This is a genomic window from Streptomyces sp. NPDC055815, from assembly GCF_053616475.1.
In genome coordinates this window covers 1-56,412 of record NZ_JBSHDU010000025.1, presented here as the reverse complement: position 1 = coordinate 56,412, position 56,412 = coordinate 1, and the positions used below count along the sequence as shown (strand labels likewise).

48 protein-coding genes and 1 pseudogene (1 of these 49 only partly in view) are annotated in these 56,412 nt (G+C 73.5%); 25 read left to right on the top strand and 24 right to left on the bottom strand.

All coding sequences use genetic code 11. The features are described from left to right. The 5 genes from ACWGN5_RS17985 to ACWGN5_RS17965 form a co-directional block, all read right to left on the bottom strand. Positions 1-1,810, bottom strand: partial view of a hypothetical protein gene (locus tag ACWGN5_RS17985; RefSeq protein ID WP_453516087.1) — the 5' portion only. The gene continues 242 nt to the left of window position 1, outside the view; 1,810 of the gene's 2,052 nt are visible here — the first part of the coding sequence; its start codon is at positions 1,808-1,810; the stop codon falls past the left edge of the window. Between the two features lie 122 nt (positions 1,811-1,932). Beyond that, positions 1,933-2,346, bottom strand: a complete 414-nt coding sequence (locus tag ACWGN5_RS17980) for a cytidine deaminase (protein ID WP_453516086.1) — start codon at positions 2,344-2,346, stop codon at positions 1,933-1,935. A 116-nt stretch (positions 2,347-2,462) separates the two neighbouring features. Then, the gene (locus tag ACWGN5_RS17975) at positions 2,463-3,455 is read right to left on the bottom strand and encodes a serine/threonine-protein kinase (protein ID WP_453516083.1); all 993 of its coding nucleotides are present in this window, start codon (positions 3,453-3,455) and stop codon (positions 2,463-2,465) included. Then, entirely contained in the window at positions 3,452-4,111 is a 660-nt protein-coding gene (locus ACWGN5_RS17970; protein ID WP_453516080.1) for a hypothetical protein, read from the bottom strand. Before ACWGN5_RS17970 ends, ACWGN5_RS17975 begins: the two co-directional genes overlap by 4 nt. Positions 4,112-4,144: 33 nt before the next feature. After that, positions 4,145-6,817 (bottom strand): FHA domain-containing protein, encoded by a 2,673-nt coding sequence (locus ACWGN5_RS17965; RefSeq protein ID WP_453516078.1) that lies wholly within the window; start codon positions 6,815-6,817, stop codon positions 4,145-4,147. A gap of 101 nt (positions 6,818-6,918) precedes the next feature. On the opposite strand from ACWGN5_RS17965, the gene ACWGN5_RS17960 reads away from it, so the two are divergent. Next, on the top strand, positions 6,919-7,581 hold the full coding sequence (locus ACWGN5_RS17960; RefSeq protein ID WP_453516075.1) for a TetR/AcrR family transcriptional regulator: 663 nt from the start codon (positions 6,919-6,921) through the stop codon (positions 7,579-7,581). On the opposite strand, the gene ACWGN5_RS17955 is transcribed toward ACWGN5_RS17960, so the two are convergent. Together ACWGN5_RS17955 and ACWGN5_RS17950 are read right to left on the bottom strand one after the other, a co-directional pair. Beyond that, entirely contained in the window at positions 7,545-8,351 is an 807-nt protein-coding gene (locus ACWGN5_RS17955; RefSeq protein ID WP_453516074.1) for a class II aldolase/adducin family protein, read from the bottom strand. The two genes, ACWGN5_RS17960 and ACWGN5_RS17955, sit on opposite strands and share 37 nt — an antisense overlap. A gap of 121 nt (positions 8,352-8,472) precedes the next feature. Further along, on the bottom strand, positions 8,473-9,288 hold the full coding sequence (locus ACWGN5_RS17950) for a DUF3626 domain-containing protein (protein ID WP_453516073.1): 816 nt from the start codon (positions 9,286-9,288) through the stop codon (positions 8,473-8,475). Between the two features lie 269 nt (positions 9,289-9,557). Here ACWGN5_RS17950 and ACWGN5_RS17945 point away from each other — a divergent pair, with 269 nt between their 5' ends. Continuing rightward, positions 9,558-10,217 carry a ThuA domain-containing protein gene (locus ACWGN5_RS17945; RefSeq protein ID WP_453516071.1) on the top strand — a complete coding sequence of 220 codons (660 nt, stop codon included), beginning with the start codon at positions 9,558-9,560 and terminating at the stop codon, positions 10,215-10,217. 101 nt (positions 10,218-10,318) lie between these two features. Continuing rightward, entirely contained in the window at positions 10,319-11,716 is a 1,398-nt protein-coding gene (locus tag ACWGN5_RS17940; RefSeq protein ID WP_453516068.1) for an NADP-dependent succinic semialdehyde dehydrogenase, read from the top strand. A gap of 12 nt (positions 11,717-11,728) precedes the next feature. Here ACWGN5_RS17940 and ACWGN5_RS17935 read toward each other — a convergent pair whose 3' ends face one another. Next, positions 11,729-12,757 carry a PHP domain-containing protein gene (locus ACWGN5_RS17935; RefSeq protein ID WP_453516067.1) on the bottom strand — a complete coding sequence of 343 codons (1,029 nt, stop codon included), beginning with the start codon at positions 12,755-12,757 and terminating at the stop codon, positions 11,729-11,731. Positions 12,758-12,767: 10 nt separating this feature from the next. Beyond that, positions 12,768-14,852: a SpoIIE family protein phosphatase gene (locus ACWGN5_RS17930; RefSeq protein ID WP_453516064.1), complete on the bottom strand. Its 2,085-nt coding sequence runs from the start codon at positions 14,850-14,852 to the stop codon at positions 12,768-12,770. A gap of 803 nt (positions 14,853-15,655) precedes the next feature. Between ACWGN5_RS17930 and ACWGN5_RS17925 the strand changes: the two genes are divergently transcribed. Both ACWGN5_RS17925 and ACWGN5_RS17920 read left to right on the top strand, forming a co-directional pair. Next, the gene (locus tag ACWGN5_RS17925) at positions 15,656-18,568 is read left to right on the top strand and encodes an ATP-binding protein (RefSeq protein ID WP_453516062.1); all 2,913 of its coding nucleotides are present in this window, start codon (positions 15,656-15,658) and stop codon (positions 18,566-18,568) included. A 105-nt stretch (positions 18,569-18,673) separates the two neighbouring features. Continuing rightward, on the top strand, positions 18,674-19,192 hold the full coding sequence (locus ACWGN5_RS17920; protein ID WP_453516059.1) for a hypothetical protein: 519 nt from the start codon (positions 18,674-18,676) through the stop codon (positions 19,190-19,192). On the opposite strand, the gene ACWGN5_RS17915 is transcribed toward ACWGN5_RS17920, so the two are convergent. Beyond that, a complete protein-coding gene (locus tag ACWGN5_RS17915) occupies positions 19,189-19,467 on the bottom strand; it encodes a siderophore-interacting protein (RefSeq protein ID WP_453516056.1) in 279 nt (92 codons plus the stop codon). The two genes, ACWGN5_RS17920 and ACWGN5_RS17915, sit on opposite strands and share 4 nt — an antisense overlap. A gap of 148 nt (positions 19,468-19,615) precedes the next feature. Further along, a pseudogene (locus tag ACWGN5_RS17910) lies at positions 19,616-19,693 on the bottom strand (hypothetical protein); the annotation flags it as partial. Positions 19,694-19,923: 230 nt separating this feature from the next. Between ACWGN5_RS17910 and ACWGN5_RS17905 the strand changes: the two are divergent. From ACWGN5_RS17905 to ACWGN5_RS17885, 5 genes are all read left to right on the top strand, one after another. Next, positions 19,924-20,124 (top strand): hypothetical protein, encoded by a 201-nt coding sequence (locus ACWGN5_RS17905; protein ID WP_369142495.1) that lies wholly within the window; start codon positions 19,924-19,926, stop codon positions 20,122-20,124. Between the two features lie 177 nt (positions 20,125-20,301). After that, entirely contained in the window at positions 20,302-21,480 is a 1,179-nt protein-coding gene (locus ACWGN5_RS17900; RefSeq protein WP_453516053.1) for an acyl-CoA dehydrogenase family protein, read from the top strand. Between the two features lie 170 nt (positions 21,481-21,650). After that, complete coding sequence (locus ACWGN5_RS17895; RefSeq protein WP_450929255.1) at positions 21,651-22,124, top strand: RICIN domain-containing protein; 474 nt, start codon at positions 21,651-21,653, stop codon at positions 22,122-22,124. Between the two features lie 281 nt (positions 22,125-22,405). Next, positions 22,406-22,816 (top strand): VOC family protein, encoded by a 411-nt coding sequence (locus tag ACWGN5_RS17890; protein ID WP_359990997.1) that lies wholly within the window; start codon positions 22,406-22,408, stop codon positions 22,814-22,816. 25 nt (positions 22,817-22,841) lie between these two features. Further along, a complete protein-coding gene (locus ACWGN5_RS17885; protein ID WP_453516048.1) occupies positions 22,842-23,300 on the top strand; it encodes an SDR family NAD(P)-dependent oxidoreductase in 459 nt (152 codons plus the stop codon). 170 nt (positions 23,301-23,470) lie between these two features. Here ACWGN5_RS17885 and ACWGN5_RS17880 read toward each other — a convergent pair whose 3' ends face one another. From ACWGN5_RS17880 to ACWGN5_RS17860, 5 genes are all read right to left on the bottom strand, one after another. After that, a complete protein-coding gene (locus ACWGN5_RS17880; protein WP_453516045.1) occupies positions 23,471-24,379 on the bottom strand; it encodes an ADP-ribosylglycohydrolase family protein in 909 nt (302 codons plus the stop codon). A gap of 12 nt (positions 24,380-24,391) precedes the next feature. Further along, on the bottom strand, positions 24,392-24,673 hold the full coding sequence (gene ppnP, locus ACWGN5_RS17875) for a pyrimidine/purine nucleoside phosphorylase (protein ID WP_453516043.1): 282 nt from the start codon (positions 24,671-24,673) through the stop codon (positions 24,392-24,394). Between the two features lie 138 nt (positions 24,674-24,811). Beyond that, positions 24,812-25,381, bottom strand: a complete 570-nt coding sequence (locus tag ACWGN5_RS17870) for a YciI family protein (protein WP_453516041.1) — start codon at positions 25,379-25,381, stop codon at positions 24,812-24,814. A gap of 27 nt (positions 25,382-25,408) precedes the next feature. Continuing rightward, complete coding sequence (locus tag ACWGN5_RS17865) at positions 25,409-26,329, bottom strand: potassium channel family protein (protein WP_453516039.1); 921 nt, start codon at positions 26,327-26,329, stop codon at positions 25,409-25,411. A 109-nt stretch (positions 26,330-26,438) separates the two neighbouring features. Further along, entirely contained in the window at positions 26,439-27,863 is a 1,425-nt protein-coding gene (locus ACWGN5_RS17860; protein ID WP_453516180.1) for an NAD(P)-binding domain-containing protein, read from the bottom strand. Positions 27,864-27,920: 57 nt separating this feature from the next. Between ACWGN5_RS17860 and ACWGN5_RS17855 the strand changes: the two genes are divergently transcribed. The 4 genes from ACWGN5_RS17855 (at position 27,921) to ACWGN5_RS17840 (ending at position 32,051) form a co-directional block, all read left to right on the top strand. Then, positions 27,921-28,274, top strand: a complete 354-nt coding sequence (locus ACWGN5_RS17855) for an ArsR/SmtB family transcription factor (RefSeq protein WP_453516036.1) — start codon at positions 27,921-27,923, stop codon at positions 28,272-28,274. Then, the gene (locus ACWGN5_RS17850) at positions 28,271-28,771 is read left to right on the top strand and encodes an N-acetyltransferase family protein (RefSeq protein ID WP_453516033.1); all 501 of its coding nucleotides are present in this window, start codon (positions 28,271-28,273) and stop codon (positions 28,769-28,771) included. Before ACWGN5_RS17855 ends, ACWGN5_RS17850 begins: the two co-directional genes overlap by 4 nt. 140 nt (positions 28,772-28,911) lie before the next feature. Next, entirely contained in the window at positions 28,912-29,826 is a 915-nt protein-coding gene (locus tag ACWGN5_RS17845) for an oxygenase MpaB family protein (protein WP_453516030.1), read from the top strand. Then, positions 29,808-32,051 (top strand): tetratricopeptide repeat protein, encoded by a 2,244-nt coding sequence (locus tag ACWGN5_RS17840; RefSeq protein WP_453516027.1) that lies wholly within the window; start codon positions 29,808-29,810, stop codon positions 32,049-32,051. The genes ACWGN5_RS17845 and ACWGN5_RS17840 overlap by 19 nt, the downstream gene beginning before the upstream one ends. Before the next feature lie 15 nt (positions 32,052-32,066). Here the strand turns inward: ACWGN5_RS17840 and ACWGN5_RS17835 are convergent, their stop codons facing one another. Then, positions 32,067-32,729, bottom strand: coding sequence for a M15 family metallopeptidase (locus ACWGN5_RS17835; RefSeq protein ID WP_453516025.1), 663 nt, complete (start codon positions 32,727-32,729; stop codon positions 32,067-32,069). Positions 32,730-32,791: 62 nt separating this feature from the next. On the opposite strand from ACWGN5_RS17835, the gene ACWGN5_RS17830 reads away from it, so the two are divergent. The 5 genes from ACWGN5_RS17830 (at position 32,792) to ACWGN5_RS17810 (ending at position 38,531) form a co-directional block, all read left to right on the top strand. After that, positions 32,792-34,360, top strand: a complete 1,569-nt coding sequence (locus tag ACWGN5_RS17830) for a phytoene desaturase family protein (RefSeq protein WP_453516023.1) — start codon at positions 32,792-32,794, stop codon at positions 34,358-34,360. 259 nt (positions 34,361-34,619) lie between these two features. After that, positions 34,620-35,654 carry an L-threonine 3-dehydrogenase gene (tdh, locus tag ACWGN5_RS17825; RefSeq protein WP_453516020.1) on the top strand — a complete coding sequence of 345 codons (1,035 nt, stop codon included), beginning with the start codon at positions 34,620-34,622 and terminating at the stop codon, positions 35,652-35,654. 3 nt (positions 35,655-35,657) lie between these two features. Next, positions 35,658-36,857: a glycine C-acetyltransferase gene (locus ACWGN5_RS17820; protein WP_453516018.1), complete on the top strand. Its 1,200-nt coding sequence runs from the start codon at positions 35,658-35,660 to the stop codon at positions 36,855-36,857. A 26-nt stretch (positions 36,858-36,883) separates the two neighbouring features. After that, positions 36,884-37,792 carry a LysR family transcriptional regulator gene (locus ACWGN5_RS17815; RefSeq protein WP_453516016.1) on the top strand — a complete coding sequence of 303 codons (909 nt, stop codon included), beginning with the start codon at positions 36,884-36,886 and terminating at the stop codon, positions 37,790-37,792. Positions 37,793-38,090: 298 nt separating this feature from the next. Continuing rightward, on the top strand, positions 38,091-38,531 hold the full coding sequence (locus ACWGN5_RS17810) for a subtilase-type protease inhibitor (protein ID WP_453516013.1): 441 nt from the start codon (positions 38,091-38,093) through the stop codon (positions 38,529-38,531). 100 nt (positions 38,532-38,631) lie between these two features. On the opposite strand, the gene ACWGN5_RS17805 is transcribed toward ACWGN5_RS17810, so the two are convergent. Beyond that, on the bottom strand, positions 38,632-40,623 hold the full coding sequence (locus ACWGN5_RS17805; protein ID WP_453516010.1) for an exo-alpha-sialidase: 1,992 nt from the start codon (positions 40,621-40,623) through the stop codon (positions 38,632-38,634). Positions 40,624-40,878: 255 nt separating this feature from the next. After that, positions 40,879-42,678 (bottom strand): serine hydrolase, encoded by a 1,800-nt coding sequence (locus tag ACWGN5_RS17800; RefSeq protein WP_453516008.1) that lies wholly within the window; start codon positions 42,676-42,678, stop codon positions 40,879-40,881. Positions 42,679-42,795: 117 nt separating this feature from the next. On the opposite strand from ACWGN5_RS17800, the gene ACWGN5_RS17795 reads away from it, so the two are divergent. Both ACWGN5_RS17795 and ACWGN5_RS17790 read left to right on the top strand, forming a co-directional pair. Continuing rightward, on the top strand, positions 42,796-43,908 hold the full coding sequence (locus ACWGN5_RS17795; RefSeq protein WP_453516005.1) for an NAD(P)H-dependent flavin oxidoreductase: 1,113 nt from the start codon (positions 42,796-42,798) through the stop codon (positions 43,906-43,908). Further along, on the top strand, positions 43,905-45,455 hold the full coding sequence (locus ACWGN5_RS17790; protein WP_453516002.1) for an acyl-CoA synthetase: 1,551 nt from the start codon (positions 43,905-43,907) through the stop codon (positions 45,453-45,455). The genes ACWGN5_RS17795 and ACWGN5_RS17790 overlap by 4 nt, the downstream gene beginning before the upstream one ends. Here the strand turns inward: ACWGN5_RS17790 and ACWGN5_RS17785 are convergent. Together ACWGN5_RS17785 and ACWGN5_RS17780 are read right to left on the bottom strand one after the other, a co-directional pair. Beyond that, positions 45,452-46,099 (bottom strand): DNA alkylation repair protein, encoded by a 648-nt coding sequence (locus ACWGN5_RS17785; RefSeq protein ID WP_453516179.1) that lies wholly within the window; start codon positions 46,097-46,099, stop codon positions 45,452-45,454. The two genes, ACWGN5_RS17790 and ACWGN5_RS17785, sit on opposite strands and share 4 nt — an antisense overlap. A gap of 153 nt (positions 46,100-46,252) precedes the next feature. After that, complete coding sequence (locus ACWGN5_RS17780; RefSeq protein ID WP_453516000.1) at positions 46,253-47,086, bottom strand: nitroreductase/quinone reductase family protein; 834 nt, start codon at positions 47,084-47,086, stop codon at positions 46,253-46,255. A 153-nt stretch (positions 47,087-47,239) separates the two neighbouring features. Between ACWGN5_RS17780 and ACWGN5_RS17775 the strand changes: the two genes are divergently transcribed. Then, positions 47,240-47,644 carry a MarR family winged helix-turn-helix transcriptional regulator gene (locus tag ACWGN5_RS17775; RefSeq protein WP_362650884.1) on the top strand — a complete coding sequence of 135 codons (405 nt, stop codon included), beginning with the start codon at positions 47,240-47,242 and terminating at the stop codon, positions 47,642-47,644. Positions 47,645-47,686: 42 nt separating this feature from the next. After that, positions 47,687-48,793, top strand: coding sequence for a calcium:proton antiporter (locus ACWGN5_RS17770; RefSeq protein WP_453515997.1), 1,107 nt, complete (start codon positions 47,687-47,689; stop codon positions 48,791-48,793). Here the strand turns inward: ACWGN5_RS17770 and ACWGN5_RS17765 are convergent. Beyond that, positions 48,783-51,263: a penicillin acylase family protein gene (locus ACWGN5_RS17765; protein ID WP_453515994.1), complete on the bottom strand. Its 2,481-nt coding sequence runs from the start codon at positions 51,261-51,263 to the stop codon at positions 48,783-48,785. The two genes, ACWGN5_RS17770 and ACWGN5_RS17765, sit on opposite strands and share 11 nt — an antisense overlap. Positions 51,264-51,377: 114 nt before the next feature. Between ACWGN5_RS17765 and ACWGN5_RS17760 the strand changes: the two genes are divergently transcribed. After that, positions 51,378-52,889, top strand: a complete 1,512-nt coding sequence (locus ACWGN5_RS17760; RefSeq protein ID WP_453515992.1) for a fatty acyl-CoA synthetase — start codon at positions 51,378-51,380, stop codon at positions 52,887-52,889. Here ACWGN5_RS17760 and ACWGN5_RS17755 read toward each other — a convergent pair. Both ACWGN5_RS17755 and paaK read right to left on the bottom strand, forming a co-directional pair. Next, positions 52,880-53,263 carry a VOC family protein gene (locus ACWGN5_RS17755; RefSeq protein ID WP_453515990.1) on the bottom strand — a complete coding sequence of 128 codons (384 nt, stop codon included), beginning with the start codon at positions 53,261-53,263 and terminating at the stop codon, positions 52,880-52,882. The genes ACWGN5_RS17760 and ACWGN5_RS17755 overlap by 10 nt on opposite strands. Before the next feature lie 23 nt (positions 53,264-53,286). Continuing rightward, positions 53,287-54,573, bottom strand: a complete 1,287-nt coding sequence (gene paaK / locus ACWGN5_RS17750; protein WP_453515988.1) for a phenylacetate--CoA ligase PaaK — start codon at positions 54,571-54,573, stop codon at positions 53,287-53,289. Between the two features lie 300 nt (positions 54,574-54,873). Between paaK and ACWGN5_RS17745 the strand changes: the two genes are divergently transcribed. Further along, positions 54,874-56,295 (top strand): family 2B encapsulin nanocompartment shell protein, encoded by a 1,422-nt coding sequence (locus tag ACWGN5_RS17745; protein ID WP_453515987.1) that lies wholly within the window; start codon positions 54,874-54,876, stop codon positions 56,293-56,295. The last annotated feature ends 117 nt before the right edge of the window (positions 56,296-56,412 follow it).

Below are 56,412 nucleotides of genomic sequence, written 5' to 3'. Positions count from 1 at the left end.
CCACCGCCGAGAGGAGCAGTCGCCGCGCGACATGCGCGGGGAGGGCCCGCGCGCGCAGCAGGCGGTCGGCCACGCGGAGCGGGGGCTCGCCGTCGAGGCGGGCGCGGACCAGCACCCAGGTGAGGAGCTGTCCGACGTCGTGGGCGCCCGAGGTGACGAAGTCCCACAGCTCGGCCGCCTTGGTCTCGTCCGGGGCGCCGAGGTGGGTGAGCAGCCGGAGTTCTTCCTTCCACAGCGGCCGGGGCCTGGCCCACCAGGCCAGCAGGTCACCGGCGGCGGGGTGTCCCAGGTCGAGGGCCAGACAGGTGAGGGTGACGAGCGGGTGGCGCCATTCCGTGTACGTGGTCCGGTACCGCTTGGTGAGGTCCTTCTTCCAGCGGGGCAGCAGCGCCTCGACCTCCGCCGCGCCGGCCGAGCCGTGGGCGTACAGCAGCTCCAGGCAGAAGCCGAGCCCCTGCATGCCGGTGCCGCGGTCCGCCACCCGAGCCCGCAGCCAGTGGACGTCGGCCTCGGTGAGGGTCCGGTACCGGTCGTAGACGTCGCACAGCGAGCCCTCGTAGGCGGTCAGATCGGGCCCCGTGCCGAGGAGCAGTTCGTCGCGGACGGCGTCGTAGCGGTCGGCGGCGGCCAGCGCGTCCGCCGCGTCGACCCCGGTGACGTCGGCGTAGCCGGGGCCGAGCCGGACGGCCTCCTCCCGTACATGGGCGACCTGGTCGCGTGCCGTGCCGGCGGCGAGCACGCGCAGGGCGCGCGGCAGACGCGCGTCGGTGGAGAAACGGACCGCCGCCAGCGCGGCGAAGGACAGGCCCGCCCGGTGGTCGACCCCCGACTCCCGCCGCCGATCGGCCGTGACGGCCGCGGAGAGCGCCCCGGACAGACCCCGCAGCGATGCCTCCGGGGCCCCGTGCGCTTCCAGTTCCGCGGCGAGCGCGGCCGCGGCCAGGACCGCGTCGGGCTCGTGGACGGCCCGGTGGACCGCGAGCCATGCGCCGATCGCGGCACGGTCCCCGGCGAGCGCGAACTCCCGCAGCACGGCGAGCCCCTGCCCGGACGGAACCTCACGCACCACCTCGGCCGCCCGGCTCCCCAGTGCGGCGACCGCGTCCCAGGCCTCGGCGTGGTCGTGGCGCAGCAGCGCGTGGAGCAGCGCCCGCCAGCCGTCCCACTCCGCGAGCCGCCCCTCGTACGCCCCACGCCAGGCGCGCGAGAGCCGCACCGTCTCCTCGTACGAGAGCCCGTCCCGGCGTTCGAGGCAGGTCACGAACCGGGCCGCGCCCGGCAGTTCCACGGGCTCCCGCAGCCGCTCGTGCAGCCACTCGGCCTCGGCCGCCGTCAGCGGACGGTGGCGGAAGGGGTACACCGTCCGGTCCAGCGGCTCGTCGAGCCCGGCGAGGAACTGCCGTACCCCGGTGGGATCCGCGGGGTCCGGCAGCCCCGCCTCGTCCCGGCCCGACATCAGGTCGAGCCGGAAGGCCCCCTGCGGCCCGCCGTCGACGACACGGAACCCGGCCGGCCCCTCGCCCAGCCCAGCGGCGACGGTCGCGTGGTCGCCGCCCCAGTACAGCATCAGCTCCCGCGTCAGGGACCCCGACCGGTCGAAGGCCTGATGCGCCTGCCAGTGCCAGTACGCGAACGACGTCCCGTCGCCGAGACCCCGGGTCCCGATCAACTCGGCGGCGTCCTCGTGCCCGTCGCTCTGCGTGTACCGGCTCCGCGTCGGCGGCGGAAGGACCACGAACCCGTCACCGCCGAGCGTCCGCCACCACGCCTTCACCCCGTCGAGGTCCGAACGCGCGCGACGACTGGCCATGTGCTGCTCCCCCTGGACGTACCGGCCCTCCGGGCGTGCGGAACGACGCCCTCGCCGATCACCCTCGCACACGCCTCGGACAACGCTGGCCCGGCGGTCCCAGCGCGAGCTGAGGAGCGCGGTTACTCGGCGTCGAGCTGGTGGTCGGCCCAGATGTAGCTGGCGGGCAGCAGGTCGGTGATGAGGACGGTTCGGATGTGATCGCCTTCGCCGACGATGACCTTGAGGGTCGGGAAGTAGTCGAGGAGGACCTGACGGCACCGGCCGCACGGGGGAACAACCCCTCGGTCGCGGTCGCCCACCGCGACGATCGTGTCAAGGTCGTAGGCGCCCTGGGTGGCTGCCGTGCCGATGAGGACCAGCTCGGCGCAGGGTCCTCCCGTGAAGTGGTAGGCGTTCACCGCGGTGACGATGCGGCCGTCCCGGGCACGGGCGGCGGCTGCCATGGTGTGGTTGTCGCCCCGACAGCGAGTGCGGGCAACGTGCGCCGCCGCCTCGATGAGCTCGTGGTCGACGGGAGGGGTCTGCGTGGTCATGCTCTCTGCCTTCGTCAGGTGTCACGCGACGTTGACCCGAGTGACGAGGAAGCGCAAGCGAATTACGGAGGTCGGGAGGGCGGAGACCGCGCAGGTAGGCAACGCCTGACGCGCCACTAGTCCAGCTCCCGGAAGACCGGCCGCGCCCACGCCGGCGGGGCGGGTGGCGCACCCAGTCGCCGCGGCCCCCGCGGCACCACCGGACCGCCGCCGCCCGCGTCGGCCAGGACGGCGCGCAGCGCGGCCACGAACTCCAGGCACGTCCCGTACCGCTCCTCGGGCGTCTTCGCCAGCGCCTTGGCGAACACCGCGTCCGCCGCCGCCGGCAGCCCCGGCCGCACCTCGGAGAGCGGGGGCGGCGGATCGTACTGCTGCGCCCACAGCACCGCCCAGTCCGTGTCACGGCGGAACGGCGGCACCCCCACCAGCGTCTCGAAGACCACGCACGCCAGGCTGTAGACGTCGCACCGGCCGTCCACCGGCTTGCCGGAGATCTGCTCGGGCGCCACGTAGTCGAGGGTCCCGACGAACTCGCCCACCGTCGTGAAGCCCGTCAGCGAGAGGGACTTCTTCGTCAGGCCGAAGTCGGTCAGGTACACGTGCTCCGGGTGGTCGCCGTCGGTGCCCTCCGCGACCAGGATGTTCCCGGGCTTCACGTCCCGGTGCACCAGGTCGTGCGCGTGCGCCGCGTCCAGGGCCGAGGCCACCTGCACCGCGATCCGGCCCGCCTTCACCGGCGGCAGTGGGCCCTCGCGGTCGAGCAGGGCCACCAGGTCCTGCCCCGCCACGTACCGCATCGCGATGTACAGGACGCCCTCCGTCTCGCCCGCGTCGAAGACCGGCACGATGTGCGGGTGGTCGATCGAGGCGGCGACCCGCGACTCGTGCGCGAAGCGCTTGCGGAAGGTGTCGTTGCGGGCCAGTTCGGGCGCGAGCAGTTTCAGCGCCACCGTCCGGTCGAGGCGCAGATCCCGCGCCCGGTACACGACGGCCATGCCGCCGCGGCCGATCTCGCTCTCCACGCGGTAGCCCGCGATCTCCTTGCCGATCAGCCCCGAGGGCCGGCCCGCCGGGAGCTCCGGGTCCCCATGTGCCCCGCCGGTGGTCATCGCTCCTCACCCGCCGGTCCCGACGGCCCCACGACCTGCGTCGGCGGCGGCCCGGCCGCCCCCGCCGGATCCACCTGGGGCACGACCTGCGTCGGCTCGTAGCCGGGAGGCGCCGCCGCCCCGGGCTCCTCGGCCGGCCGGTCGGCTTCGGGGGAAGGGGGCGCCGACGCCGCGTACGTACTGAGCCCGACCCCGTCGCAGTACACCCAGCGCTCGTGCTCCGCGTCGTACAGCCACACCGACTCGCCGTCGACGACCATGCCGACCCGCAGTCCGCGGGTCCGCAGCCGGAAGCCCTCACCGTCGAGCCGGCCCGCGCCCAGCTCCTCCGCGGCCCGCCGGTAGCGGCCCAGCGCGTCCTCGGCGCGGACGATGAGCGGCCGGGGATCGGCCGTCCTGGTGAGCGGCCGGCCCGCCGCCGGAGGGTCTTCCGGCACGCTCACCAGGAGGCGCGCGTCGACCCACGCCGTCCAGCCGTTGGAGCACAGCACCCGGCCCCAGTCGCCGGTCCGCTCCTCAAGACGTACGGGCAGGAAGGCGTCGAGGGGCACCGTCGGCAGCTCCGGATCGGGCGCCTCCCAGGCGGGCAGCCCGGAACGCGGCACCACATGGGTGGGCCGGAACTCCGGCACGTACTCGGGTACGGGGACGCTCACGGCCTCACCTCCGCCGTAGGAGAGCTCACGGGCCTACCTCCGCATGACGACCGGCTCGTGGCGGCGCAGCAGCCGCGCCACGACCAGGCCGAGGACGAGACAGAGCACCACCATCATGCCCATGTCGAACAGCCAGGCCTCCGCCGTGTGCCGCATCAGCGGATCGGCGGTCTTCTCGCTCGGCGCGATCTTCCCGATGTCGATCGTCGCGCCCATCGCCGCGAACGCCCACCGCGAGGGCACGAGCCAGGCCAGCTGCTCCAGGACGGGCGTGCCGCGCACCTTGAGCAGCGCCCCGCAGAACACCACCTGCACGATCGCGATGAGCACGAGCAGCGGCATCGTCACCTCCTCCTTGCGGACGAGCGCCGAGACCAGCAGACCGAGCATCATCGCCGTGAACGCGAGGAGCGCCACCGCGAGGGTGATCTCCACCAGCGGCGGCATCAGGACACCCTTGCCGCCGGGCACGTTCAGCGGCACACCGATGAGGGCCACCAGGGTGAGCACCACCGCCTGCACGACCGTGATCAGACCGAGCACCACCACCTTGGAGGCGAGGTAGGCGGAACGGGACAGGCCGACGGCTCTCTCGCGCCGGTAGATCGTGCGCTCCTTGACCAGCTCGCGCACGGCGTTCGCCGCGCCCGTCAGGACACCGCCCACACAGAGGATGAGCAGCACGTTCAGCGTCGACTCGGGGTTGAGACTGCCCTCGGACAGGGCCCGGGCCATCGCGCCCATCACGAACGGCAGGGCGATCATGATGGCGAGGAAGGTCCGGTCGGCGGAGAGCGCCGCCGCGTACCGGCGTACGAGCGTCCGCAGCTGGGAGCCCCAGCTCTGCGCCTTCGGCGGCGGTGCGGGCTCCACGGCCGGCCGGGCGGCGGCGCGCACGGGGGCGCCGGCCGGCGCGGGGACGTCGGAGTGGGCCATGGGGTCCGCGATGTACCGGCGGTGGAAGCGGGAGGCCCGGTACTGCTCGGCCCAGTCGCGGTCCCGGTCGTTCTCGAAGGCTTCGAAGGCCTCCGGCCACTGCTCGAAGCCGAAGAAGCCGAGGGTGTCGGCGGGCGGGCCGTAGTACGCGACCCGGCCGCCCGGAGCGAGCACCAGCAGTCGGTCGCACACGTCGAGGCTGAGCACGCTGTGCGTGACCACGACGACCGTGCGGCCGTCGTCCGCGAGCCCGCGCAGCATGCGCATCACGGAGCGGTCCATGCCCGGATCGAGACCCGAGGTCGGCTCGTCGAGGAAGAGCAGGGACGGCTTGGTGAGCAGTTCGAGGGCGACGCTCACCCGCTTGCGCTGACCGCCCGAGAGGCTGTGGATCGGCTGCTCGGCGCGCTCCACCAGCCCCAGCTCCCGGATCACCTCGTCGACCCGGGCCCGCCGTTCCGCCGCCACGGTGTCCTCGGGGAAGCGGAGTTCGGCGGCGTAACCCAGGGCGCGGCGGACGGTGAGCTGCAGGTGCAGGATGTCGTCCTGCGGCACGAGCCCGATGCGCTGGCGCAGCTCGGCGTAGTCCCGGTAGAGGTCACGGCCGTCGTAGAGCACCGTGCCCCGGTCGGCCGGGCGCTGACCGGTGAGCGCGCCCAGGAGCGTCGACTTCCCGGCACCGGACGGGCCGACGACCGCGAGCAGGCACTTCTGGCCCACCGGGAACGACACCTCGTCGAGGAGGGTCTTGCGCCCGTGGTCGACGGTCACCGCGAGCGAGCGGACGTCGAGCGACACCTCGCCGGTGTCGGTGAACTCGACGAGCTGCCCGCCGAGCAGACAGAACGCGGCCCGGCCGATGCCGACGATGTCCTCCGCCGTCACTCGGGCCTCCACGACGGGAGCGCCGTTGAGGAAGGTGCCGTTGTGGCTGCCGAGGTCGTGGATCCAGTACGTGCCGTCGGGGTGGGCGCGGAGCTCGGCGTGCCGCCGGGAGACCACCAGGTCGGCGACGACCACGTCGTTGTCGGGGGCGCGCCCGATCCGGATGCTGTGGGTGGGCAGCGGCCGCACGGAGGTCGGCCGGCGGAAGGTGCCGGTCGCGGCCGGATGCTCGACGGACGGGGGCCGCGGCGTCACGGGGCGGCCGCGACCCGCCCCGGGAGGCTCCGGCAGGGGCAGCGGAGGGGCCTCGGGCGCGGGTTCCCGCGGGGGTGCGGGCGCGGGTTCCGGCGCGCGTGCGGGCGCGGCTTCCGGGGGCGGTGGCGGCGGTAGGTCCCGTACGGCCTCCTCAGGCGGAAGCGGCGGCAGGTCCCGTACGGCCTCCTCGGGCGGTGGCGGCGGCAGCAGGGGCGGTCCCTGCGGCTCCGGCACGGGCCAGGGTTCCGGTACGGGCTCCGGCGGGAACTCGGGAGGCGCTTCCGGTACGGCACGGGGTTCCGCCGGGGCACCGCTCAGGAGGACCGCGCGCGGCCCGTCGGCCGGATGCCCGAACCGTACGACCGTCCCGGGACCGACCTCCCGCGACCGGGCCACCCGCAGACCGTCCGCGAAGGTGCCGTTCGTACTGCCCTCGTCCGCCAGCGTCCAGTGGCCGCCGGCGGCGCTCAGCACCGCGTGGTGCCAGGACGCCCGGGCGTCCGCGAGCACGATGTCGCTGGTGGGGTCGCGCCCGATGCGATAGACGCGGCTCGGGTTCATGAGCGTCGCGTCCCCGTCGATCTCGAGGACCAGATCGGGCGCAGCGGGCACGAAGGGCCGCTCTGCCATGCGTCGAATTTTATCCGCCGGTGCTGATCGCCGCCCGGGAAGAGGACGCCGGTAAGGTGGGCGTCCGCCGCGCGAGCGGCCCGAACGAGGAGGACGCACCCGTGCCGAAAGGTGTCACCAGGCGACGGCCCCGCACCCGCGCGGCGCTCCTGAAGGCGGCCCTGGAGACCTTCGCCGAGCACGGCTTCCACGCGACGACGATCGAGCAGATCTGCGAGCGCGCCGGCTACACGCGGGGCGCGTACTACTCGAACTTCGCGAGCAAGGAAGAGCTCTTCCTCGCCCTCTTCGACGAGCACAGCGAGCGGACCGTACGGCGCCTCGCCGAGTCCATCGACGCGCTCACCCCCGAGGAGTACACCCTCACCCGGCTCGCGGAGCTCGCCGCCCGCGTCGAACCGGACGAGCGGGAGTGGTACCTCGTCACCACCGAGTTCACCCTGCACGCCATCCGCGACCCCCAGGCCGCTTGGGTGCTCGCGCGCCACGACGAGCGGCTGCGGGCCGAGATCGCCCGCGGCCTCACCCTCGTACTGCGCCGGGCCGGACGCGAACTGACCGTGGAGGCGGACCGGTTCGCCCGCCTTCTCATCGCCCTGCGCGAGGGCGGACTCGCGCAGAGCTACGTGGAGCCGGACGAGCTGCCGCCCGGCACCCTGGAGCGGCAGTTCCTCGCCCCGCTCCTGGAGGCGACGACGCGCGAGATCCCCGGCCGGGGGCCCGCGGCTCAGTCGAACAGGTCGGGGTCGGACGCGGCGATCTGATCCCACAGCGGGCGCGCCTGGAACCAGCCGGCCAGGTGCCCGCCGATCTGCCCCCGGGTGAGCAGGGCCGTCTCGCGGTCGATGAGCTGCGGGGTGCCCGCCGCCATCGCCAGGAGCTGCGCCTGGCAGGAACGCTCCATGGTGACGAACCACCACACGGCCTCGGCGACGGAGTGGCCGACCGTGAGCAGCCCGTGGTTCTTGAGGATGACGGCCTTGAAGTCACCCAGAGCCTTGGCGACCCGCTCGCCCTCCTCGGTCTCGTTCACGACGCCCCGGTAGTCGTCGTAGATCCCGTGGTCCTCGAAGAACGCGCAGGCGTCCTGGGTGATCGGGTCGAGCGGGACGCCGAGGCTGGAGAAGGCCTTCCCGTGCAGGGAATGCGAGTGCGCGGCGGCGACCGCGTCGGGGCGGGCCGCGTGCACGCGCGAGTGGATGACGAACGCCGCCCGGTTCACCGGCCGGCGCCCTTCGAGGACGTTCCCCTCGTGGTCCACCAGGATCAGGTCCGAGGCCTTGATCTGGGTGAAGCTCATGCCGAACGGGTTGACCCAGAACGCGTTCGGGTCGCCGGGGTCGCGCACGGTGATGTGCCCGGCGACGCCCTCCGAGAAGCCGAACCTCCCGAAGATCCGGAACCCGGCGGCGAGCTGCTCCTTGCGGTAGCGGCGCTCCTCCTCGACCGACTCGAAGGTGGGCGGCAGCGGCACGATCGCGCCTTCGGGCAGCGGCCCGACGGCGGCGGCGATGGCGGGCGGCACGGTGCTCATGACGGCTCCTCGTGGGCTGGTGCGGGCGGGGGCGTACGGGCGGGCCTGCACGGGCGGGGCGTACCGGCGGGCGCGTACGGCGCGCCAAAAGATACAGAGATGTATCCGATACGACAACGGATCAGACGGTGGGGGCTCCGAAGCGGGCCAGGTAGTGCCAGACCTTCTTCACGTCCTGCTGGTCGTAGCGCCCCGATCCGGCCGCCTCCTGCACGATCCGGGCGTCCAGCCGGCCGTCGACCGCGATCCGGGCCGCGAGTTCCACGTACTCCGGCCCCCGGAACGCGGGATACCGCCGCAGTTCGTCGACGGAGACCCGGAAGCCCCCGTGCCACTCCACCGGACACGGCAGCCGGCGCGCCGCCTCCTCCACCTCCGTGCCCCGGTGGCTCGGGTCGAGGACCAGCGCCTCCACGTCCCGTCCGATCACGACCGGGCCGTGGACCTGCGCCTCGATGTAGTCGTCGAGCGGATCCCGCTCGTCGGCCTCGGCGAGCGCGATCAGCCGCATCCGGGACGCGACGCCGAAGTCCTCCGGCTCCAGGAAGCTGTCCGGGTAGCAGAAGGTCGCCCGGTGCAGGGCGGCCGCCGTGAGCCGCAGATGGGCGGAGCCGAAGCGAGGGGCGGCCCCGAAGGGGCGGCGGCGGAAGTCGAGGGCGCCGTAGACCGGGCGGGTCTCCGCCGGGGCCGCGTCGTACGCCCCGCCGAAGATGCGGCTCTCCCAGCGCCAGCGGTCCCCGTCGGGGTGGGCGGTCAGACCGCCGTTGCCGGTGCCGGTGACGAACTGGGAGCGGTAGACCCCCTCGTCCGCGAGCCGGTGCAGGAAGTGCGGGTGGAAGTTGAGGGTGACCCGCAGGGCCGGGTCGAGGGCCTCCCCGGTGGAGCGGTCGGTCACATGGGCGAGGGCCCGCCGGGCGTGCTCATGAAGGGGCGTCATCGGGGCAGTGTGCCGGAGCGGCGGGGGTTGCGGCCCGGGGTTTTCGGTGGCTACGGTCGAGGGCGGAGGGAAAGCGCTTTCTCTCCTGTTCTTCCCCCGCTTTCCCCCGCCCGCTCTTCCCCCGCTCTTCCCCGCTTTCTCCGCCGCCCGGCCCGGTCCGCTCCGCCCCGCCCGGAGCTGTCCGCCCCGCCCGTCCCCGTCCGCCCCGCCCGTCCCCGTCCCCGTCCGCCCCGCCCGTCCCCGTCCCGTACCGCCCTGGAGTTCACCGCGTGCCCACCTCCGACGTCCTGATCTACACCCGCACGGCGGGATACCGCCACGACTCCATCCCCGCCGGCGCGACCGCCCTCGCCGAGCTGGCCCAAGAGCTCGGCAGGGCGGCCGAGTTCACCGAGGATCCGGCCGTCTTCACCCCCGAGCGGCTCGGCCGGTGCGCCGCCGTCGTCCTGCTGTCCACCACCGGGAACGTCCTGACGCCCGAGGGGCGCACCGCCTTCGAGGCGTACCTCCGGGGCGGCGGCTCGCTCCTCGCCGTGCACGCCGCCGCCAACGCCGAACCCGACTGGCCCTTCTACGGCGAACTGCTCGGCACCCGCTTCGACGGCCACCCCGAGGTCCAGCCGGGCCTCGTCCTCGTCGACTCCCACGACCACCCGGCGACCGCCCCGCTCCCGGACCGCTGGGCCCGCACCGACGAGTGGTACAACTTCACCTCCGACCCGCGGACCTCCGGTGTCCGGGTCCTGGCCCGCGCCGACGAGTCCACCTACCGGGGCGGCACCCACGGCGACGACCATCCGCTCGTCTGGTGCCGGGAGGTCGACCGGGGGCGCTTCTTCTTCACCGCGCTCGGGCACGCCTCGGAGACGTACCGCGACCCGGCGTTCCGCGCCCACCTCTCCGGCGCCCTGGCCTGGCTCACCGCCTGAGCCGGGGGCGCGGCGGTCACCCCACCGCCCCGCCCCTGTTGCGCCGACGCCCAGGGAGCGGGAGGTTGCAGACGGGGGCCGATGGCAGGAGGAGGCACGTCATGGGCATCGCCACCGTGAACCCCGCGACCGGCGAGACGCTGCGTACGTACGAGGCCCACGGGCCCGAGGAGGTCGAGCGGCGCATCGCCGCCGCCCACGAGGCGTACCGCCAGTACCGCACGACCTCCTTCGCCGAACGCTCCCGGCTCCTGCGCGCCGCCGCGACCCTCCTCGACGAGGACACCGAGGACATCGCCCGGACCATGACCACCGAGATGGGCAAGCCGATCGCCGCCTCCCGCGCGGAGGCCGGCAAGTGCGCCAAGGCCATGCGCTGGTACGCCAAGCACGCCGAGGAGCTGCTCGCCGACGAGCACCCGGCAGAGAGCGACGTCCAGGACTCCGGGGCCGACGTGGCCCGGGTCCACTACCGGCCCCTCGGTCCGATCCTCGCCGTCATGCCGTGGAACTTCCCGCTCTGGCAGGTGATCCGCTTCGCCGCGCCCGCGCTCATGGCGGGCAACACCGGCCTCCTCAAACACGCCTCCAACGTGCCGAGGACCGCGCTCTACCTGGGCGACCTCTTCCGCCGCGCCGGATATCCCGACGGCTGCTTCCAGACCCTCCTCATCGGCTCCCGCGAGGTCGAGGGCGTGCTCCGCGACCCGCGCGTGGTGGCCGCCACCCTCACCGGCAGCGAGCCGGCCGGCCGGTCCGTCGCCGCCGTCGCGGGCGACGAGGTGAAGAAGACCGTCCTGGAGCTCGGCGGCAGCGACCCGTACATCGTCATGCCCTCCGCCGACATCGTCGGAGCCGTGAAGACCGCCGTCACCGCGCGCGTGCAGAACAACGGGCAGTCCTGCATCGCCGCCAAGCGGTTCATCGTCCACCAGGACGTGTACGACGACTTCTCGGAGCGTTTCACCGCCGCCATGAACGCCCTCACCGTCGGCGACCCCCTCGACGAGTCCACCGACGTCGGCCCCCTCGCCACCGAGCAGGGCCGGGCCGACCTGGAGGTGCTCGTCGACGACGCCGTGGGGCGGGGCGCCACCGTCCTGTGCGGCGGACACCGTCCCGAGGACCCGGCGCTCCGGAACGGCTGGTACTACCGGCCCACGGTCCTCACCGGCATCACCCCGGAGATGCGGATCCACCAGGAGGAGGCCTTCGGCCCGGTCGCCACGGTCTACCCGGTCAGCGACATCGAGGAGGCCGTGGCGGTCGCCAACGACTCGCCGTTCGGCCTCAGTTCCAACGTCTGGACGCGGTCCCAGGAGGACGTCGCGTTCTTCGTCCGCGACCTGGAGGCCGGTGGCGTCTTCGTCAACGGCATGACGGCCTCGCACCCGGCGCTCCCCTTCGGCGGGGTCAAGCGCTCGGGGTACGGGCGCGAGCTCTCCGGCCACGGCATCCGCGAGTTCTGCAACGCGACGACGGTCTGGCAGCGGGCCTGACCCGTCGGGGGCTCAGCCCGCCGTCCACTCCAACAACCGTTCCGCCGGCCAGGTGTTGATCACCCGGTCCGGCGGGACCCCGCACTCCTCGGCCCGCGCGCACCCCAGGATCTGCCACTCCAGCTGGCCGGGCGCGTGGGCGTCCGTGTCGACGGCGAAGTACGTGCCCGCGGCGACGGCCTGCCGCAGCAGCCGGCGCGGCGGATCGAGGCGCTCCGGGCGGCTGTTGATCTCCAGCGCCGTACCCGACTCGGCGCAGGCGGCGAAGACGCGCTCCGCGTCGAACTCGGACTCCGGCCGCAGCCGCCCGCCCGCCACCAGCCGCCCCGTGCAGTGCCCGAGCACGTCCATCAGCGGATCGCGCACGGCCCGTTCGAGCCGGCGGGTCATCGACCGGGCGTCCATCCGCAGCTTCGAGTGGACCGAACCGACCACCAGGTCGAGCCGGTCGAGCAGCTCCGGCTCCTGGTCGAGCGAGCCGTCCTCCAGGATGTCGCACTCGATCCCGGTGAGCAGCCGGAAGGGCGCCCACTCCTCGTTCAGCCGTGCCACCACGTCCAGTTGCTCCCGCAGCCGCTCGGGGGACAGGCCCCGCGCCACCGTGAGCCGCGGCGAGTGGTCGGTGAGCACCGCCCACTCGTGCCCGAGCGCCGCAGCCGTACGCCCCATGGCCTCGATCGTGGCGCCGCCGTCCGACCAGTCCGAGTGCAGGTGGCAGTCGCCGCGCAGCGCCGCCCGCAGCTCCTCGCCGAGGTGGCCGTCCGTCTCGCCCGGGCCCAGCGAGGCCTCCAACTCCTCCTCCAGGTGCGCCAGATACTCCGGCACCCGCCCCTCCAGGGCCTCGCGCACCGCCGCCGCCGTCTTCGGTCCGACGCCCTTCAGGGACTCCAGGGTGCCCGCCGCCGCGCGGCGGGCCGCCTCGCCCTCCGGCAGGGCCGCGACGGCTGAAGCGGCCGTGCGGAAGGCGCGCGCCCGGTAGCCGGGCGCCTGGCCGCGCTCAAGGAGGAACGCGATGCGGTTCAGGGCGGCCACGGGGTCCACGGCGACCTCCTCACCCACCGCCGGGGGCGGCTTCGGCCGCCACCGGCGCCGGCCCGATCTCGCACCACACCGCCTTGCCCTCGCCGCGCGGTTCCACGCCCCACCGGGACGCCAGCGCGTCGATCAGGAGCAGCCCCCGGCCCGAGGTGGCGGCCTCTCCGGGGGTACGCCGCCGGGGCCAGGCGCTCGACCGGTCCTGCACCGAGAGCCGAACCCGCCGCACCGGCTCCGGCAGCACCTCCAGGGTGAGCACCGCCCCGCCCTCGGTGTGCAGCAGGACGTTCACGAGGAGCTCGCCCGTCAACAGCTCCGCGTCGTCGACGAGTTCCGGCATGCCCCAGTCGCGGAGCGCCTGCCCGACGGCCGCGCGCGCGTCCGAAAGGCCCTGCGGGTCGGCCTGGTGGATGTACTGGTGGATGCGCGGAGCCCGGGGCGTGCCCGGGTCAGGGCTGCGGCGCAGTACGAGGAGCGCCACGTCGTCGCCCGAGCCCCACCGCTCCCAGAGCCGCTCGGAAAGGTGGTCGGCGAGCGCCTCCGCCTGCGGCGGGCCGCTGCTGATGGCGCCCGACAGCGCGGCGAGGCCGGACTCGATGTCCGAGCCGGGCTGTTCGACGAGCCCGTCCGTGCAGAGCACCAGCGTCTCGCCGGGCACGAGGTCGAGCCGTGTCTCCGGGAACTCCTCGTCCCCGAACACGGTCGCCAGACCCAGCGGGAGGCCGCCCCGCAGCTTGGGCTGCCCGACCCGGCCGTCGGTGTGCCGGATCAGCGGACCGAGGTGCCCGGCCCGTACGGCGCGCAGGGTGCCGCTCGCCAGGTCCACCTGCGCGTACGTGCAGGTCGCGAAGCGGTTGGTGTCCAGTTCGGCGAGGAACCGGGAGGCGCGGGCGAGGACCGTCGACGGGGCGTGGCCCTCTCCGGCGTACGCGCGCAGGGCGATCCGCAGCTGCCCCATGATGGCGGCGGCGTGCGTGTCGTGGCCCTGGACGTCGCCGACGACGATCCCGACCCGGCCGCGGGGCAGCGGGATCACGTCGTACCAGTCGCCGCCGACCTGCCGTCCGCTCCACGCCGCGTGGTAGCGGACGGCGATCTCACCCCCGGTGAACTGCGGGATGTTGCGCGGCAGCATCGTCGCCTGGAGCCCGGTCGCCAGCTCCCGCTCCTCGTCGAAGAGGATCGCCCGCTGGAGCGACTGGGCGACGATCGCCGCGAGACCGAGGGCGAGGTTCCGCTCGTCGGCGTTGAACGAGGTGCGGCCCCGGTAGAAGAGGGCCATCCCGCCGAGCGAACGCGCCTGCGCGACCAGCGGGAGGTAGCAGGCCGCCCGGAACTCCAGCCGCGACAGATAGGGCGCGAGTTCGGGGAAGTCCCGTCCCAGGGACGGGAACGAGGACACGAAGCGGGGCCGGCCGCTCAGCACCGTCTCGGCCAGCGGCAGCTTCCGGTCGAGGCGGCGGCTGCGGAAGTCGTTGAGGACGTCGAGGGATTCACCGCTCAGCGCGATGATGTTGAGCGAGCCGTTCTCGACGAGACCGAGCGCCAGACCGTCGGCGCCGAGCCGGGCGAGACCGCCGGGCCCGGTCAGGGCGGCCGTCACGTCGTCCACGGTCACCGCGCGCGACAGCGCGTTCGTCGTCCGCTCGACGATGCTCGTCTGGACCTCGCGCCGCTTCTCCAGCTCCTGCACGAAGGCGAAGTGGGCGACCTCGGCCGTCGTGTCCCGCACGACCCCGACGATCCGCCGGGCCCGGCCGTCCGGCGAGCGCAGGATCCGCGCCTGCACATGCGTCCAGTGGGGTGAGCCGTCGGCCTGCGGGATGGGGAAGTGGGCCGTGTACGAGGTCGCGCCACCCTTCACGGCCTGCCGTACGACGCCGTCGAGCTTCTCCCGCTCGTCGGGAGCCAGTCGCGTGACGATCGACCCCGGTCGCCCGTCGTAGGCGTCCGGGGACACGCCGAAGATCAGCAGCCCGGACTCGTCGACATCGATGGTGCCCGTGTCGAGATCCCAGTCGAAGCTGCCGGTCCGGTTCATGGCGAGCCACTCGGCGGGCCCGATCTCGCCACTGCGCGTACGCGGGTCGTCATCGGTCATCCTCCCCATTGTCGAACCCGCACCCCGCGGACGCCATGGCGGTGACACGGCGTGGCGCGAGTTCGCCGCGGGCCCGCTGCGCGGCGCTGCGGCGACGGAGGGGACGGGAGTGCCTGCCGAGGCGGGCGGGGCGCGGGGCACGGGACGGGGGCGCCGGACTCCGGGCTCCTGGCATCGGATGCGGGACGCCGGGCGGGGGAGATGGGACGCCTGGTGCGGGATGGCGCGTGCGGGCGGTGGGACGCCTGGCTCGGAGCCCGGGAGGGGGGTGGTGGGACGCCTGGTGCGGGATGGCGGGTGCGGTACGCCGGGTGCGGGCGGTGGGACCCCGGGCCGGGGAGCTGGCGTGGGCCGCTGGGTCGGGGATGGGGGACGCCTGACGTGGACCGCCGGGCCGCGGATGCGGGACGCCTGGCGTGGGATGCCGGGCGCGGACCCCGGGCGGGGGAGGTGGGACGCCGGGCGTGGGTCGCCGGGTCGGGGATGGGGGACGCCTGACGTGGGATGCCGGGCGCGGACCCCGGGCGGGGGATGGGGGACGCCTGACGTGGCTCGCATGACGTGGGTCGCCGCGCCGGGGATGCGGGACGCCTGGCGCGGACGCCGGGCGGGGGAGGTGGTGTGGGTCGCCGGGTCGGGGATGTGGGACCCCAGGCGCGGAACTCCGGGAGTGGGACTCCAGGCGCGGATCTCCGGGAGTGGGACCCCAGGTGTGAAACTCCGGGCGTGGGACTCGGGGTGCGTTACCCCGGGCGTCCGGCCCTGTGGCACCACCGGCACCCCGGCGGGGGCAGAATGGGCCGGTGCAGCCGTCCTATCGTGTTCTCGGTCCGTGTCAGGCCTTCCGTACCGACGACGGGACGGAGGCCGCCCTGAGCGGTGCCAGGCTCCGGGCCCTCCTCGCCGCGCTCGCCGCCGCCGGTGGACGCGCGGTGGGACCCGGTGCGCTGATCGACCAGGTCTGGGCCGACGGCGACCCGGCCGACGACCAGGACCGTACGGCGGCGCTCCAGGCCCTCGTCGGCCGCCTGCGCCGCGCCCTCGGCCGCGAAGCCGTCGTCTCGGAGCCCGCCGGCGGCTACCGGCTCGCCGCCGGGCCGGACGCCGTCGACCTGCACGTCTTCGAACGGCTCGCCGCCGAAGGCGCCGCCGCCCTCGCCGACGGCCAGGCCGAGCGGGCGGCCGCGCTCCTCGACGAGGCTCTCGGGCTCTGGCGCGGGCCCGCGCTCGCGGACCTGCCCGGCCGGGACACCGACCCCCTGGTCGTACGGGTCGAGCAGCGGCACGCCCAGGCGCGGCGCGACCGGCTCGCCGCCGACCTGGCCCTCGGGCGGGCCGGCGACGTCCTCGCGCCGCTCGCCGCGCTCGCCGCGGGACAGCCCCTCGACGAACCCCTCCAGGCCCTGCGCATCCGCGCCCTGCGCGCGGCGGGGCGGCCCGCCGAGGCCCTCGCGGCGTACGAGGAGGTACGCGGGGCCCTCGCCGAGCGGCTCGGCACCGACCCGGGCCCTGAACTGCGCTCCCTGCACGCCGAACTCCTCGCGGAGGAGGGGCCCGTACCCTCCCCGCCGCGGACCCTTCCCGCCCGTCTGACGTCGTTCATCGGCCGGGCCGAGGAACTGGGTGCGCTCGCCGCCGCCTGGGAAGGACGCCGGCTCGTCACCCTCACCGGGCCGGGCGGCGTGGGCAAGACGCGGCTCGCCCTGGAGGCGGCCGGGACGTACGACGGCCCCGTCCACCTCGCCGAACTCGCCTCCGTACGCGAGGAGTCCACGGTCGCCGCCGCCGTCCTCACCGCACTCGGGGCGCGCGAGACCCAGCTCTGGCCCACCCCGGCCGTCGCCGCGGCCGGACCGAAGGACCGGTTCGCGGGCCTCGTCGAGCACTGCGCCGGGCGCCGGATGCTGCTCGTCCTCGACAACTGCGAGCACGTCGTCGCCGAGGCGGCGGAACTCGCGCAGGCGCTCGTCACCCGCTGCCCGGGCGTGACCGTCCTCGCCACGAGCCGGGAGCCGTTGGGGGTGCCGGGGGAGGAGGTCCGGCCCCTGGGCCCGCTGCCCGTGGACATGGCGCTCCGGCTCCTCGGCGAGCGGGGCGCGGCCGCGCGGCCCGGTTTCGACGTGGCGGATGACCCGGGGGCGGCGGAGGAGATCTGCCGCCGTCTCGACGGGCTGCCGCTGGCCATCGAACTGGCCGCGGCGCGGCTGAGGTTGCTGTCGGCCCGCCAGATCGCGGACCGCCTCGACGACCGCTTCCGCCTGCTGACCTCGGGCGCCCGCACGGTACTGCCGCGCCAGCAGACCCTGCGCGCGGTCGTCGACTGGTCCTGGGACCTCCTCGACGAGCCCGAACGGGCGGTCCTGCGGCGCCTGGCGGTCTTCACGGGCGGCTGCGACCTCACGGCGGCGGAGACGGTGTGCGGGGGCGGGCCGACGCCGGATGCCGCCGCCCCGGACGGGCCTGGCGCCGACGAGCCCCGGCTGTCCCACGCGGGCGCGGCGGGCGTGGGTGCGCACGGTCCCGAAGCGCCGGGCGCCGACGTGTCCGGCACCCGCCCGCCGGACGTGCCGGGCGCCCACCGGCCCGGCGGGCTCGGCAGCGCGGTGCAGGCCCCGCCGGGGGCGCGCGCCCCGGGAGGGCACGGCGCCGACGTCCTCGACGTCCTCGGTGCCCTGGTCGACAAGTCGCTCGTGGTGGCCGCCCCGGACGGCGGCGGGATGCGGTTCCGGCTGCTCGAGACCGTCGCCGAGTACGCGGGGGAGCGGCTCGACGAGGCCGGGGAGCGGGTGGCCGTCGCGCGGCGGCACCTCACGTACTACCGCGAGTTCGCCCGCCGGACCGACCCGGAGCTGCGCGGTCCCGGTCAGATCGCCGCCATCGCCCGCTTCGAGCGGGAGCACGGCAATCTGCGCGGCGCCCTCCGGACCGCGCTGGCGCTCGGCGACGAGCAGGAGCTGCTCTGCCTCGTCCACGTGCTGAGCTGGTTCTGGCAGCTCCGCAACCACCAGGTCGACGCCCGCACCTGGGCCGCCGAGGCCGGCCGCCTCGGCCCCGACCCGTTCCAGGAGCCCGTGCGCCCCGCCGAGCCGCTGGACGGGCGGTGCGTGGACGTGCCGCCGCCGTGGACCGGCGAGCGGCTGTGGGAGGCCCGGCGCGGCGGCCGTCTCTACGCGCTCGCGACCGAGGGCGGCGACGGCGCCACCGTCCTCGAACGGCCCGAGACCCGCACCCGCCTCACCGCCCTCGTCGCCGCGTACCGCCCCGGCCTCCCGCAGACCTGCCGTCAGCCGGGCACGATGTGGTACTTCGCCCGGCTGATGACCGGGGAGCTCACGAGTCTCGGCGAGACCCTCACCCTGATCGTCGACGCCTGCCGCGCCCACGGCCCGGGCTGGGACCTGGGCTTCGCGCTCCTCATGCGGGCCAAGCTCGTCGGCTCCGACACCGACGCCGCCGAGGCGCTCGCCCTCTTCGAGGCGGCCGGGGACTCCTGGGGGATCGCGGAGTCCCTCGCCGCCCGGGGCGAGGCCTACGAGCGCGAGGGCCGGCTCGCCGAGGCCGCCGCGGACTTCGAGCGGGCCACCGACGCGGCCGCCCGGGTCGGCGCGCGCTCCCAGGTGCCCGTCTTCACGGCCCGCCTCGCGGCCGTACGGCTCCGGCTCAGCCCCGCGGGCGACGCGGAGGCCGAACGGCTCCTGGCCGAGGCCGCCGACTAGGCCGGGCAGTGGGGCGCCGAGGCGGCCGGCGCCGGCCGGCTGCTGCTCGCCCAGCACTACGGCCACACCGGGCGCACCGGCCTCGCCCGCGCGCAACTCTCCCTCGTGGAGGGGGAGTTCGGGGAGGTCACCCCGGCGCTCTTCTGGGGCCTCGTCGGCGGCACCTGGGCGTGGCTCGACTGCCTCGACGGCGCCTACGACCAGGCCCTTGAGCGCCTCGCACGGGCCGTCGTGGACGTGCAGACCCTCGCCCACCTGGTCGCCCCGCACCTGCTCGTCGCCCAGTTCGCGACCACGGCCTGGGCTTGTGGCGGACGCGGCGGACGCGGCGGACCGGACGGCGCCGAGACGGGAGCGCGGCTCCTCGGCGCGTACGACGCCCACGCCGGCTCCGACACGGGCGGCGGTTTCCGTCCCTTCACCCCGCAGACCGAGGCCGCGATCCGGGCCCGCGCCGAGGAGGTGCTCCGCGGGGCCCTGCCGGCGGAGACGTACACCCGCCGGTACGAGGAGGGCGCCGGGCTCTCCCTCAGGGAAGCCGCCACCCTCGTCCAGAGCCAGGCCGGATCAGGGCCGGACACCCCTCGGGCCCCGTCCAGAGGACCAGACTCGGACCGGCCCTAGCCGAGCGACAGGCGCTCGCGTGCCTCGGCCAGGTCCTCCGGGGTCGGTGCGTCGTCCTGGGTGAGGCGGCGGCGCCAGTACCCGGTGAAGTGCACCGAGCGCCGGTCGACACCCCGCTCCTCCACGAGGTGCCGCCGCAGCCCCCGCACGGCCGAGGCCTCGCCCGCGAGCCAGACGTACGGACGGCCGGCGGGCAGGGCGTCCGCCCGTACGGCCTCGGCCGGCGCGTCGCCGTCGCGGAGGCGGCGCACGGTCAGGTCCCCGGCCGTCGGCAACGGCTGCTCCTCGGCCGCGTCGGGCAGCTGGACGTACGCCAGGGCCCGCCGCCTCGGGGAGCGCCGCGTAGGCGCCGTACCAGCGCATCGCGTCACCGTCGGGCTCGGGCACCGGCAGGACCGGCTCGGCCCGGCCCGGCCGGGGGAAGAACAGCTTCACCTGCTGGTCGGGGCCCGCCAGGACGAAGCCGTCGAGGCTCGGGCCGCCGAGGGTGACCCGGCGCATGCGCGGGGTCACCGGGCGGACGGCGGTGACGTGGAGGCGGTGCAGGGGCAGGGCCTGGGGCTGGGGCATCGAGTACTCCTCGGGGACGGCGGGGCCGGGTCCTCACCCTCCCCGGCCCGGTCGACAGGCCACCGACACCGCGTCGACGTGGGACGACGGCGGCCCCCGGATGCGCTCACGGGGACCGGACACGAGAATGGCGAGTGCCGGACGAACACGTAGGAGGCGGCATGAACGCTGAGCCCGACAAGACGTCCCCGGGGGACATCCCGACGCCCGACCGGCTGCTGCACACCGGGTCGGAGGGCGAATACGGTCCGGAGGACGTGGTACTGGCCTCCGGCCGTGACCTGAATCCGAAGAATCTCGCCTGGGCGGAACGCCGCATGGCCGAGAAGGGCCGTGCCTGCATGGACGAGCTCCTGCCGTAGGACGCACGCCACCCTCTCGTGGGCCCCGGATCGGTCGTACCGAACCGGGGTCGCGGCGTTCCGGCGGAGTCCCGAGGCTTCCGCATTTATGGAACACGTTCTACCGTGTCCGCCGTCGCGTGCCGCGGACGAGAACGCCGCGGGCGCCGCCGCAGGACGCCGCCACGGGAGGACGCCATGCACCTCGAGTACACGCCCGCACAGAACAGCCTGCGCGCCGAGCTGCGGGCGTACTTCGCCGAGCTGGTCCCGGACGACGTCCACACCCGCTACGCGGACCCGGCCGCCCAGAAGCGCTTCTACCGCGAGACCGTGCGACGCCTCGGCGCCGACGGCTGGCTGGGGGTGGGCTGGCCCACCGAGTACGGCGGCCGCGGGCTGAGCCCGATGGAGCAGTTCATCTTCTTCGACGAGGCCGCGCAGGCCGGCGTACCGCTGCCCCTGATGGCGCTGAACACCGTCGGCCCGACGATCATGCAGTACGGCACGGACGAGCAGAAGACGTACTTCCTGCCCCGGATCCTCTCCGGCGAGATCGACTTCGCGATCGGCTACAGCGAGCCCGACGCGGGCACCGACCTGGCCGCCCTCAAGACCCGCGCGGTGCGGGAGGGGGACACGTACGTCGTCAACGGGCAGAAGATCTGGACGACCAACGGCGACACCGCCGACTGGGTCTGGCTCGCCGTCCGCACGGACCCCGACGCCCCGCCCCACAAGGGCATCACCATGCTCCTCGTGCCGACGAGCGACCCCGGCTACTCCTGCACGATCATCAACACGCTCGCCTCGCACGACACCACCGCGAGCTACTACGACGACGTCCGCGTGCCCGTCTCCCGCCGCGTCGGCGAGGAGAACAAGGGCTGGCGGCTCATCACCAACCAGCTCAACCACGAGCGCGTGACCCTCGCCGCCCACGGCACGATGGCGATCCGCGCGCTTCACGACGTCCAGCGCTGGGCCGCCGGCACGCGGCTCTCCGACGGCCGCCGCGTCATCGACCTCCCGTGGGTCCGCCGCACCCTGGCCCGCACCCACGCCCGCCTCGACGCGATGAAGCTCCTCAACTGGCAGATGGTGAACGCCGTCCAGCACGGCACCCTCACCCCGCAGGACGCCTCCGCCGTCAAGGTGTACGGCTCCGAGGCCCGCCGCGACGCCTACGCCGCCCTCATGGAGGTCGTCGGCTCGGCGGGCGCCCTCAAGGAGGGCTCGGCGGGTGCGGTCCTCCACGGCGAACTGGAACGCGGCTACCGCTCGGCCGTCATCTTCACCTTCGGCGGCGGCAACAACGAGATCCAGCGCGAGATCATCTCCTGGATCGGCCTGGGCATGCCCCGCGTCCGCCGCTAGGGGGCGTGTGACGTTGCCCCGTACGTGGGGTTTGAGCCCCGTCCTCCTGGCCCTGGAGGGCGGGGCTTCGTTGTGCGGGGACCGTCGCACGCACGCACGCCCCCGTCGTGCCGTGTAGTCGTTTCCCCTCTCCTGGGTAGGTTGCCGTGTATCGACACCGGGGAGGGCACATGCTGAAGAAGATCGCCGCCATGGGGGCGGCTGGGGTGCTGTGCTGGGGGCTGAATACGGCTCCGGCGAGCGCGGCGGCCACGTCGATGGAGTACGTGCACATCGAGAGCGTCGCGGACGTGGGTGAGTGCCTGGACTACCGGTCCGACTGGGGGCCGTACACGACGACGTGCAACGAGGGCGCGTACCAGACGTGGCTGATGTCCCCGTACGCGGAGACGGAGACGGAGCTGCGGCAGAATGCCGGGGCGCGGCTGTGTCTGGTGGCGCGCAACGGGGTGCCGGTGATGCGGGACTGTATCGCCGGGGACCAGGCGGCGCTGTGGACGTTGCATGATGGCGGCGGGGCAGGGTGGCAGCTGGTGAACAAGGCGACGAAGACGTGTCTGGTCGCGGGATCCGACGACCATCACCGTGTCGGCATGAACACGTGCTCGACCGGGGGCTCGCGGAGTTGGATCCTGTACTCCTGACCATACGGGAGTCGGTCATCCCCTACGACACCACGAGTTCAACCTCGGTAGCCCGGGACCATGATCAGCCTTAGCCACCTTGCACCGTGGTGGGACACCAGGGCACATACCGGAGGTTCTGCCTCCATCGAGAGCGCGACTTCCTCGAAAGCCAGGTGGTCTGAGAATCCGGAGCCGCCGACTTCTCAGACCACCTGGCATACCGCCAGGTCAACGGCTGGTCAGCTGACAGATGCGCTTCGACAGGACAGTCGGGTGTGAGCTTGTGACAAGATCGCGGGATGCTGCGACTCACCGATTTCATTATCGACTGCCCGGACACGATGAAGCTGGCGGCCTTCTACTCCGAGGTGACGGGCCGTCCGATCAAGGAAGGCAGCTCCGAGGACTGGGCTGGCATCCAGTTCGGCGAGATCGAGCTGGCATTCATCCGGGTGGACGACTATCGCGCTCCGCAGTGGCCCGACAGCGAGCACCCCAAGCAGTTCCACCTCGACTTCGAAGTGGACGAGATCAAGTCCGAGCAGCGCCGCGTCCTGGACCTCGGCGCGACGCTAAGGCAGGACTTCATCGGCCCCAACGGCTACGGCTGGCAGGTCTACACCGACCCGATCGGCCACCCCTTCTGCCTGTGCCGCAACAAGGGCGTCATCTGGACCGACCAGGGCCCGATCTGGCCCAAGCGCGACTAACGTCACCCGCGCCGTCCTGCCCGTGATGCGCGCGCAGCGCGACGGCCACATCATGACCATCTCGTCCATTGCCGGCCTCATAGGCCAGGAGTTCTGCGTGGCCTACGCCGCCGCCAAGTTCGGGGTCGAGGGCTGGATGGAGTCCCTGTGCTTCGACGTCGAGCCGTTCGGCATCCGTACGACGATCGTCGAGCCGGGCTTCTTCCGCACCGAGTTGCTGGTCGACGCCTCCACCACCTGGGCGGAGCTGTCCGTCGAGGACTGTGCCGAGCGCAGCACCGCAACCAAGGCCGCATGGCAGTCCATGAACGGCAAACAGGCGGGCGACCCCACCAAGCCGGCCCGCGCTCTGCTGAGCGTCGCCGAACGGGAGAAGCCGCCGCTGCGGTTCGTCGCCGGCTCCGACGCCATCGCGAACGCCGAGACCAAGGCCCGGGATGCGTGGCATCAGTGCCGGTCACGAACGTTGTCTGGTGCCAAGTAGGAATCTTGGTCACAGGCGTCTTGTCGATCAGGCCGGGCTCGCGGCGTCTGGCACCGCGCCTCGCCGCGTTGTCGTCGGTCGACATGGCTCCGCCATGACTCCCTCCTCCGCCTTGCGATGCACGGCACCAGACGCCGCTCCCTGATCCGGCCTGTTCGACAAGACGCCCCCTAGTCCCCCACCGGCGGCAGTGGTTCGCGGGCCGTGTGCCAGGTGGGCGGGAGGGCGGCGACGCCCGTGCGGGCGGCGATGACGCCGCCTGCGATCGCGCAGGTGGTGTCGATGTCGCCGCGCCCGGCGACGGTGGTCCAGAGGCCCTCGTGCAGGTCGTCGAGGTGGCCCGCCGCGCACCACAGGGCGTACGGGACGGTGTCGGGCCCGGACATCCGGTAGCCGGATCCGAGGACTTCGGCCGCGTGCCGGACCGAGGTGTGCTCCGGCATCCGGGCCGCGATCCGCACCCCGGACCGGACGTCGCCCTCGGGGAGCCGTGCGGCGACCGCCCGCAGGAAGTCCGGACGGGCCGGCGCGGGCCCGCCCCTGCTGCGGGTCGCGAGAGCCGCGGCGAGGGCCACCGCGACCGCCCCGGCCACCGCCTCGGGGTGGTGGTGCGAGACCGTGCTCTGCCGGGCGGCCTGCTCGGCCACGGCGTCGAGGTCGTCGGCGAGCCAGGCACCCAGCGGGGCCACGCGCATGGCCGCGCCGTTGCCCCAGGACCCCTGGCCGCCGAACTGTCCGGCCACCACGTCCCGCCAGGGCTCGCCCGCGCCGATCCGGCGGAGCACGTCGTGCATCGACGCTCCGTAGCCGCGGTGCGTGTCCTCGGCGTAGGCCTCGGCGAGGCGCACGGCGAGACGGTCCTGGTCGACGGTGCCGCCGCCCTCGGCGAGTTCCCGCACGAGCACGAGCGCCTGCGCGGTGTCGTCGCTCCACTGCCACAGCGCCTCGGGAGGGACGATCCGCGCCTCCAGGGCCTCCGGGCCCTCCCGGCGCAGGATGCCGAACCAGCGGTCGCCGAAGGCGTCACCGAAGGCGAGCCCGGACAGTGAATCCAGCGCGGTGGCAGGCGGGTTGGTCATCGGATCAGTATGTCAGCGGTACTCGCAGAGGTAGGCCGTCTCCACCGCGACCTTCAGCTGGAAGGAGCTGTCGCCGGGGACCTCGAAGCGGTCCCCGGCGGCGAAGGTCGCCCACTCGGCGGCGCCCGGCAGCAGGACCGTCAGGGCGCCGCTGACCACGTGCATGACCTCCGGAGCGGCCGTGCCGAACTCGTACTCGCCCGGAGCCATGACGCCGATGGTCGCCGGTCCTTCCTCCTGGGTGAACGCGATCGACTTGACCGTGCCGTCGAAGTACTCGTTGACCGTAAACATGGGCGTCGTCCTCGTGGAGATCGAGCGGAAGGGGTGGCCCGGGCATCGCGTACCGGCCGCGGGCAGCAGCACCTTAGCCGCGGCGGGGGCAGCCTCCACGGCCGGTCTCACGTGCTGGACGGAGCGGGTCGGCGCTGGTCAGCTCGTCGTCGGGCGGCCGCCGAAGGCCCAGTCGTGGACCTCGATGTCGGCATACCGGCCGGGGGTCCGCAGCACGGCCGCCGCCGTCGCCGCGTCCGGGGCGCGCACCAGGGCCGCCGTGCCGACCCAGGTGGTGCCGTCGTCCGACAGCAGGGGCCCGTAGGCGATCAGGTCGTCCTGGTACGAGGAGCCGGTCGGCGGGGTGAGGTCCGCGGGCTCGCCCTCCCCGAGGCCCAGGACCAGGTACCGGTTGCCGCCCTCGCGGCCGCCGGGGAACTCCCACATCGTCCGGCCCAGCGTGTTGCGCCACCGCCGCAGCAGGACGTCCCGGTACACCCCGGCCTGGTAGTTGGGCTCGTCGAAGGCGAACGCCCGGGCCGCGGCGGCGTCGGGCAGGTCCACGATGTGCACGCTCCCCGTGCACGTCTCGCCCGCCGCGTCGAAGGTCGGCCCGCGCGCGATCAGCTGCTTCGCGAAGCCGTCCATGTACGCCCAGTGCGCCTCCAGGAGGGCCTGCCGCAGCGGCATGGACGCGGACCGGTCGCGGTGGTGGCAGAGGAATTCCATGGGGCTCAGGATGTGGTGCCGGAGTGATCATGTCGAGGGGATATCGCCCCCGTCGTCGCCCTCCTCGTCGCCCGCGCCGTTCCAGGGGCGTCCGTGGTCCGCCGCGTACGCCCTGAACACCTTCTCCGGAGGCCCGCCGGTGCGCAGGAACCGCTCGTCGAGCACGGTGGCCAGATCCTCCAGGGCCGTGCGCAGGACCGAGGCCGAGAGCCGGACGTCCGGATGGCGGGCGCGCCGCGCCTTGTGCGCCAGGCCGACGGCGAGGTCGAGCCGGCCGGCCAGGGCGATGTTCTCGTCCCCGTCGAAGAAGTAGTACGACTCGGCGTACTGCAGGAAGTCGACGGTGACGGTCGAGAGCGCCGAGGCGACACCGTCCAGGATCGCGGCACCCCCGGCGGAGTCGAGGGCCTCGGTCGTGCCGTCGCTGCGGCCCAGATGGGACAGGCGCAGGGCGAACGCCCGGCGGCGGGAGAGGGCCGGGTAGATGCCGAGGACCCAGGCGACGGTCGCCGAGAGCAGGGCGAAGCCCACCAGGGCCTCGATCGGCGCGAGGATGCGCAGCCAGCCCGAGGCCGGGGCGATGTCACCGAGACCGAGGGTGGCCAGGGTGACGAGCGAGACGTACAGCGCGTCGACGGGGCCCGCGTGCTCGGAGGGGGTGAGCCCCGTGGCGTACGAGAAGTCGTCCGGCATGTGCGGCCAGTAGATGAGTGCCCAGCCCACGGCGATGACGAGCGCCCAGACGGCGACGACGATCATCATGCCCACCGGTCCCGCCAGACCGACGGGCCGCCAGCGCGCCCCGTGGTGGGCCGAGAGGCGCCACACGCCACGCATCACCAGCCTGCTCAGCCCGCCGTGCCGGGTGGGGTGCCAGATGGTGTGGAAGACGTCCCGCAGGATGAACAGGATCAGGGCGGCTCCGGCGAGGACGGACGGCCACGTCATCCCGGCACCGTCCGTCCCGCGCCCGTCCGGGCAGGCCGGTCGTCATGCTTGCGGGGCATGCTTCGAGCATGCGCGGCCGGGCGCCGCCCCGCATCGGGACGGCGGTCGGTCAGGCTCCGCAGGAGGGTGCGGGGGCGGTGGTGCCGAGCTGGATGAGCGTGGGGGAGGGGGCGCAGCAGCCGCCCCCGGCCGTCTCGTCGGACGTGCCGTCGGTCTGTGGCTGGTCGAAGAGGCCGGCGCCGCCGCAGACCCCGGTCTCGGGGAGTACGAGCTCGACGCGCCCCGCGGACTCGTGGTCGCCGGCGATCGCGGCGACGACGGACCGGACCTGCTCGTATCCGGTGAGGGCGAGGAAGGTCGGGGCGCGGCCGTAGGACTTCATGCCGACGAGGTAGACGCCCTGCTCCGGGTGGGAGAGCTCCTTGACCCCGTGGGGGTGGACCGTGCCGCAGGAGTGCTGGTTGGGGTCGATGAGCGGGGCCAGCGCGACGGGCGCCTGCAGCCGCTCGTCCAGGCCGAGACGGAGCTCGTCGAGGAAGGACAGGTCGGGGCGGAAGCCGGTCAGGACGATGACCTCGTCGACCGGGCCGAGACGCCGGCCGTCCTCGGCGACGAGCACCAGCCGCCCGTCGGCGCCTGTGCCCGTGGCCGAGTCGCGTTCGATCGCCTCCGTACGGAAGCCGGTGACGGCGTCGGCGTGGCCCTCGGCGACCGCGGCCCTGGCGGCCAGACCGAGCGCGCCGCGGGCGGGCAGCTGGTCGGCGGTGCCGCCGCCGAAGGTGGAGGCGGAGATGCCGCGGCGCAGGATCCACAGCGCCTTCGTCCCCTCCTCCTCCCGGGCCAGGTCCGCGAGCGACGCGAGCGCGGTGAGCGCGGAGGCGCCGGAGCCGATGACGGCCGTGCGCCTCCCCGCGTAACGGGCCCTGACCGCCGGGTCCCTGAGGTCCGGTACGCGGTACGAGATCCGGTCGGCGGCCGCCCGCTCGCCGAGGGCCGGCAGTCCGTCGCCGCCGGCCGGGCCGGGGGCGGACCACGTACCGGAGGCGTCGATGACGGCGCGGGCGAGGATCCGCTCCTCGCGGCCGTCGGAGTGGGCGACGTGGACGGTGAAGGGCCGGGTCTCGCGGTCGGCGTCGACGACGCGGTCGCGGCCGGTGCGGGAGACGCCGGTGACCCGGGCTCCCAGCCGGACCCGCTCGCCGAGGACCTCCGCGAGCGGCTGGAGGTAGTCGGCGGCCCAGTCGCCGCCCGTCGGGTACGCGCCCGCGTCCGGCTTCACCCAGCCGGTCGGGGCCAGGAGCTTCTCGGCCGCCGCGTCCGTGATCTCGCCCCAGGTGGAGAAGAGCCGCACGTGCGCCCACTGGCGGACCGCGGCGGCGGCCTGTTCACCGGCCTCCAGGACCAGTGGTTCCAGGCCCCGGTCGACGAGGTGCGCGGCGGCCGCGAGACCGGCGGGACCGGCTCCGACGACCACGACGGGCAGCTGCTGCTCGGCGCTGGTGTGCACGACGGGCTCCCTTGCTTCGATGTTCATCGATGTCTTGGACGTCTTCACCGTGACACCTGATTCGGCGTGTGTCAACATAGATGGATGTCGAATAAAGAGGTCGTCGCGCCGGTCGCCGAGCCCTGCTGCCCGCCCCTGGCCGAGCGGCCGCTGACGGCCGAGGAGGCCGAGCGGACCGCCGCCATGTTCAAGGCGCTCGGCGACCCGGTCCGGCTGCGGCTCTTCTCCTCCGTCGCCTCGCACCCCGGCGGAGAAGCCTGTGTCTGCGACATCTCGGACGTCGGCGTCTCCCAGCCGACCGTCTCGCACCACCTGAAGAAGCTCAAGGAGGCCGGGCTGCTCTCCTCCGAGCGCCGCGGAACCTGGGTCTACTACCGCGTCGAGCCCGCCGTCCTGGCCGCGATGGGGCAGCTGCTCACCCAGGCGGCCGCCGTATGACCGCCCCCGTCGTCGTGGCGCCGCTCACCGCCGAGCACGCCGACGCGGTCGTCGCGATCTACCAGGCCGGCGTCGACGAGGGGAACGCCACCTTCGAGACGGAGGCCCCGACCTGGGAACGGTTCGACGCGGCCCGGCTGCCCGAGCACCGCTTCGTCGCGCTCGACGGGGCCGGGCGGGTCCTTGGCTGGGTGGCCGCCACCAGGGTCTCCGACCGGTGCGCGTACGCCGGGGTCGTCGAGCACTCGGTCTACGTCCACCCCGACGCCCGGGGCCGGGGCGTCGCGTCGGCGCTCCTGGAGGCGCTCGTCGAGTCGACGGAGGCGGCCGGGATCTGGACCATCCAGTCCGGCATCTTCCCCGAGAACGCCGCGAGTCTCGCCGTCCACGCGCGCGCGGGCTTCCGGGTCATCGGCACGCGCGAGCGCATCGGCCGTCATCACGGCGTCTGGCGCGACACGGTCCTCGTCGAACGCCGGAGCCCCCGCGTCGGCTGACCCGGGTCGAGACCCTCATCGCGGACGTAGGCGCGAGGCCCGACCCCGGTCCCGTCGCCGACCCCGGTCCCGTCGCCGGCGCCGAGGACGACGCCTCACGACCGGTTCCGAAGGGACGGTTCCGGCGTAGCCTGAGCGCCATGAGGCAGGACGCCGACCCCGGGCTCTTCGGCCCCCGCTCCGTCACCTGGCAGCTGCACAGCGACCCGGTGATGTGGATCGCCGGAGTCCGTGCCCTCTGGCTCCAGGCGCTGCACCCCGTCGCCGTCCGCGGCGTCATGATCAACAGCAGTTTCCGTGAGGACCCCTGGGGCCGGCTGATGCGGACCGCGAACTTCGTCGGGACCCTCAGCTACGGGACCAGCGAGGCCGCCGAGGCGGCCGGCGCCCGCGTCCGGCGGATCCACCGGCTGCTCGCCGTGGACGACCCCGAACTGCTGCTCTGGGTCCACTGCGCCGAGACCGACTCGTACCTCTCGGTCGCGCGCCGCTCCGGGATCCCGCTCACCGACGCCCAGGCCGACCGGTACGTCGACGAGCACCGCACCTCCGCGCGGCTCGTCGGCCTCGACCCGGAGACCGTCCCGGCGTCCACGGCCGAGCTCGCCGCCTACTTCGAGGCGGTGCGCCCCGGCCTCGCCGCCGGACCGGACGCCCGGGAGGTCGCGGACTTCCTGCGCCGCCCGCCCGTGAAACCCGTCCTCGTCCCGGCGCGCGAGGTGATCTGGCGGCGCGTCAGCGCACTCGCGTACGACACCCTGCCCCCGTACGCCCATGCCCTCTACGGCCGCCCCGCCCCGCCCCCGGAGACGGTCACCCGCCGGCTCGTCGCGACCGCCAACCTCCTGCGCTGCGTCCCCGCCGGCCTGCGCTGGCGGCTGCCGCCCCGGCACATCCTGCGCGCCATGGACCGGCTCGGCCCGGAGACACGCCCCGACCCGTACGCGTACCCCGCCCCGTATTCACTGTCCGACCCGGCGGCCATACTGGAGGAGCCGAGGAGGCAGTACGGAATCGACGGGGGCGGCAGCACACGATGGGGGACTCCAGACTGATCCAGGGCCGGTACCGCCTGCACGAGGTCATCGGTCGCGGGGGCATGGGCGAGGTGTGGCGCGCCACCGACGAGTCGCTCGGGCGCGGTGTCGCCGTGAAGTGCCTCAAGCCGCTCGGACCGCAGCAGGACCCGCAGGTCCTCACCGTGGTCCGCGAGCGCTTCCGCCGAGAGGCCCGGGTGGCGGCGGCGCTCCAGCACCGGGGCATCACCGTCGTGCACGACTTCGGCGAGTACGAGGGCGTGCTGTTCCTCGTCATGGAGCTCCTGGAGGGGCGCAACCTCAGCCAGCTCCTCGTCTCCAACGACCAGCAGCCGCTGCCCGTCGAGGACCTCGTCGAGATCGCCGACCAGGTCGCCGACGCCCTCGCCTACACCCACCGGCAGGGGATCGTGCACCGCGACCTCAAGCCCGCGAACATCATGCGGCTGCGGGACGGCACGGTGAAGATCTGCGACTTCGGGATAGCGCGACTCGGCACCGACATGGGCTTCACCTCCAAGCTCACCGGGACCGGCATCGCCATGGGGACGCCGCACTACATGTCCCCGGAGCAGATCGGCGGCGGCGGGGAGATCGACCACCGCAGCGACCTCTACTCGCTGGGCTGCGTGCTGTACGAGCTGGCCACCGGTGCTCCGCCCTTCGACCTCGGCGACTCCTGGGCCATCCTCATCGGCCACCGGGACACGGTGCCCAACCCGCCGCGCGCGATCCGCGCCGAGCTGCCCGACTACTTCGACCGGATCGTCGTCGACCTGCTCGCGAAGGTGCCCGAGGAGCGGCCGGCCGACGCCGGTGACCTGCGCCGCCGGATCGTCTCGGGCCGCTTCGGCGCGCCCGCGTTCCCGCCGCCCGCCGAGACGCCCGCGCTGCCGGTGACGGTGCCCCTGCCCGTACCCCCGCCCGAGCCCGAGCCCGTGGCCGGTGCCGGCGCTCCCGCGCCCGCGTGGGTGCGGGGGATGACCGGCGGGCACCGCCCGGCGGCCCTCACCGGGCCGCGCCCGGCCGCCCACGATCCCGCCGCGGCCGTCCTCACCACCGAGTGGACCACCGCGGCGGCCGACGGCCCCCCGTCACCGGCCGCCGCGGCCCCGGCGGAGCTGGTCGCGGTGCTCGCCGGCCGGTTCCGGGCCGGGATGGGCCTCGGCCGCCTCGGCCGCTGGGACGAGGCCGAGTCCGTGCACCGGTCCGTCGCCCGGGACCGCGCGCGGACCCTCGGCGAGGAGCACCCCGACACCCTCACCAGCCGCTACGAGGTCGGCTTCGCCCTCGCCCGGCTCGACCGCCCCGCCGACGCCCTGCACGTCTTCGGCGAGGTAGCCGAGGCCCGCGCCCGCGTGCTCGGCGACGACCACCCCGACACCCTGGCGGCACGTCAGGAGCGGGCCTACGCCCTGGGCCGCCTGGGCCGGCACCCCGAGGCGTACGAGGTGTACGCCGACGTCCTCGCCGCCCGCGAGCGCACCGTCGGCGCCGACCACCCCGACACCCTGCGCTGCCGCCACAACCTGGCGTTCACCCTCGGCCGCCTCGGCCGCCTGGAGGAGTCGTACCGTACGGCGCACGAGGTCGCGGAGACCCGGGCCCGGCTGCTCGGCGAGGCCCACCCCGACACCCTCCTGACCCGCCACGAGGTCGCGTTCACCCTCACCCGGCTCGGACGCGGACAGGAGGCGCTCGTCCAGTACCGGGCGGTCGCCGACGCGCGCGCCGAGGCCCTCGGCCCCGACCATCCGGACACCCTCGCCGCCCGCTACGAGACCGGGGTCTGTCTCGGCCGGCTCGGCCAGGCCGCCGACGCCCTCGCCGTCTGCCGCGACCTCGTCGCCGCCCGCACCCGCGCCCAGGGCCCCGACGGTCCCGAGACGCTGCGCGCCCGGCAGGCCCTCGCCGTCAACCTCGGCCGGCTCGGCCGCTGGACGGAGGCGCTCGCCGAGTCCGAGGGCGTGCACGCCGACCGCGCCCGGGTGCTCGGCGCCGACCACCCGGACACGCTCCTCAGCCGCTGGGAGACCGCCGTGGCCCTCGGCCGGCTCGACCGCTGGGAGGAGGCGCTGGAGTGCCACCGGGCGATCGCCGCGGCCCGCACGCGCCTGCTCGGTCCCGCGCACCCCGACACCCTCGCCGCCCTCGACGACGAGGCCCAGAGCCTGGAGCGCCTCGGCCGGCACGCCGAAGCGGCCGAACTCCTCATGAAGGCGGCCTCGCCGCCGGGGGCGTGACGGCCCCTTGGGAGCTCAGCCGGCCGGCGTGAGCTCCTTCGGGCCGTACGGGGCCTCCGCCGCGCCGCTCGCCAGGGCCCAGTAGCGGTCGCCGAAGGACCAGTGCCACCACTCCGTCGGGTAGTTCACCAGGCCCGCCGCGGTGAGCACGGAGCCGAGCAGCTCCCGGTGGGCGCGGGCCTCCTCGCCGATGTTCCCGGCATGGGTGTAGCAGGCGCCGCCGCTCTCCTCCGGGGACGCGTTCATCCGGGTCCCCAGGTCCAGCTCCCGCCCGTCGGCGTCCGCCAGGGTGAGGTCGACGGCCGCGCCGGCGCTGTGCGGGGCGATCTCCGGCGGGGACACGTACCGGCTCGCCGCCGTACGGACCCGCTCCTCGGGCCACTCGGGGTGGAGGGCGCGGAGGCTGTCGGCGTACTCCTCGAAGTAGGCCCGCTGGAGCGACGGCGGCCGGTACCCCTCGACGAACAGCAGCCGCAGGCCGTCGGGCAGCAGTTCCTGCGCCTTGAGGAGCCGCTCGACGACGCCCTCCCGCAGGTGCGCGAAGGCGTCCGCGGGGTCCTGCTTGCGGGTGTCGACGAGCAGGGAGCCGACGCCGCGGACGTCGACGAGGCGCTCGCCGCACTCCGTCACGGGTATCGCGGCCACCCTCGGATCAGACATCAGAACGATCTCGGTCATGCCGTGATCATGTCGCATGCGGCGGTCTTCCCCCGCCACGCGGGCGCGTGTGAGCATGAGCCATGAGCGCCCGTGAGCCCCTCCCCGACGCCCCGGACCCCTCCTCTTCGTACGACGCCGTCGTCGTCGGAGGCGGGCACAACGGGCTCGTCGCCGCCGCCTATCTGGCCCGTGCCGGGCGCAGCGTCCTCGTCCTGGAGCGCCTCGGCTCCACCGGCGGGGCGGCCGTGTCGACGCGGCCGTTCGCCGGGGTCGACGCCCGGCTCTCCCGGTACTCGTACCTGGTCTCGCTCCTCCCGGAGAAGATCGTGCGGGAGCTGGGACTGCGGTTCGCCGTGCGGAAACGGTCCATCTCCTCGTACACCCCGAAGGGCGACGGCGGCCTCCTGGTCGGCGGCGGACCCGAGCGCACCCGGGCCTCGTTCGCGGCGCTCACGGGCTCCGACCGGGCGTACGAGGCCTGGCAGGCCTTCTACGGACGCACCGGCGAGGCCGCGCGCCGGATCTTCCCCACCCTCACCGAACCCCTCCCGAGCCGCGGCGAGCTGCGCGCCCGCGTGGACGACGCCGAGACCTGGCGCATGCTCTTCGAGGAGCCCCTCGGCGTCACGGTCGAGAAGACGTTCGCCGACGACCTCGTCCGGGGCGTGGTCCTCACCGACGCCCTCATCGGCACGTTCGCCGACGCGCACGACCCCACGCTCCTCCAGAACCGCTGCTTCCTCTACCACGTCATCGGCGGCGGCACCGGTGACTGGGACGTGCCCGTCGGCGGCATGGGCGCGCTCACCGACGCCCTCGCCGGAGCCGCCCGCGCGGCCGGGGCGCGCATCGTCACCGGGCACGAGGTCCTTCGGATCGAGACCGACGGGCAGCGCGCGGCGATCACCTACCGGACCGCCGACGGCGAAGGGACCGTCGAGGCCGGGCAGGTCCTCGTCAACGCCTCCCCGCAGGAGCTCGCCGTCCTGCTCGGCGAGACGCCCCCGCCCGCCGCGGAGGGCGCGCAGCTCAAGGTCAACATGCTGCTGACCCGGCTGCCGAGGCTCCGCGACCGCTCCGTCGACCCGCGCGAGGCCTTCGCCGGCACCTTCCACATCGCCGAGGGGTACGGGCAGCTGGCCACCGCCCACGCCGAGGCCGCGGCCGGGCGGCTGCCCTCCGCCCCGCCGTCCGAGATCTACTGCCACTCCCTGACCGACCCGACGATCCTGGGCCCGGAACTGGCCGCGACGGGCCAGCAGACCCTCACGCTCTTCGGCCTGCACACCCCCGCCCGGCTGTTCGCCGCCGACAACGAGGGCACGCGCGCGAAGCTCCTCGCGGCGACGCTCGCCCAGCTGGACGCCCACCTGGACGAGCCGATCGCCGACTGCCTCGCCCTCGACGCGGAGGGCCGCCCCTGCATCGAGGCGAAGACCCCCCTCGACCTCGAACGCGAACTCCGGCTCCCCGGCGGCCACATCTTCCACCGCGACCTCTCCTTCCCGTACGAGGACGAGAACACCGGCCGCTGGGGCGTCGAGACCCCGCACGCCAACGTCCTCCTGTGCGGAGCGGGCGCGGTCCGCGGCGGCGGAGTGAGCGGCATCCCGGGCCACAACGCGGCGATGGCGGCCCTGGGGCGGTAGGGCCCGTCCGCAGAGTCCCGCCTGGGCCGCGACGTCTGGCAGGCCCTGGCGACCCGACGTCGCGGGGCCGTATCTCCGTTCGGCCCCGTTGACGTCGCCGCCTTCCCGCCTGGGGTGTGAAGCTGATCTGCGAGCGCGCTTAAGAAATCCTCGATGGACCGCAAGCCTCGCGTACGGAAGATTCTCTTCCAGGGATCTTGGGCACTCAGCCGTGCCCGCAGCCCCACATCACAGGACACGCACGTCGGGAGCCGTTGCATTGAAGGCGCTGGTCAAGCTGAACGCGGAGCCGGGACTCTGGCTCACGGACGTGCCCGAGCCGGAGACGGGTCCCGGAGACGTCCTCATCAAGGTCAAGCGGACCGGCATCTGCGGGACCGACCTGCACATCCGCTCCTGGGACGGCTGGGCGCAGAAGACGATCGCGACGCCGCTGACGATCGGCCACGAGTTCGTCGGCGAGGTCGTCTCCGTCGGCCGTGACGTCGCCGACATCAACGTCGGCGACCTGGTCAGCGGCGAGGGCCACCTCGTCTGCGGCAAGTGCCGCAACTGCCTGGCCGGCCGCCGCCACCTCTGCCGCTCCACCATCGGCCTCGGCGTCGGCCGCGACGGCGCCTTCGCCGAGTACGTCGCGCTGCCCGCCTCCAACGTGTGGGTCCACCGCGTCCCCGTCGACCTCGACGTCGCCGCGATCTTCGACCCGTTCGGCAACGCCGTGCACACGGCCCTGTCCTTCCCGCTCGTCGGCGAGGACGTCCTCGTCACCGGCGCCGGCCCGATCGGCATCATGGCCGCCGCCGTCGCCAAGCACGCCGGCGCCCGCAACGTCGTCATCACCGACGTCAGCGAGGAGCGCCTGGCCCTGGCGCGCAAGACCGGCGTCTCGCTCGCCCTCAACGTCGCCGAGCAGACCATCGCCGACGGCCAGCGCACCCTCGGGCTCAAGGAGGGCTTCGACGTCGGCCTGGAGATGTCCGGCAACCCGCACGCGATGCGCGACATGATCGCCAACATGACCCACGGCGGAAAGATCGCCATGCTGGGCCTGCCCAGCGAGGACTTCGCCGTCGACTGGGCGAAGATCGTCACCTCCATGATCACGATCAAGGGCATCTACGGCCGCGAGATGTTCGAGACCTGGTACGCGATGTCGGTGCTCCTGGAGGGCGGCCTCGACCTCTCCCCGGTCATCACCGGCCGCTACGACTACACCGACTTCGAGGCCGCCTTCGACGACGCGGCCTCCGGCAAGAGCGGCAAGATCATCCTCGACTGGACCACGGGAGCCTGACCCATGTTCGATTCCGTACGCGACTCCGTCCGCGCCACCCTCGAAGAGATCGAGCAGGCCGGACTGCACAAGCCCGAGCGGGTCATCGGCACCCCCCAGTCCGCGACCGTCGAGGTCACCGCCGGCGGCCGCCCCGGCGAGGTGCTCAACTTCTGCGCCAACAACTACCTGGGCCTCGCCGACAACCCCGAGATCATCGCCGCCGCCCACGAGGCGCTGGACCGCTGGGGCTACGGCATGGCCTCCGTCCGCTTCATCTGCGGCACGCAGGAGGTGCACAAGGAGCTGGAGGCCCGCCTCTCCTCCTTCCTCGGCCAGGAGGACACGATCCTCTACTCCTCCTGCTTCGACGCCAACGGCGGCGTCTTCGAGACGATCCTCGGCCCCGAGGACGCCGTCATCTCCGACGCCCTCAACCACGCCTCGATCATCGACGGCATCCGCCTCTCCAAGGCCCGCCGCTTCCGCTACGCCAACCGCGACATGGCCGACCTGGAGCAGCAGCTCAAGGAGGCCACGGAGGGCGGCGCCCGGCGCAAGCTGATCGTCACCGACGGCGTCTTCTCGATGGACGGCTACGTCGCCCCGCTCGACGAGATCTGCGACCTGGCCGAGCGCTACGACGCCATGGTCATGGTCGACGACTCGCACGCGGTCGGCTTCGTCGGCCCCGGCGGCCGCGGCACCCCCGAGCTGCACGGCGTCATGGACCGCGTCGACATCATCACCGGCACCCTCGGCAAGGCCCTCGGCGGCGCCTCCGGCGGTTACGTCGCGGCCCGCGCCGAGATCGTCGCCCTGCTGCGCCAGCGCTCCCGCCCGTACCTCTTCTCGAACACCCTCGCCCCGGTCATCGCCGCCGCCTCCCTCAAGGTCCTCGACCTCCTGGAGTCCGCCGGCGACCTGCGCGAGCGCCTCAACGCCAACACGGCGCTGTTCCGCTCCCGCATGACCGAGGAGGGCTTCGACATCCTCCCCGGCGACCACGCCATCGCCCCCGTCATGATCGGCGACGCCGCCGAGGCCGGCCGGATGGCCGAGCTGCTCCTGGAGCGCGGCGTGTACGTGATCGGCTTCTCGTACCCGGTCGTGCCCCAGGGCCAGGCCCGGATCCGCGTCCAGCTCTCCGCCGCCCACTCGACGGAGGACGTGAACCGGGCCGTCGACGCCTTCGTCGACGCCCGCGCAGCCCTGCGCGGCTAGTGTCCGCAGGCTGAGACACTAGGGGAATGATCGAAGCGCGGCGGTTGCACATCCTCCGTGCGGTGGCCGACCACCGCACGGTCACGGCGGCGGCCGCCGCGCTCTATCTCACCCCCTCCGCCGTCTCCCAGCAGCTCGCCGCCCTGGAGCAGGAGACCGGCCACCGGCTCGTGGACCGCAGCGCGCGCGGCGCGCGCCTCACCCCGGCCGGCGAGATCCTGCTGAGCCACGCCAACGCCGTGCTGGCCCAGCTGGAGCGCGCCGAGGCCGAGCTCGCCGCCTACGGCTCCGGAGACGCCGGTACGGTCACGGTCGCCGCGTTCGCCACCGGCATCGGGCTCGTCGTGGCCCCCGCCATCACGGCGCTCGCCCGCACCGCGCCCGGCATCCGGGTCCGGGTCCGCGACGCGGAGGGCGACGAGAGCCTGCTCATGGTCCTGGACCGGCAGGTCGACGTGGCCGTCGCGGTCGAGTACCGGGGCGCGCCGGGCGAGGACGACGCCCGGCTCACCCGCGTCCCGCTGTACGCCGAGCCGTTCGACGCGGTCCTGCCGCCCGGCCACCGCCTCGCCGGCGACGAACGGGTCGCGCTCGCCGACCTCGCCAAGGACACCTGGATCGGCCAGTCCGAGGGGAACCCCTGCCATGACGTGACCGTCCTGGCCTGCGAGTACGCCGGGTTCACCCTGAACCCGGAGCACTCGTCCGACGACTTCCGCGCCGTCGTCGCCCTCGCGGCGGCGTCCGCCGGCGTGGCGCTCGTGCCGCGTTCGGCCCTGCGCGGGATGGAGCTCACGGGCGTGGAGGTCCGCCCGATCGAGGGCGTCGCCCCGACCCGCCGGGTCTTCGCCGCCGTCCGGCGCGGAGCGGAGGACCACCCCCTCATCAGCCCCGTCCTCGGGGCGCTCGGCGACGCGGCCGGACCCCGGGCCTGACGGCAGAGTTCCGGACGATCAAGCTCCTTTTCAGGTGGTTCACTCTCGAACATGTCTTGGATCGCCGCAGGTGGAAGCGTTGTGCAAGCTTGTACGACCCTCCGGTGGCAGCCTCCGGAGGGCCGTCGGGAGACGGCCCGCACCCCCTCTCAGCTTCCCGAACGACCAATCGGTCGGGTCCGCTGCGTGGCGACGGCCGGAAAGTGCGGACAGATGTGCGATCACTCTGCGCGTCGACGAGACTCCCCTCCGCAGTCGATCGGCTCGCACTCCTGAAACCACGCGAAGGGACACCCCCGTGCGTCACATTCGTACCCTCGGCGCCACCGCGCTCGCCACCGCCGCCGGCCTCGCCCTCATCGGCACGGCCCTCATCGGCACCGCCGAGGCCGCCCCCGAAGGTCTCTACCCGCCGTCGGCGCTCGTCCTCACTCTCGGGCAGGGGGACAGCCCCGAGACGGCCCGGATCGTCCGCGCCGTCACCCTGAGCTGCGCCCCCACCCCCGGCGGCACGCACCCCAGCCCCGCGTCCGCGTGCGCCGAACTGGCCGCGTCCGGCGGCGACCTGGGCGCCCTGACGGTCCGGTCGGGCGACCGGCCCTGCACGCGCGAGTGGGCGCCGGTGACGATCACCGGCGACGGCGTCTGGCAGGGGCGGCGGGTCTCCTGGTCGGAGACGTACGGCAACGCCTGTGAGCAGCACGCCCGCACGGCCTCGGTGGCGGCCCTCGCCTTCTGACGGCGCGGGCCCCGGAGCCGTGCCGTCCCCCGGCGGCGCGGCTCCGGGAAGGACGGCCGGTGCCCGTCCGGGCACCGGCCGTCCCGTGCGTCTCGACCGGTTACCAGAGGGTGGAGAAGCCGAGGCGGAGCTTCTCCTCGCCGGTCCTCACGGCCAGGGAGCCGTTCTTCACGTCGGCCGCTTCGGCGTCGGTCAGCGCGGTGCTGAAGAGCCGCACGTCGTCCAGGGTGCCGCGGAAGAGCTGCGCCACACCGGGCGGCTGGTTCGGGAAGTCGGGCCGGGCGCCGATGTGGATGTTGAACTCACCCGCGGGGGTGAGGTTCCGCTCGCTCGCCGAGGCCCCGGCCGGCATGGCCGCGGTGGCCCCGGTGCCGCCGTCCACGGCGAGACGGAGCGTGAGGCCCTGGCGGGTGAACACGACGTGGTGCCACTGGCCGTCGTTGTACGAGGAGGGCAGCGTCACCTCGGTGGTGCCGATGTCCGTGCCGACGGTGCCGCGCAGCACACCGGTGCCGGGTTCGGCCCGGACCGAGAAGTGCCGGCCGGTCATGCCGTACGCCCAGACGATCGGCAGGGTGCCGGTCGTGGCGTCGTGCTTGAACCAGGCCGTGACGGTGAAGTCCTTGTCCTCGACCCGCAGGGACGGCGAGCAGACGAGACGCAGGTAGTCGTCCGAGCCGTCGAAGTCCATGGCGACGCCGTCGAGGCGCGTGCCGAGCTTCGCCCCGCCGTGGACGATGGCGTGGTTGCCGGCCTCGCCGGCGGCCTTGACGCGCGTGTCGGAGGTACGCGGACGGCGCAACTCGGTCTCGGAGGCCTTCATGGCGTCCTCGGTGAAGGCGGCGAAGACGACGTTGCCGTGCGGGATGTTGCCGGCCGTCTCGTACACGATGCCGACGGAACCGTTCGGCAGCAGCGCCAGATCGGAGTAACCGGTGCGGTCCGCCGACACCAGGGTGCCGACGGTCCTCCAGCTCTTCCCCTCGTCGTACGAGGAGCGGACGGCGAGCTCACGCCGGTCCTCCAGTGCGCTCGGGCCGAGGCGGGAGGCACCCGAATACAGCAGCTGGTCGGGCTTCCCGTCCTGGTCCGCGGCGTGCAGCCGAAGGAGCGAGCCGAACACCGGGGAGGTGTCCAGGTTGGCCACCTGGGTGAAGGGGGCCGCGAACGATCCGCCGCCGTCGGTGGCCACGGCGTCGAGCCGGTGCTCGTTGGTCAGGCAGTGCGTGGGCGCGGAGTTGCGGGCGTTGACGTAGACGTTGCCGTCGACGGTCTCGGCGACCGTCAGCTCCCCCGGGTAGGCACCGGACTTGCTCACCTCGGAGGTGGCGCCGAGCGACCAGGTGAGGCCGCCGTCGTCGCTGATGTACAGCTGGCCGCCCGCGGTCGTGTCCCCGCCGGCCGTGTGGTCGCCGGGGACGACCAGCCGGCCGTGGTGCGGCCCGCGGCCGAGCTGGATTCCGTGGCCGGGGCCGGTGGAGACCCAGCCCCAGCCCTCGGCCTTGAGCTGCGGCTGCGGCACGCTCGCCGACCAGGTCAGGCCGCCGTCCATGCTGTGGACGGCGTGGACCGTGCGTGCGTACCCGGTGCGGCTGGGCTTGGCCGTGTCGTGGTTCCAGTCGCTGCTGGAGTAGAGGAGCGTGATCCGGCCGGTGACCGCGTCCACGACGGGCGCGGGGTTGCCGTGGGCCAGCTCGTCCGAGGCGCCGACGACGATCTGGAGGGGCTGCCAGGTCGCGCCTCCGTCGAGGGACCTCTTGAGCACGAGGTCGTTGTCGCCGACGTCGTGGCAGCCGGTGGTCGTCGCCCGGGTGCGGCCCTCGGCGAAGGCGAGGAGGACGCCGGTCCTGCTCGTGACGACGGCGGGTATGCGGGTGCAGTAGTAGTTCTCCCGCGCCTTGAACGGCACGGTGGACACCTGCTTCGCGACCTCCGGCGCGGCGGTCGTGGCGGTCGTCGAGGCGGCGGCGGGCGTCTGCGGCGTGACCGCGAGGGCGACCGCCGCCAGGACGGCGAGGGAGAGCGCGCAGAACCACGCGGACAGCGCGAAGTGGCGAGCGCCCGGTGGACGGCGCTCGGACAAGGGCAGCATGAAGGGACACCTCTTACGAAAGGGAAAGCGGAGGCGATGGATGATGGGGCGGCTGGGCCGGGACGCGGTTGTGCCGCGCTCGTCAGCGGGCCGGTTGCGGCGACCCCCGCGCAGTGGAAGGCACCGCGAACGGGCGACGCGACAGACGCTCGCCTCGGCGTTCGTCCCATCCCCCCGGTGAGATCTCCCGGCGGTGACGCTACCTCATGTGATCATGTGTGCGCAGCCTGCCGCCGACGGTTCGTCAGCTCGGGCTCAATCGGCCGACCTGGTCCAGCCGTTCGCCTCGATCCGCGCCCCGTCCGCCGGCCGCGCCTCGTCGAACACCGGCAGCCCGGTCCCGTCGAGGAGCCGCAGCCCGTCGACGTACACGCCCCTCCCCACGTACCGCCGGTCCGTGGCGTACCGCCAGCGCAGGACGGCGTTCGGGTCGGGCAGCGCCGCGGACACGGTGTGCCAGACGCGGCCGGACCAGCCGCCGACCGTGCCCGAGGGGTGTTCGGTGGGCCCGTCGGTGGTGAAGGGCACCGGCCGCCAGCTCGTGCCGCCGTCGGCCGAGGCCTCCAGCGAGACCGGGTCGGCGCCCGGCTCGGTGTCCCACCACAGCGCGCACTCCAGGCGTGCGGCGCCCGCCACGTGAGGGAGCGTCAGGGTGGCGGTCGTGGCGTTCGCCATGCCGGAGAACCAGGCTGTGCGGCCACGGGCCGGCCGGACGGGCACGGCCCTGGCCAGCCGGTCCGCCGTGGCGACGCGCGGCGCGGAGCCGGAGCGCCAGGACCGCACCGGGTGCACGGAGTTGCCGAGCACGATCAGGAACGCGTCGGTCGTCGGGTCGAGGACGAGGCTGGTGCCGGTGAAGCCGGTGTGCCCGGCCGTCCGCGGGGTGGCCATCGCGCCCATGTACCAGTGCTGGTAGAGCTCGAAGCCGAGTCCGTGCTCGTCGCCGGGGAAGGCGGTGTTGAAGTCGGTGAACATCAGCTCCACCGACGCGGGGGAGAGGATCCGGGCCCGGCCGTACGCGCCGCCGTTGAGCAGCGTGCGGGCGAGGATCGCGAGGTCCCAGGCACGGGAGAAGATCCCGGCGTGGCCGGCGACGCCGCCGAGGCCGTAGGCGTTCTCGTCGTGGACCTCGCCCCACACCATGCCCCGGTCGAGGCCGGACCAGGGCTTCCGGGCGTCCTCGGTGGCGGCGATCTCCGGCCGCCAGGAGGGCGGTGGGTTGAACCGCGTGCGGTGCATCCCGAGCGGAGCGGTGATCTCGTCGTGGAGCAGGGTGTCCAGACCGAGACCGGTGATCTCTTCCAGGATCAGCTGGAGCGAGATCAGGTTGAGGTCGGAGTAGAGGTACGCGGTCCCCGGCGGGTTCGCCGGGGTCTCGGCCCACAGCAGCCGCAGCTTCCCCTCCCGCGTCGGCTCCCGGTAGAGCGGGATCCACGACCGGAACCCGGAGGTGTGGGTGAGCAGCTGCCGCACGGTGACGTCCTGCTTCCCGCCCCCGCCGAACTCCGGCAGGTACGCGGTGACCTTCGCCTCCAGCTCGAGGGCTCCGCGCTCGATCTGCTGCACCGCCAGGAGCGAGGTGAACAGCTTGGAGACCGAGGCCAGGTCGAAGACGGTGTCCTCGGTCATCGGGATCTGCCGCTCCGGCGGCAGCTCGACGCCGGTGTCGGTCTTCTCGTCGTACGCCGCGTACCGCACGGCCGAGCCGATCGCCCGGTGCAGCGCGACGGTCCCGCCCCGCCCGGCGAGCAGGACGGCGCCCGCGTACCAGGGGTGCGCGGGGGAAGGCCCGAGGAAACGTTCGGCCTCGGCCACGAGTCCGTCCAGGTGCGGCGCGAGCAGCCCGGCCCGCTCCGCGGACCCGCGCCGCAGCGTGGTCCGCCGCGCGGCGGACCACGCACCGTCCGTGGCCCCCGATCCCGCCCCCGGCGGCGGCCCCTCCGCGGCCGCCGCCCCCGGCACCGCACCGATCATCAGCGCCCCTCCCAGGGCCAGCACCCCGCCGCCGAACGCGCGGCGGCTCGGCCTTCCGTCTCGTTTCGCTCGCTCCGTCATGCCCACCCTCTCCCACCGGACGCGGTGGCGAAACGCAGACGCACCGTCCCCAAAGAATCTGACGTTGCGTCAGAAAACCTCTTCCCTCCGCCGCGCCGCTGCGGCATCCTGCCGCCCATGGAGACGGAGCTGAGTCGCACACTGGGGATCGAGCACGCCATCTTCGGCTTCACGCCCTTCCCCGCGGTGGCCGCCGCACTCACCAGAGCCGGCGGCTTCGGCGTCCTCGGCGCGGTCCGCTACACCGCGCCCGACGACCTCGCCCGCGACCTCGACTGGATGCAGGAGCACACCGACGGCCTGCCCTACGGCCTCGACGTCGTGATGCCCGCGAAGAAGGCGGTCGACGGGATCGGTGAGGCCGAGATCGAGGCGATGATCCCCGAGGAGCACCGGGCGTTCGTCCGTGCCACCCTCGCCAAGCACGGGGTCCCCGAACTGGCCGAGGGCGAGGCCTCCGGCTGGCGGATCACCGGCTGGATGGAGCAGGTCGCCCGCAGCCAGCTCGACGTGGCCTTCGACTACCCGATCAAACTCCTCGCCAACGCCCTCGGCTCCCCACCGCCCGACGTCGTCGCCCGCGCCCACGACCACGGCGTCCTCGTCGCCGCCCTCGCCGGCAGCGCCCGCCACGCCCGCCACCACGCCGACGCCGGCATCGACATCGTCGTCGCCCAGGGGTACGAGGCGGGCGGCCACACCGGCGAGATCACCTCCATGGTCCTCACCCCCGAGGTCGTCGAGGCCGTCTCCCCGCTGCCCGTGCTCGCCGCCGGCGGCATCGGCAGCGGCGAGCAGATCGCCGCCGGACTCGCCCTCGGCGCCCAGGGCGTCTGGCTCGGCTCGATCTGGCTCACCACCACCGAGGCGGAACTGCACTCCCGCGCCCTCACCGCCAAGCTCCTCGCGGCCGGCTCCGGCGACACGGTCCGCTCGCGCGCCCTCACCGGCAAGCCCGCCCGCCAGCTCCGTACCGAATGGACCGACGCCTGGGACGACCCGGCGGGCCCGGGCCCGCTCCCCATGCCGCTCCAGGGACTCCTGGTCGCCGAGGCCGTGTCCCGCATCCAGAAGTACGAGGTCGAGCCGCTGCTCGGCACCCCCGTCGGACAGATCGTCGGCCGGATGAACTCCGAGCGCAGCGTGCAGCAGGTCGTCGACGAGCTCACCCGCGGCTTCGAGAAGGCCGTCGACCGCATCAACCGCATCGCCGGACGGAGCACCCAGTGACACAAGGACCCACCGGATTCTGGGCCCAGGCCGCCGCCGACCCCGGTCGCACCGTCCTCGTCGCACCCGACGGCGAGGAGTGGTCCGCCGGCCGGCTGCACGCCGAGGCCAACCGGCTCGTGCACGGCCTGCGCGCCGCCGGCCTGGAGCGCGGCGACGCGTTCGCCGTCGTCCTGCCGAACGGCCCCGAGTTCTTCACCGCCCATCTCGCCGCCACCCAGGCCGGGTTCTACCTCGTCCCCGTCAACCACCACTTCGTCGGCCCCGAGATCGCCTGGATCGTCGCCGACTCCGGCGCCAAGGTCCTCGTCGCCCACGAGCGGTTCGCCGAGGCCGTGACCCTCGCCGCCGACGAGGCCGGACTCGCGCCCACCCACCGGTACGCCGTCGGCACGGTCCCCGGCTTCCGCCCGTACGCCGAACTCCTCGACGGACAGGACGGATCCGCGCCCGCCGACCGCACCCTCGGCTGGGTCATGAACTACACCTCCGGCACCACCGGCCGGCCCCGGGGCATCCGCCGCCCGCTCCCCGGCAGGCTCCCCGAGGAGACCCATCTCGGCGGCTTCCTCGGCATCTTCGGCATCCGGCCGGCCGATGGCAACGTCCACCTGGTCTGCTCGCCGCTCTACCACACGGCCGTGCTCCAGTTCGCCGCCGCCGCCCTGCACATCGGGCACCCGCTGGTCCTGATGGACCGGTGGACACCGGAGGAGATGCTCCGCCTCATCGACCGGTACGCCTGCACCCACACGCACATGGTCCCCACCCAGTTCCACCGTCTGCTCGCCCTCCCCGCCGAGGTACGGGAGCGGTACGACGTCTCCTCCATGCGCCACGCCATCCACGGCGCCGCACCCTGCCCCGAGCACGTCAAGCGGGCGATGATCGACTGGTGGGGCCGGTGCGTCGAGGAGTACTACGCGGCCAGCGAGGGCGGCGGCGCCTTCGCCACCGCCGAGGAGTGGCTCAAGAAGCCGGGGACCGTCGGCCGGGCCTGGCCCATCAGCGAACTCGCCGTCTTCGACGACGACGGCAGGCGGCTGCCGCCCGGCGAACTCGGCACCGTCTACCTCAAGATGAACACCGGCGGCTTCCAGTACCACAAGGACGAGGCGAAGACCGCGAAGAACCGCATCGGCGACTTCTTCACCGTCGGCGACCTCGGCGTCCTCGACGAGGACGGCTACCTCTTCCTCCGCGACCGCAAGATCGACATGATCATCTCCGGCGGGGTCAACATCTACCCCGCCGAGATCGAGGCGGCGCTGCTCGCCCACCCCGCCGTCGCGGACGCCGCCGCCTTCGGCATCCCGCACGCCGACTGGGGCGAGGAGGTGAAGGCGGTCGTCGAGGCGGCCGAGGGGTACGAGCCGGGGCCCGCGCTCGCCGCCGAGATCCTGGCCCACTGCGGGGACCGCCTCGCCGGCTTCAAACGCCCGAAGTCGGTCGACTTCGTCGCGGCCATGCCCCGGGACCCGAACGGCAAGCTGTACAAGCGCCGCCTCCGCGACCCGTACTGGGAAGGCAGGGAGCGGCCCCTCTAGATCCCCGACTCCTTCCGGCGCACCATCTCGCCGATCCAGACGGGGGCGTACGGGGAGGTGCAGCCTGGGGAGGTCGGATAGTCCTTGAGGACCTGGAGCCGCTCACCGATGCCGACGGCCCGGGCGCGGTACTCGGGATGCTCGATGCCGATCTGGGCCAGGCAGTGGTTCATCGCCCACTGCAGGCGGTCGGAAGCGTCCTTCATCTCCGCCTCGATGACGTCGAGCAGCCCGGGGAGGTCGAGGCCCTCGGGCTGCTTCGCCACGCGCGCGGTGGTCAGCGCCCAGCCGGCGCTCGCGACCACCGGGTCGGGATCGGCGAGCCAGGCGAGGCGCAGCTCCTCGGCGTGCGGGCTCTTCTTCACCACGTAGTTCACGAGCCAGTCGTGCACCTTGGGGGCGCGGGCCTCGCGCACCATGCGGTCGAGGTCGTCCCGCGCGAACGCCTTCGGGCGGCAGACCAGGAGGGAGAGGAGCCGGGCGGCGGTGTCGTCCGTCTCCCAGAGCCGGACCGCGAGCTCCTGCTGCGTCCTCAGCCGCTTCGCGAGCGCGCGCAGCTTGCCGAGGTTCACCCCGTGGTCGTCGCCGTGCCGCTCGTTGACCTCGCGTGCCTTCGGGTCGTCGAGCTCCGCCAGCTCGGCCATCACCTCGGCCAGCGCCGTCTCCGCCACCTCGTCCTCCTGTCCGTCGCGTGTGGAATGCAGCCTATGCGGGACGCGCGCCGGGTCAGGCAAATCCCCACCGCCGCGTGGAAGCAGGTCCAAGCCCGCGTCGAGGGCTGGCGCGTCCGACCGGCGCTACGGTGCCAGGGCCGGGAGCAGCTGGGACTCCTCGTAGGCGAAGTGCTCCTCCAGGCTCGTCGCGAGCCGGTCGACCTCGGTGCGCAGGGTCGCCGGGTCGGCGCCGGAGGCCAGCAGGGTCTCCAGCTCGCCGACCGTGCGGGCGACCACCTCGTGCTCCCGGCGCATCCGGTCGAGGGAGTCGGCGAGGTCCGGGAACTGGCGCTCCAGGAGCTCGAAGACGCCGTCCTCGTTGTGGTGGTGGGCGTGGAGCGCGCCGCAGAAGCCGAGGCAGTGGCGGGCGAGCTGCCGCCCGAGCGTCGGCGCCGGGGATCCCAGGCCCTCGCGGAGCGCGGCGAGTTCGGCGCGGAGCTCGTCGTGGACCTTGACGAGGTGGGCGGCGATCGCCCGGTGCCGGGCCGGGTCCGTGAGGTCCACGCGGTGCAGGGCGACGACGGGGATGACCCGGTCCGTGCCGGCCTGGTAGGCGGCGAAGGCGGGATCCCGGGCGGACTGCTCCGCGTACAGCCGGTCCCGCTCCTCGCCCTCCGTCACCACCGCCCTCGCCGCGAAGCGTTCGACGGACCCGTCGGGGGTGCCGAGTTCGACGGTGACGTGCGCGTCGGCGCGGAGGTTGTGGAACCAGGCCGGGTGCTTCGGTCCGCCGGCGTTCGACGCGAAGACGAGCAGCCGGGCCCCGTCGCGTACGTACACGGCGGGGTTGGTGTGGGGCCGGCCGGTGCGGGCACCGGTCGTGGTGAGGAGGAGTAAGGAGGCGCCTTCGAACATCCCGCCCACGCGGCCGCCGTTGGCCCGGAACTCCTCGATGACCTGCTGATTGAAGTCGGACATGAGGGTGCCCTTCGGTAGCATCGGTCACGACAGATCTATTTGCTTTGAAAGCAAAGCTAAATCGGAGGGTGCAGGGTGTCAACCGTGGACGAGGGCGCCCGGCGCGCCGACGGACCGGACGTCGACGACGCCGTCCGTACGCTGCTGCTGCTCATGCCCCGGATGGTCGGGCGGGTCAAGCGCATCAAGATCCCCGACGAGCTGCAGTCCCTCACCCTGGCGCCCCGTCACCTCTCCCTCCTCGCCTATCTCCTCTTCGACGGGCCGCTCGGCGTCAACGAACTCGCCGCCCGCCTGGAGGTCGCCCCGACCACCGTGAGCCTGATGGTCGGCGACCTCGCCAAGAAGGGAGTCCTGGAGCGGGCCGAGGACCCCGCCGACCGGCGGCGGAAGATCGTCTCCATCGCCGAGGCGCACCGCCCCGCCATCGACGGCTGGCTGGGCCGCAGTGCCGGAGCCTGGCGCGCGGCCCTCGCGCCGCTCGGTCCGGCGGAACGACGGATGTTCGTCGAGACCCTCGCCGCCTACGAGAACGGCCTTGCCGATCCCGAGGGCTGAGCGAATCGGGCGTAAAGGACCTCTTGTGGCAATATGCGGATCATGAGTTCGACGGTGACGGCAAGGGCACGGCAGTGGACCACCTGGGGGCCGGTGGTGGCGGCGCTTGTGCTCGCCCTCGCCTGGGGGCGCGAGCTCCCGGGCTTCGCGGTGGGGATCGTCGTCGTCTGTCTGTTCGCCGGGGTGCTCTCGGCCGTCCATCACGCCGAGGTCATCGCCCACCGCATCGGCGAACCCTTCGGCTCCCTCGTCCTCGCCGTGGCCGTGACCGTCATCGAGGTCGGACTGATCGTCATGCTGATGATCGGAGGCGGGGACAAGGCGACGAGCTACGCACGGGACACGGTCTTCGCCGCCGTCATGATCACGTGCAACGGCATCGTCGGCCTCTCCCTGCTCGTCGGCGCGCTGCGCAACCGGGTCGCCGTCTTCAACGCGGAGGGTTCCGGGGGCGAGCTCGCCGTCGTCTGCACCCTCGCGACCATGACGCTCGTCCTGCCGACCTTCACGACGAGCCACCCGGGCCCCGAGTTCTCCGCCGCGCAGCTCGCCTTCGCCGCGGTCTCCTCGCTCATCCTCTACGGGGTGTTCGTCGCCGTGCAGACGGTCCGGCACCGCGACTACTTCCTGCCCGTGCCGCGGCCGGACCGGGGGATCCCGGAGTCGGAGGACGAGCACGCCGCGCCGCCCACCGCCCGCGACGCCTGGTTCAGCCTCGGTCTGCTCGTGGTCGCGCTCGTCGCCGTCGTCGGCAACGCCAAGCTCGTCTCGCCCACCATCGAGGACGCCGTCGCCTCCGCCGGCCTGCCCAAGGCGGTCGTCGGTGTCGTCATCGCCCTGATGGTGCTGCTTCCCGAGACCCTCGCCGCCGTACGGGCGGCGAGCCGGGACCGCATGCAGACCAGCATGAACCTGGCGTACGGCTCGGCCATCGCCAGCATCGGCCTGACGATCCCCTCGATCGCGCTCGCCTCGATCTGGCTGGACGGGCCCCTGATCCTCGGCCTGGGGCCCCTCCACATGGTGCTGCTCGTGCTGACGGCCGTGGTGGGCGCCCTGACGGTGGTGCCGGGACGGGCCACCCTCCTTCAGGGCAGCGTCCACCTCTCGATCTTCGCCGCCTTCGTGTTCCTGTCGTTCAGCCCCTGACCACGACCACCTTCAGGTCGGGCGAGCGCAGGATGTCCTTCTCGCAGAACCGGGAGGTCACCCAGCGCTCGCCCGCGAACAGCCGGGTCTGGTCGCTGAAGTGCGGGGAGGCCGGGTTCGAGGACTGGGAGTAGGAGAGCAGGGTGCGGGCCACCGGGCACCGGCTCCCGTCCCAGCCGACCGCCTGCACGTGGCTGGTCCCGTGCGTGATCTCCACATAGCCGCCGCCCGCCGCGTTCCACACGGGCTCGGTCTTGTTCCAGACGCCCAGCGCCTCGGTCCCGCCGCTCACCGGGATCCGTTCCCCGTTCCGTACGACGAACTGGTGGGCGCCGAGCGGTGCGTCCAGGGCGATGCCCGCCGCCCGCAGTTCCGCCGCCGCGGCCTTGAGGGCCTGAGCGAAGCCGGGCGCCTCCGTGTTGAGGGTGTGCGGGGTGCGGACCGGGTCGGCCGCGGAGAACGGCACCTTCCACTGCGCGGCCGGCTGCACCGTGGCGGTGAACTTCCGCCAGAAGCGGTCGAAGAGCAGTGCGCCCCGGCTGTCGGTGTCCACCGTCCGGTCCCAGTCCCCGAGCACCCGGCAGACCTCCGGGTCCTCCGGCAGCACCGACGCGCAGGCCCTCGCCGCGTCGGCCGCCGCCAGGTCGCCTGCGGTCGCCCGGTTCGCGAACTGCTGGCGCTGGAGGTCGGCCACCGTGAGCCCGCCCCGGTCCGCCATCGCCGCCACGTCCTCGATCCCGCCCCGGGTGCGCAGCGAGCGCGGGGTGGCGATCGTGCCGAAGATCCGCTCGTAACCGGTCAGCGGCCGGTCGGCGTTGGCCAGCCAGGCGCTGTCGTTGGAGTTCTCCACGTACGGGGTGTCCCGGAGGACGGGCATCCGCGCCGGGCCGAAGACCCCCGGCTGCACCGCGTCGGCGTCGGAGCCGAGCGCACAGTCCGAGCGCGAGCCGTCGAGCACGGCGACGCCCGAGGCCGGGTAGGTGGCCCGGCCGAGCGGGGTGGAGCAGCGCGCGGCGAGCTCGTCGGTGATCCGGGGGAGCACCTGGGACTGGGCGAAGAGGGAGTGTCCGGCGGAGTCCGCCGCGATCGTGTTGATCCAGGGCAGCCCCTGAGTGCGCGTCAGGGTGTCGGCGATGTCCTGCGTGGACCGCGCCTTCGCGAAGCCGAGGGTGGTGTCGGAGCCGCGCAGGTTGGCGGCGTTGGGGTCGTTCAGCGCGTACGCCGTGGTCGTGGTCCACGGCAGCGGCAGCTGCGCGCCGAGGCCGCCGACGACGGGGCCGTACCGGGTCCACCACTGGGTACGGGTGACGGGGGCGCCGTCCTTGACCGCCACGGTCACCTCGCGCGCGGTCATCCGCTCCGGCCGGCCGTCCACCAGGTAGGAGGTCGGGTCGCCGGGGGCGAGCGTCAGCTGGTGCAGGTTGAGCGGCACCCCGGTGGCGACGGTGTGGCTCCAGGCGACCTTGTCGTTGAAGCCGACGCCGACGAGGGTCGTGCCGAGGAGCGAGGCGCCGGAGACGTTCAGCTCGCCCGGGATGGTCTGCTGCGACTGCCAGAAGCGGCGGCCGCCCTGCCACGGGTAGTGCGGGTTCCCCAGGAGCAGCCCGCGCCCGTTCGCCGTCGTGGCCCCGGAGAACGCGACGGCGTTGGAGCCCATGGTGGCGTTCTCGGGAGCGAACAGCTCGCGCGCCGCCTCGGCCGTACGGGCCGGGTCGGGGACGTCCGGGTCGGCGGCGCCCGAGCGCGCGGCCGACGGGGGAGCGGCGGCGGGCGGCGCGGCCGACGGGGGAGCGGCGGCGGGCGGCGTGGCGGCCGTGATGCCGTCCACGGCCCGGCCCTGACCGCCGAGCACCGAGACGGCGAAGCCGCGCCGGGCCACGTCGAGCGCGGTCACCGGGCGGACCCAGTCGGCGTCCGCGCAGGCCGGATCCGTGATCCGGTTCTTCCGCAGCCAGGCGTTGTAGCCGGCCGCCCAGCCCCGCATCAGCTCCTTCAGCTCCCGGCTCGGACCGGCCGGTGCGGGGGTTCCGAGGAGCTCCTCGACCGTGCCCGCGTCCTGCACGCCACGGAAGTACAGATCGCTGGAGAGGTTCGTCGTGGCGGAGGAGAGCGAGCCGTCCGGGGCGGCTCCCGGGCCGAAGTACCGGGAGCGTTCACCGTTCACGGTCAGGAAGCCGTCGGCGAGGACGCAGACCTGGTCGGCGGCCTGGGCCCAGCCCGTGCCGAACCCCAGGTTCGCGTAGTCCTTCGCCACGATGTGCGGGATGCCGTACTCGGTGTACCGGATGACGGCCGACAGGCCCCGGTCGGACGGATGACGTCCCCGGTCCCCGGAGTCGGCGGCCGCCGCGCCGGGCAGCGAGGCCGTGACGACGGCGAGGGCCGCGCCGGTGAGCGCCAGGTGTTTCAGACGGGTACGGAGGTGCAAGATGCCTCCCAACGGACGGATGAGCACGACGAGTTGGACCATGCACGCAGTTGCGCGGCCGCTTGTCAACATCCCGTTCGGTATCCGAGGTCCGGGTGGGTACGGCGCGCCGCACGGTACTTGACCTGCCGCCCGCTCCCCGCCGAGGATCACCGCATGGACCGACTCCTGAGCCGCACCGTCGACGGTTTCCTGCGCGCGAGCGCCCGGCGCGTGCCCGACCGGATCGCCCTCCGGTACGCCGAACGGACCTGGACGTACGCGGAGCTGGACGCCGCCGTCTCCACGGCCGCCGCCGTGCTGCGCGGGCCGGAGCACGGGATCGCCCTGCCGGAGTACGCCCGGGTCGCCACGTACGGCCACAACTCGGACGCCTACCTCATCGCGTTCCTCGCCTGCGCCCGGGCCGGCCTGATCCACGTACCGGTCAACCACCATCTGACCGGCGAGGACCTCGCGTACCTCCTGGAGCAGTCGGACAGCTCCCTCGTGCTCGCCGACCCCGCCCTCGCCGGGCGGATCCCCGAGGGCTTCGCCGTCAAGGCGCTGCGGGACGCGCCCGGTTCACTGCTCGACGCGCTCGCCGAACCGGAGGAGTACCTCACCGACCGCGACGCCCGCGACGTCGCCCAGCTGCTCTACACCTCGGGCACCACCGCACTCCCCAAGGGCGCGGTGATGACCCACCTCGCCCTCGCCCACGAGTACGCCAGCGCGATCGAGGCCCTCGACCTGAGCGAGGACGACCGGCCGGTGCACGCGCTGCCGCTCTACCACTCGGCGCAGATGCACGTCTTCCTGCTGCCCTACCTCGCCGTCGGCGCCGAGAACACGATCGTCGACGGACCCGACCCGGCCGTCCTGTTCGACCTCGTCGAGGCCGGCCGCGCCGACAGCCTCTTCGCCCCGCCGACCGTCTGGATCGCCCTCGCCAACCACCCCGAGTTCGCCGCCCGCGACCTCTCCGCCCTGCGCAAGGCCTACTACGGCGCCTCGATCATGCCCGTACCCGTCCTGGAACGGCTGCGCGCCCGGCTGCCCGAACTCGCCTTCTACAACTGCTTCGGCCAGTCGGAGATCGGCCCCCTCGCCACCGTCCTCGGCCCCGACGAGCACGAGGGCCGCATGGACTCCTGCGGCCGCCCGGTGCGCCACGTCGAGGCGCGCGTCGTCGGCGAGGACGGCGAGGACGTCCCCGACGGCACCCCCGGGGAGATCGTCTACCGCTCCCCGCAGCTCTGCGAGGGCTACTGGCGCAAGCCCGACGAGACCAAGGAGGCCTTCCGGGGCGGCTGGTTCCACTCCGGCGACCTCGCCGTCCGCGACGCCGAGGGCTATCTCACCATCGTCGACCGGGTGAAGGACGTCATCAACTCCGGCGGTGTGCTCGTCGCCTCACGCCAGGTCGAGGACGCGCTCTACACCCACCCCGGGGTCGCCGAGGTGGCCGTCATCGGCCTCCCCGACGACCGCTGGATCGAGGCGGTCACGGCCGTCGTCGTTCCGCGCGACGGGGTCACCGAGGCCGAACTCCTCGACCACGCACGCGAGAAGCTCGCCCACTTCAAGGCGCCGAAGCGCGTCTTCCTCGTGGACGCGCTTCCCCGCAACGCCAGCGGAAAGATCCTCAAGCGCGACCTGAGGGACCGCTTCGCCCCTCAGCCCTGAGCCTTCTCCTCCACCACACAGAGGATGTTGCCGTCAGTGTCCTTGAACCAGGCACCGCGCATGGTGTCCGTCTCGGCCACGCCGTCGACCGTCTTGATGCCAGGCAGGTCGTAGTCCTCGAAGGCGACGCCCTTGTCGCGCAGCTCCTTCATCTCACCGTCGAGGTCGTCGACCTTCCAGCTCGCCAGCGTGTGGCCGGCCTCGCCGCCCAGCGGGGTCTCGTACAGGCCGATCGTCGTGCCACCGCATTCGTACCTGGTGTCCTCGGGAGTCTCCTTCACCAGCGGAAGTCCGAGGGTCTCCGAGTAGAACCGCTTGGCCCGGGCCAAGTCCTTGACCGGAATGATCGCGGCTATGGGGGAGTCCGACAGCATCGCTACCACCTCCTCCCTCCAGGCTACGCGCCCCGGAGGTCCACGATCCGCTTGATCTTGCCCACCGAGCGCTCCAGCGTCTCCGGGTCGACCACCTCCACGTCCACCGAGACCCCGACCCCGTCCTTCACCGCCGCCGCGACCGCCCGGGCCGCCTCCGCACGCTCCTCGGGCGTCGCGTCCGGACGGGCCTCCGCCCGCACCGTCAGCCGGTCGAGCCGGCCCTCCCGGGTCAGCCGCAGCTGGAAGTGCGGGGCCACGCCCGGGGTGCGCAGCACGATCTCCTCGATCTGGGTGGGGAAGAGGTTCACCCCGCGCAGGATGATCATGTCGTCGCTGCGCCCGGTGACCTTCTCCATCCGGCGGAACACCCGCGCCGTCCCCGGCAGGAGCCGGGTGAGGTCCCGGGTCCGGTAGCGGATCACCGGCATGGCCTCCTTGGTGAGCGAGGTGAAGACCAGCTCGCCCTCCTCCCCGTCGGGCAGCACCTCGCCGGTGAACGGGTCCACGATCTCCGGGTAGAAGTGGTCCTCCCAGATGTGCAGGCCGTCCTTGGTCTCCACGCACTCCTGCGCCACGCCCGGCCCGATGACCTCCGACAGGCCGTAGATGTCGACCGCGTCGATCGCGAACCGCTCCTCGATCTCCTTGCGCATCTCCTCCGTCCACGGCTCCGCGCCGAAGACGCCCACCTGCAGCGAGGTCGAGCGGGGGTCCACGCCCTGCCGCTCGAACTCGTCGAGCAGCGTCAGCATGTACGAGGGGGTCACCATGATGATCTCGGGCCGGAAGTCCTGGATGAGCTGCACCTGGCGGGCCGTCATGCCGCCGGAGGCCGGGATCACCGTGCACCCCAGGCGCTCCGCGCCGTAGTGCGCGCCGAGGCCGCCGGTGAACAGCCCGTATCCGTACGCCACATGGACCTTGTGTCCGGGGCGCGCCCCGGCGGCGCGCAGGGAGCGGGCCACCACGTCGGCCCACATGTCCAGGTCGGCCTCGGTGTAGCCGACGACGGTCGGCCGGCCGGTGGTGCCGCTGGAGGCGTGGATCCGCCGGATCCGGGACCGGTCGACGGCGAACATGCCGAAGGGGTAGTGCTCGCGCAGGTCCGACTTGGCGGTGAACGGGAAACGGGCCAGGTCCGCGAGCGTACGGCAGTCGTCCGGGGTCAGTCCGGCCGCGTCGAAGGAGCGCCGGTAGAAGTCCACGTTCTCGTACGCGTGCCGCAGGGTGGCGCGCAGCCGCTCCAGCTGCAGGGCCGCCAGCTCCTCGCGTCCGAGCCGTTCGCCGCTGTCCAGCAGTTCCGTCATGCGCGCCACTCCTCCGCCGTCGTCAACGCCGTCGTAAAACGGACTACCGATCATTCGGTTGATCCGTTCCGGGTCAGTAAAACCGGAGGTACCCGGGGCTTGGCAAGGGGGTGGACGAACTTTCCCGCCCGTACGGCTGCCCGGACGGCGGAGCGCGAGGGGCGCTCGCGGGGCGGCCGCCGCCGTCCGGCGCTCCCACCCGTTCGCGCCGCACCCGGATGACGTACACCACTGTGCGTTACATCTGGACGCGGAGAGTCACGTACGAGAGTCCGCAAGCCCCCGGAAAGCGAGTCCCCCATGTCGGTCGACACCGAGCCCGCGGCCACCCCGCCCGCCGTCGAGATCCGCCAGGTCCAGCTCAGCCTCAGCACCAAGGCCGCCCGCAACCTCGCCACCACCACCAAGTCCGAACCCCAGATGCAGGGCATCAGCTCCCGCTGGCTGCTCCGCAAGCTCCCCTGGATCCACACCCCCGGCGGCGTCTACCGGGTCAACCGGCGCCTCTCGTACGTGGTCGGCGACGGCCGCGTCACCTTCGTCAAGAGCGGCTCCCGGGTCGAGGTCATCCCCGCCGAACTGGCCGAACTCCCGCTCCTGCGTGGCTTCGACGATCCCACCGCGCTCGGCGCCCTCGCCGACCGCTTCGTCCAGCAGGAGTTCGAGCCCGGCCAGGTCGTCGTGCACGCCGGCCGGCCGGCCGACCACGTCTACCTCATCGCCCACGGCAAGATCGAGAAGCTCGGCACCGGACAGTACGGCGACGAGACCCTCCTCGGGCGGCTCGGCGACGGCGACACCTTCGGCGGACAGGTGCTCGCCGGGGACGGGGCCTGGGACTTCACCGCCAAGGCCGTCACCGCCGTCACCCTCCTCGCGCTGCCCCGCACCGCCTACCTGGCCGTCGCCGAGCAGCACGGGAACCTCCGCGACCACGTGCTGAACGCCGGCTCCAACGGCCACCCCCGCTCCGTCAACCGGGCCGGCGAGGCCGCCATCGAGCTCAGCGCGGGCCACGTCGGCGAGGCCGCGCTGCCCGGCGCGTACGCGGACTACGAACTCAAGCCGCGCGAGTACGAACTCAGCGTCGCCCAGACCGTCCTGAAGGTGCACACCCGCGTCGCGGACCTCTACAACCAGCCCATGAACCAGACCGAGCAGCAGCTGCGTCTGACGGTCCAGGAGCTCCGCGAGCGCCAGGAGCACGAGCTCGTCAACAACCCCGAGTTCGGGCTGCTGCACAACACCGACTTCGACCAGCGCATCCAGACCCACTCGGGCCCGCCGACCCCGGACGACCTCGACGACCTGCTCAGCATGCGCCGCGACACCGACTACATCTTCGCCCACCCCCGCGCCATCGCCGCCTTCGGCAAGGAGTGCAACAAGCGCGGCCTCGTGCTCGGCACCGTCGACGTCGAGGGACGCCACATGCCCGCCTGGCGCGGGGTGCCCCTCCTGCCCTGCGGGAAGATCCCGGTCACCGACCGGCAGAGCTCCTCGATCATCGCCGTCCGCACCGGAGAGAACAACGAGGGCGTCATCGGCCTCCACCAGACCGGTCTGCCCGACGAGATCGAGCCCGGCCTCAACTGCCGTTTCATGGGCATCGACGAGAAGGCGATCATGTCCTACCTGGTGTCCGCCTACTACTCGGCCGCGATCCTCGTGCCCGACGCGGTCGGCATCCTCGAGAACGTCGAGGTGCGTCCGCGCGCATGACGGCCCGGGTCCGGCGCCGGGCCAAAACCCGTGCCCCGCGCCCGCCCCCCGGGCGGGGGTGGACCGCAAGGTACCCCACCCCCAGAGTGTCCAGTAACGACCCGTATAGTATAAAAA

Coding starts and splice junctions, on each gene's coding strand:
- ACWGN5_RS17845 (WP_453516030.1), top strand. CDS start 28,912: ATGAGGCAGGACGCCGACCCCGGGCTCTTCGGCCCCCGCTCCGTCACC.
- ACWGN5_RS17805 (WP_453516010.1), bottom strand. CDS start 40,623: ATGCTGCCCTTGTCCGAGCGCCGTCCACCGGGCGCTCGCCACTTCGCG.
- ACWGN5_RS17980 (WP_453516086.1), bottom strand. CDS start 2,346: ATGACCACGCAGACCCCTCCCGTCGACCACGAGCTCATCGAGGCGGCG.
- ACWGN5_RS17860 (WP_453516180.1), bottom strand. CDS start 27,863: ATGAACATCGAAGCAAGGGAGCCCGTCGTGCACACCAGCGCCGAGCAG.
- ACWGN5_RS17765 (WP_453515994.1), bottom strand. CDS start 51,263: ATGGTCCAACTCGTCGTGCTCATCCGTCCGTTGGGAGGCATCTTGCAC.
- ACWGN5_RS17885 (WP_453516048.1), top strand. CDS start 22,842: ATGCGCGCGCAGCGCGACGGCCACATCATGACCATCTCGTCCATTGCC.
- ACWGN5_RS17785 (WP_453516179.1), bottom strand. CDS start 46,099: ATGGCCGAGCTGGCGGAGCTCGACGACCCGAAGGCACGCGAGGTCAAC.
- ACWGN5_RS17975 (WP_453516083.1), bottom strand. CDS start 3,455: ATGACCACCGGCGGGGCACATGGGGACCCGGAGCTCCCGGCGGGCCGG.
- ACWGN5_RS17870 (WP_453516041.1), bottom strand. CDS start 25,381: ATGGAATTCCTCTGCCACCACCGCGACCGGTCCGCGTCCATGCCGCTG.
- ACWGN5_RS17755 (WP_453515990.1), bottom strand. CDS start 53,263: ATGCTGTCGGACTCCCCCATAGCCGCGATCATTCCGGTCAAGGACTTG.
- ACWGN5_RS17815 (WP_453516016.1), top strand. CDS start 36,884: ATGATCGAAGCGCGGCGGTTGCACATCCTCCGTGCGGTGGCCGACCAC.
- paaK (WP_453515988.1), bottom strand. CDS start 54,573: ATGACGGAACTGCTGGACAGCGGCGAACGGCTCGGACGCGAGGAGCTG.
- ACWGN5_RS17745 (WP_453515987.1), top strand. CDS start 54,874: ATGTCGGTCGACACCGAGCCCGCGGCCACCCCGCCCGCCGTCGAGATC.
- ACWGN5_RS17780 (WP_453516000.1), bottom strand. CDS start 47,086: ATGTCCGACTTCAATCAGCAGGTCATCGAGGAGTTCCGGGCCAACGGC.
- ACWGN5_RS17835 (WP_453516025.1), bottom strand. CDS start 32,729: ATGACCGAGATCGTTCTGATGTCTGATCCGAGGGTGGCCGCGATACCC.
- ACWGN5_RS17965 (WP_453516078.1), bottom strand. CDS start 6,817: ATGGCAGAGCGGCCCTTCGTGCCCGCTGCGCCCGATCTGGTCCTCGAG.
- ACWGN5_RS17895 (WP_450929255.1), top strand. CDS start 21,651: ATGCTGAAGAAGATCGCCGCCATGGGGGCGGCTGGGGTGCTGTGCTGG.
- ACWGN5_RS17840 (WP_453516027.1), top strand. CDS start 29,808: ATGGGGGACTCCAGACTGATCCAGGGCCGGTACCGCCTGCACGAGGTC.
- ACWGN5_RS17950 (WP_453516073.1), bottom strand. CDS start 9,288: ATGACGCCCCTTCATGAGCACGCCCGGCGGGCCCTCGCCCATGTGACC.
- ACWGN5_RS17900 (WP_453516053.1), top strand. CDS start 20,302: ATGCACCTCGAGTACACGCCCGCACAGAACAGCCTGCGCGCCGAGCTG.
- ACWGN5_RS17905 (WP_369142495.1), top strand. CDS start 19,924: ATGAACGCTGAGCCCGACAAGACGTCCCCGGGGGACATCCCGACGCCC.
- ACWGN5_RS17865 (WP_453516039.1), bottom strand. CDS start 26,329: ATGACGTGGCCGTCCGTCCTCGCCGGAGCCGCCCTGATCCTGTTCATC.
- ACWGN5_RS17955 (WP_453516074.1), bottom strand. CDS start 8,351: ATGAGCACCGTGCCGCCCGCCATCGCCGCCGCCGTCGGGCCGCTGCCC.
- ACWGN5_RS17820 (WP_453516018.1), top strand. CDS start 35,658: ATGTTCGATTCCGTACGCGACTCCGTCCGCGCCACCCTCGAAGAGATC.
- ACWGN5_RS17770 (WP_453515997.1), top strand. CDS start 47,687: ATGAGTTCGACGGTGACGGCAAGGGCACGGCAGTGGACCACCTGGGGG.
- ppnP (WP_453516043.1), bottom strand. CDS start 24,673: ATGTTTACGGTCAACGAGTACTTCGACGGCACGGTCAAGTCGATCGCG.
- ACWGN5_RS17890 (WP_359990997.1), top strand. CDS start 22,406: ATGCTGCGACTCACCGATTTCATTATCGACTGCCCGGACACGATGAAG.
- ACWGN5_RS17880 (WP_453516045.1), bottom strand. CDS start 24,379: ATGACCAACCCGCCTGCCACCGCGCTGGATTCACTGTCCGGGCTCGCC.
- ACWGN5_RS17800 (WP_453516008.1), bottom strand. CDS start 42,678: ATGACGGAGCGAGCGAAACGAGACGGAAGGCCGAGCCGCCGCGCGTTC.
- ACWGN5_RS17850 (WP_453516033.1), top strand. CDS start 28,271: ATGACCGCCCCCGTCGTCGTGGCGCCGCTCACCGCCGAGCACGCCGAC.
- ACWGN5_RS17855 (WP_453516036.1), top strand. CDS start 27,921: ATGTCGAATAAAGAGGTCGTCGCGCCGGTCGCCGAGCCCTGCTGCCCG.
- ACWGN5_RS17760 (WP_453515992.1), top strand. CDS start 51,378: ATGGACCGACTCCTGAGCCGCACCGTCGACGGTTTCCTGCGCGCGAGC.
- ACWGN5_RS17830 (WP_453516023.1), top strand. CDS start 32,792: ATGAGCGCCCGTGAGCCCCTCCCCGACGCCCCGGACCCCTCCTCTTCG.
- ACWGN5_RS17930 (WP_453516064.1), bottom strand. CDS start 14,852: ATGACCGATGACGACCCGCGTACGCGCAGTGGCGAGATCGGGCCCGCC.
- ACWGN5_RS17775 (WP_362650884.1), top strand. CDS start 47,240: ATGCCCCGGATGGTCGGGCGGGTCAAGCGCATCAAGATCCCCGACGAG.
- ACWGN5_RS17795 (WP_453516005.1), top strand. CDS start 42,796: ATGGAGACGGAGCTGAGTCGCACACTGGGGATCGAGCACGCCATCTTC.
- ACWGN5_RS17940 (WP_453516068.1), top strand. CDS start 10,319: ATGGGCATCGCCACCGTGAACCCCGCGACCGGCGAGACGCTGCGTACG.